A 54994-nucleotide genomic window follows, 5' to 3' on the forward strand; every position below is an offset into this window, starting at 1 on the left:
GGCCCCTGCCCGGGCTGCGGGTGCCCGCCGGCGAACCGGCCAGCGTCGATAGGGACCTGCAGGACCTGCCCGAAGGCGGATTCGGCTGGTTTCTGATCCGGCAGCTGTCCAGCGCCGTCGGCTATGAACGCCGCAAGGGGTGGAACCGGCTGTCGCTGCGGTTCGATCTGGGGGGACCACGCGGTCACAATAAGGCCCCGAACCAACCATCGTGCCGCCGCAAAGGGGGGCCATAACGGACGGGTAGCTCAAATCAGCTTCCCTCGGCGCCGTGTGTCACAGCCCCCACCCAGTGAGCGGCGCCGAGGAACTTCTCCCACTCGTCTCTGGACAATCCATCTGAGCGTTCTAGGCTCGTCGCCGTTTACGGGAGAGCATGGGTATGCGTGATTTTCAATTGCCGGGCCGGTCCGAAGTGTTCGCGACCGAAGGCATGTGCGCAACGTCGCATCCGCTGGCGGCGCTGGCGGCGCTGGAGATTCTCAGATCCGGCGGCAACGCCATGGATGCGGCGATCGCCGGCGCGGTCCTGCTGGGAATTTGCGAGCCGCAGATGACGGGCATCGGCGGCGATTGCTTCGTGCTGTACAACCGCCCCGGCGAGACCGAGATCCGGGCCCTCAACGGATCGGGCCGCGCGCCGGCAGCCGCCGAGGCGCAGCCGTTGCGCGATGCGGGGCTGACCGGCGTGCCGCTGGGCAGCCCGCACGCGGTGACGATCCCCGGCGCCATCGACGCGTTCTGCCACCTGTCCGAGACCGAAGGCCGGCTGGGGCTGGAGGCGGTGCTGCAACCGGCGATCCACTATGCGGAACGCGGCGTTCCCGTCGCCCCGCGCGTCGCCTTCGACTGGACGAACGGGGCCAATGCGCTGCAGGGGGCGGCGCGGGATCATTACCTGATCGGCGGCCGGGTTCCGATCGTCGGCCAGATCTTCCGCGCGTCGCAGCAGGCCGAGGTTCTGCGCCGCGTCGCGCTGCACGGGCGCGACGCCTTCTATACCGGCGAGGTTGCCGAGGACATGGTCGCGACGCTGAACGCGATGGGCGGGGTTCACACGGCCGAGGATTTCGCCGCGACCCGCTGCACGGAAAGCGCGCCGATCTGCGGCGAGTACCGCGGCGTCGAACTGGTCGAGCACCCGCCCAACGGCCAGGGCGCGACCGCGATCCTGATGCTCAACATCCTGAGCCATTTCGACATTTCGTCGATGGACCCGCTGGGCGCCGAGCGGGTGCATGTCGAGGCGGAAGCCGCCAAACTGGCCTATGACGCGCGCAACCGCTTCATCGCCGATCCCGATTACGCCACGCGGATGGAGCAATTCCTGGCCCCCGAAACCGCGGCCCGGCTTGCGGCGCTGATCGACCGGAGAAAGGCGATGCCCGCCGCCGCGCCGCTGACCGAAGCGGTGCACAAGGACACGGTCTATATCACCGTCGTCGACCGCGACCGGATGGCGGTGTCGCTGATCTATTCGATCTTTCACAGCTTCGGCTCGGGGATCGCGTCGGAGAAGTTCGGGATCCTGCTGCAGAACCGCGGCGCGGGGTTCACGCTGGAGCCGGGGCACCCGAACGAACTGGCCGGCGGCAAGCGTCCGATGCACACGATCATTCCCGGTTTCCTGCGCGAAAACGGCCGGATCATGATGCCCTTCGGCGTGATGGGCGGCGGCTATCAGCCCGCCGGCCACGCGCGTTTCCTGACCAATCTCGTCGATGCGGACATGGGCCTGCAGGCGGCGATGGACGCCCCCCGCAGCTTTGCCGACGGCGGCGTGCTGAAGGTCGAGACCGGCTATCCGGATCTGGTCAGGCAGCAACTGGCCGATCTGGGCCACAGGGTCGAGACGCCGCCCGCGCCCCTGGGCGGCGCGCAGGCCATCCGCATCTGCAAGAACGGCGTGCTGGAAGCCGCCAGCGATCCGCGCAAGGACGGCTGCGCCCTGGGGTATTGACGAGTTACGCCCCCGAAGAACCTCCGGGCGGTGCCGGTCAGTTCAGCTGAAAGTGCAGCGGATAGGCACCGTCCTGGAACGGACCGAACATGTCGGGAATGTCGGGATGATCCAACGGCTCACCCGAGCGGTCCTCGATCAGGTTCTGCTCCGACACGTAGGCGACGTAATAGGATTGGTCGTTCTCGGCGAGCAGGTGATAATAGGGCTGCTCCTTTGCCGGACGACTGTCTTCCGGGATCGCCTGATACCACTCTTCGGTATTGGAGAATTCCGGGTCGACATCAAATACCACCCCTCGGAAGGGGTGCTTCTTATGACGGACCACCTGGCCCAATGAATACTTGGCACAAGTCTTTAACATTACACTAGCCCCCAAGCTTCTTAGTACTCTCAAGCGGACCCGGATGTCCAATAATTGATCCGAAATACGGGGAAACAGTCTGTGAACTTGACTGTTACAGTGCCCGGAATCGCGGCTTGCTGCGCCCCGCGGGAAACCGTCCGGCAGCCCCCGCAGTCGCCTGTCGCCGGGGCGCTTGCCAGAACAGGCGCGGGCTTGTCAATGCGGCGGGTTGCCGAAAAACAGACGCTTCCGGCTATGGTTCTGTAACGATTGTGATTTCCACAGTCCCCGAAATGCGTTAGAATGCCTGCAAAAAAAGGGCAAGAGGCAGATGAGCAGATCTCTTTGCGCGTTGGTGGCGGTGCTGATTCTGGCATCCTGTGGTGGCGGGTCCAAGACTCCGCCAAGCAATCTCAATGATGCCTGCAGCATCGCCAAGCAGCGCCCGGACTACATCAAGGCATTCCAGAACACCGAACGCAAATGGGGCGTTCCGGTCCATGTCCAGATGGCGACGATCTATCAGGAGAGCAAGTACCGGCACGATGCGCGCACGCCGCACAAGTTCGTGCTGGGGGTGATCCCGATGGGCCGCCAGAGCAGCGCCTACGGGTTCAGTCAGGCGCTGGACGGGACGTGGGAGCAGTACCAGAAGGAGACCGGCAAGCGGCGGGCCAAGCGCGACCGCATCCGCGACGCCTCGGACTTCATGGGCTGGTACATGAACAAGACCTGGGAAAAGAACGGCATTCACCCGAGCGACACCCGCAACCAGTACCTGGCCTATCACGAGGGTCATGCCGGCTACGCCCGCGGCTCGTACAACGCCAAATCCTGGCTGCTGCGGGTCGCCGACAACGTCGATGCGCGGGCCGAGCTATACCGCCAGCAGCTGGCGTTCTGCGGCTACTGAGTTCGGCAAGGTTCCGGGCGTCTCAGCGTTTGGTGGCGACGCCCGGCTCTCCGTCCACGAACAGGTTCTGGTTGTAGCTGTTGCCCTTGGTCAGCGGCCCGAGGATCACCGTCGTGCGCGTGCCGCCGCCGTCATGCACCACCCATTTGCGCAGTTCGACCGGATCGCCGGTGAACATCAGCTCGATCTTGCCGTATTCGGGGTTCTTGGGGTCCTGCGCCGTCACCACGGTCGAGGTGCCGTCGAAATCGTGCCCGACGACCATGTTGGCCTGTCCCAGGTCAACCCGCCGCGCCAGAACGATCGACAGCGGCGTCTTTCTGAGCGGATATTGCTCGGGCGGCTGGTTCGACTTGGGGTCATGGATGATGACCGTCCCGCCCTTGGCGACGACCACGGCCTGCTCGGGCGGATCGTATTCGAACCGCATCCGGCCGGGGCGCTGCAGCCACAGCTTGCCTGTGCTGAGCGAGCCGTCATCGTTGACCTGCGTGAAGGTGGTCTCGACGGTGGTCAGGCCGTTGAGATAGTTGGAAATCGCGGAGAGCGGCAGCTTGTCTGCGGCCCAGGCGGCAGGCGCCGCCAGCGAGAGCGCGAAGGCGAGAATGATCTGTTTCATGCGAGTCCAGATAGGCGCTCTGCCCCCGTTTGGGAATGGGCTTACTGCTCGGGCACGAGAATTTCACGCTTGCCGACGTGGTTGGCCGCCGAGACGACGCCCTCTTCCTCCATCTGCTCGACCAGGCGCGCGGCCTTGTTGTAGCCGATGGCGAGTTTCCGCTGGATGTAGGAGGTCGAACACTTGCGGTCCTTGATGACGATGGCGACGGCGGTGTCGTAGAGCGCATCTTCGCCGTCGGTGTTGCCGCCGGTGTTCAGGCCCAGCACCGCGTCGATGTCGTCGGCCTTGTCCTCGTCCGGCCCCTCGACCACCCCACCCAGATAGTCCGGCGGCCCGAACTGCTTGAGGTGGTTCACCACTTCCTCGACCTCTTCATCCGACACGAAGGGGCCGTGGCAGCGGGTGATCTTGGCGCCGCCCGCCATGTAGAGCATGTCGCCCTGCCCCAGCAGCTGCTCGGCGCCCATTTCGCCCAGGATCGTGCGGCTGTCGACCTTGGAGGTGACCTGGAACGAGATCCGGGTCGGGAAGTTGGCCTTGATGGTGCCGGTGATCACGTCCACCGACGGGCGCTGCGTCGCCATGATGAGGTGGATGCCGCTGGCCCGCGCCATCTGCGCCAGGCGCTGGATGCAGGCCTCGATCTCCTTGCCCGCGACCATCATCAGGTCGGCCATCTCGTCGACGATGACGACGATGTAGGGCATGGCCCTGGGTTCGAATTCCTCGGTCTCGAAGACCGGTTCTCCGGTGTCGTCGTCGAACCCGGTCTGCACCGTGCGGCTGAACATCTCGCCCTTGGACAGCGCCTCCTTCACGCGGCCGTTGTAGCCGGCGATGTTGCGCACGCCCATCTTGGACATCTTGCGATAGCGGTCCTCCATCTCGCCCACGACCCATTTCAGGGCGACGACCGCCTTTTTCGGGTCGGTGACCACGGGCGACAGCAGGTGCGGGATGCCGTCATAGACGGAAAGTTCCAGCATCTTGGGGTCGATCATGATCAGCCGGCATTCCTCGGGTGTCAGCTTGTAGAGCAGCGACAGGATCATGGTGTTGATCGCCACCGACTTGCCCGAGCCGGTGGTCCCGGCAATCAGCAGGTGGGGCATCTTGGCGAGGTTGGCCACGACCGAGCCGCCGCCGATATCCTTGCCCAGCGCCAGCGGCAGGGCGTGGTTGCCGTCGCCGAAATCGCGGCTGGCGAGGATTTCGCGCAGCACCACCATCTCGCGGTTCTCGTTGGGCAGCTCGATGCCGATGACCGAGCGGCCCGGCACGGTGGAAACCCGCGCCGACAGCGCCGACATCGAACGGGCGATGTCGTCGGCCAGGCCGATCACGCGGCTTGCCTTGAGGCCTGGCGCCGGTTCGAGTTCGTACATGGTGACGACGGGACCGGGGCGAACGCTGACGATCTCGCCCTTGACGCCATAGTCGTCCAGCACGTTTTCGAGCATCCGCGCGTTTTCTTCCAGCGCCTCGTCGCTGAGGTGGTGGCGCTGGATCGCGGCGGGATTGGACAGCAGGCTGAGGGGCGGCAGTTCGAAATCCGCGGCGTTGTCCTCGAAGGACAGGCCGGGCTGCGCCTCTTCCTGCGCCCGGCGGGACGGCTGCGGCGCGCGGCGCACCGGCTGGGCCACGACCGGCTTGCGCGGCTCGGCCACCGGGATCGACATGGCCGGCCGGGGCGGCACCTGCGGCAGCGGCCCGTCATCGTCGTCGAACACGTCGCCGGCGTCGAAATCGTCCTCGGAAAAGGCGTCGGGCTGGTGCGCCGCCTCGGGCTGCGCCCGGTCGGCGGCTGCGGCCGGTCTGGCCGAGACCGGCGGCTCGGGCGGCAGCGTGGCCGCGCCGGCGGTCAGCGGCGGTTCGGGCGGCAGGTGTCCGCGCCGCGTCGTGTCGAGCACCAGCGGCTCCGGGCCGCGTCCGCGGCCCTTGGTCAGGGGGCGGGCCGGATCGGGCGCAGGGGCCATGACGCCGGCGGCGACCTTGCGGCTTTGGACGGCCGCGGCGATCTTGGAGCGGATGCGGTCGTCGCCTGGCATCTCGTCATAGCCCTGCACCGGCGCGCGCTCGACCAGTTCCGGCTGCGGCAGCGGCTCGGGGCGGCGGATCATAGCGGGCATCCGGGCCAGCAGCCCGGTTTTCGGCGCGGGCGCGGGACGTTCCGGAACCGGCGCCTCGAACAGCGGTTCGGCATAGGCGACATCGTCGTCGGTCGCGAAATCGGCGGGCATCCTGCGGGCGGCCTTGCGTTCGGACCATTGGGCGCGGCGGTCGCGAGCGGCCTGGGCGGTGGCTGCGGCCCCGCGGCCCAGGAGCTGCATCAGCAGGTCATAGGCCATCACCAGCCCCAACAGGAAGGCGCGGAACCCGCGCCGGACGTCGGCCATGGTGAAGCCCAGCACGAAGATTCCCAGCGCGACCATTCCCGCCGCCATCGTCAGCGACATCAGCTTGACCATGAAATGCGACGAGATCGGCAGCAGCGTCAGCAACGCGCCCATCACGGTGTCGCCGAACAGCCCGCCCAGCCCGTAGCTGTGCGTCGCGCGCCATTCGGCGCCCGGAACCAGCGTGGCGGCATAGACCGACACCACCGCGATCCAGATCGGCGCGAAGATCAGGCGGGCGATCGCGCGGTCCTCGCCGCGATGCAGGGCAAAGCGCACGCCCCAGGCGATCAGCACCAGCGCGATGCCCCAGCTGCCCCAGCCGACGATCATGAACAGGGGCGCCGCGATCGAGGCGCCGATCCGGCCCATCCAGTTCTGCACCGGCGCGTCGGTCGAGACCATCCAGTTCGGATCGTCCGGCGTGTAGGAGCCGATCATCGCGGCGGCGGCCAAGCCCAGAAGGATCAGCAGGATGCCGATCAGTTCCTTGCCTCGCTTTTCGATCGCCGCCTGCATGTTGCTGTCCAGCAGCGGGTCGCGGTTACGCGCGTTGTATGATGCCATGCTACCCTCGTACCTTACCCGTAGATGCAGTCGCGGAGCGTGTTCAGCCCGCGCTGCAACTCTGTTTTTGGGGCCACCATCGCGACCCTTATGTATCCTTCGCCCGGGTTCTGCCCCGGTTTTCCCTGCGCGAGATAGGCGCCCGGCAGAACCCGGACCCCGGTTTCGCGCCACAGCTTCAGCGCCGCCTGTTCACCGTCATCCACCGGCAGCCAGAGGAAGAACCCCGCCTCGGGCGGCATGTAGCCCTGCACCCCGGCAAAGACCTGGTCCGCGATGCGGTATTTTTCCTGATAGAAGGCGCGGTTTTCCTCGACATGCGTCTCGTCGGCCCAGACCCGGGCGGCGGCGGCCTGCAGCGGCGACGGCAGCGGCGCGCCGGAATAGGCCCGCAGCTGCTTGACCCGCCGGATCGAGTCCGGCCCGCCCGCGATCAGACCCGACCGCAGGCCCGCCAGGTTCGAGCGTTTCGAGAGCGAGTTGAACAGCGTGATCCGCTCGGGGTCCGCGCCCAGCTCCTGCGCCACGGTCAGGACGCCGACAGGGGGCGCGTCGCGGTAGATCTCGGAATAGCATTCGTCGGCGAAGATGCGGAAATCGTAGCGTTCGGCCAGCCGGATCAGCCCCTCCCAGTAGTCGCGCGGCGCGACCGCGCCCTGCGGGTTGGCGGGCGAGCAGATATAGGCGACGGCGGTGCGATTCAGCACATCCTCGGGCAGGCCGGCGTAATCCGGCAGGTGCCCGGTGGCGGCGGTCGCCGGCACGAAATGCGGCTCGGCCCCGACCGAGATCGAAGCGACCATGTAGACCTGGTAGAACGGGTTGGGGCAGAGAACGATGGGCCGCCGGCCGTTCTTCTGCTCGGGGCAGAGCGCCATTGCGGCGTTGTAGAGCCCCTCGCGCGTGCCGTTCAGCGCCATCACGTTGGTGTCGGGATCCATCTCGACGCCGTAGCGGCGCCGGATCCAGCCGGTGATGGCGCGGCGCAATTCCGGGGTTCCGTCATTGTCGGGATAGCTCTGGAAGCCGGCTGCGTTCTCGTTGATGACATCGGTGACCCAGGCGGGAAAGGCGTGTTTCGGCTCGCCGATGGTCATATGCACGACATCTCCGCCCGGCTCGTGATGGTCGAGCAGGGCGCGAAGACGCGGAAATGCATAAGGCGGTAGGTTCGAGAACCGCTCGGGAAAATTCATAACAACTGCCTCAGTGCCGGGATCATGGACGCCCCGTTATCCCTCAAGTTACAGACCGTGCCCCGTTTCGTCCAGACAAAGCGGTGCCGAAACAGGGGATTGTGGCATTCAGGTCAGCGCCTTTTCGGCCGCCGCGCCCAGCCGCAACAGCGCCTCTTCCGAGTCCGGATGGCCCAGCAGCATCAACCCGCAGCCCGGCGTCCCGGTGGGCAGGGTAAGGGCCGCGAGCCCCATCAGGTTGCCGATCCGGGTGTTGCGCAGGGCCAGCAGGTTTTCGGTGACGTAATAGTCGTGATCGCTTGTCAGCCGCTCGAGGTTCGGCGGCATGGTCACGGCGGTCGGGGCCAGAACGGCGTCGAAGCCGGCGGTGGCCGCGTCCCAGGCGGCCCGCGCGGCCTCGAGCTTGGCCCAGGCGGCCACGTAATCGGGCCCGGCGACCGTCCGGCCGGCCCGGAACCGTTCGAGGATCTCGGGGAACATGGCGCCCGGATTCGCCTCGATCACCTCGCGCCACAGGCCATAGGCCTCGGTGGTGTAGAGCACGCCGGACAGGGCAACCGCATCGGGCAGTTCGGGCACCTTCAGGGGGACGATCTCGGCCCCGGCCGCCGCCAGGCGCCGCAGCGCCTCGTCGTGGGCGCTGCCGGGCGTGTCGCGCAGGTCGTCCCGCGCCACCGTCTGCAGATCGGCAAAGCGGCGGCCCCGCAGGCTTGCGCCGCGCAGATCGGCGGGCGTGCCGCCTTCGAGCAGCGCCAGCATCTGCGCCGCGTCCTCGACCGACCGGGCCAGCGGGCCGACGGTGTCGAATTTCAGGCAGAGCGGCACCACGCCCTCGAGGCTGAGCCGGCCCGAGGTGGTCTTGAGCCCGACCAGATCGTTCCAGGCTGCAGGGATGCGCACCGAGCCGCCGGTATCCGACCCGATGCCACAGGCGGCGAGGCCGAAGGCGACCGAGGCCGCCGCACCCGAGGAGGAACCGCCGGGGACCGCCGCCTCGTCGTTGACGCAGGGCGGCGTCTGGGTAACCGGGTTCAGACCCAGCCCGGAAAAGGCCAGTTCGCTCATATGCGTCTTGCCCAGGCAGACCGCCCCCAGCGCGGTGGCGTTGCGGACCACCGCGGCGTCGGATTCGGGCACCCGGTCCTTCAGCAGGGCCGAGCCCGCCTCGGTCGCGATCCCGGCGGTGTCGAACAGGTCCTTCCAGCTGACCGGAACCCCGTCCAGAAGCGAGCGGCGCAGTCCCAGCTTGGCGCGTTCGCGCGCGGCCATCGCCTCGGCCCGGGCGCGGTCGTGGGTGACGCGGGCATAGATGCGGTCGCGGTGCGGATGGGCGTCGATGGCAGACAGGTAGCACTCGGCCAGGTCGACCGGGTCGATCCGCCCAGCGCCGATTTCACGGCCCAGATCGCTTGCCGTCATCACCAGCCAGTCCTGCATCGCCGCCTCCGCGTTTTTTCGATCTTCGCGACGGTAGCGACAGGACTGCGCATGGACAATCCCGAAAGGTCGCGCATATTGCAGGCCATGGAAAAGGTTTCGGATATCCTGATCGTGGGCGGCGGCCTGAACGGCCCTGCCCTTGCCCTGGCACTGGCGCAGACCGGCCATTCGGTGACGGTGGTCGACGCGCTGGCCGAGAAGGTGCGCAAGAACGCGGCCTTCGACGGGCGCGCCTATGCGCTGGCGCTGGCCTCGCAGCGGCTGCTGCGGGCGGTGGGAGTCTGGGACCGGGTGACCGATCAGGCGCAGCCGATGCTGGAAATCAAGGTGACGGACGGCCATGCGGGCGCCGGGCCGTCGCCGTTCTTCATGCATTTCGACCATGCCGAGATCGAGGAAGGCCCGATGGGCTACATGGTCGAGGACCGCCACCTGCGGCGGGCGTTCCTGGAGGCCATGGCCGAGGAGAAGGCGATCACCCAGATCAGCGGCAGATCGGTGGTGGCGCAGGACACCGATGCCGGCGGCGTGACCGTGACGCTGGATGACGGATCCGCGCTGCGCGGGCGGCTGCTGGTGGGCTGCGACGGTCGCGGCAGCGGCACGGCGCAGCGCGCCGGGATCAGGCGCACCGGCTGGGATTACGGCCAGACGGCGCTGGTCTGCGCCATTGCGCATGAGTTGCCACATCACGGCATCGCGCATCAGTTCTTCATGCCGCCGGGTCCGCTGGCGATCCTGCCGCTGACCGGCAACCGCAGTTCGATCGTGTGGAGCGAGCGCAGCGAGATGGCGCATCGCATCAACGCCATGTCCGACGCCGACTATCTGCAGATCCTGCGCCCGCGATTTGGCGATTTCCTGGGCGAGATCAGCCTGGAGGGCAAGCGGTTCACATATCCGCTGAACCTGACCATCGCCAATTCCTTCGTCGGCGAGCGGCTGGCGCTGGTGGGCGACGCCGCGCACGGGATGCACCCGATCGCGGGCCAGGGCCTGAACGCCGGGCTGCGCGACGTGGGCGCCCTGGCCGAGGTGCTGACGCTGGCCGGGCGGCGCGGCGAGGATATCGGATCGACCGGAGTTCTGGAGCGGTACCAGGAGTGGCGGCGCTTCGACACCGCCACGCTGGCGCTGGCCACGGATCTGTTCAACAGGCTGTTTTCCAACGACAATCCCATTCTTCGGCTGGGCCGCGACATCGGCATGGGGATCGTCGGTTCGCTGCCGTCGCTGCGGCGCGGTTTCGTCCGCGAGGCCGCCGGGCTGACCGGGGATCTGCCGAAACTGCTGCAGGGCCGCGCGATCTAGTCGAGCTTGCGGGCCTCGTCCACCAACATGACCGGGATGCCGTTGCGGATCGGAAAGGCAAGACCGGCCGCCTTGGACAACAACTCCTGCCGCTCGGCGTCGTATTCCAGCGTCGTGTGCGTCTGCGGGCAGATCAACGCTTCGAGCATCCGGCGGTCGAAGGCCGGGTGGGGTTCGGTCATTGCAGGGTTTCCTCGTTTGAGCCGCCGCGCAGGGCGAATTCGATCAGCATGACCAGCGTCTCGCGCCGGGTCTTGAGGCAGGGCGCTTCGAGCAGGGCCTGCTTGTCTTCGGGATCGAAGTCCAGCAGCATCGAGAGGGAATTGACCAGCAGTTCCTCGTCGGCGTCCTTGAGCGTTTCCCAGTCGGTCGAGAGATGGCGCGAGGCGAAGAAGCGTTCCAGCAGGCGCATGAACCGCTTGCGGTCGAAACCGTTGTCCGCCTCGGGCTTGCCCAGGTCGCGGTCGAACCCGTCCCAGGACACGGTGCAGCGGCGATAGGGGCAAAACCCGTCAAGCTCGGCCCGGATCCGGAACCGGGAAATGCCGGTCAGGGTGATCAGGTAGCGCCCGTCCTCGGTCTCGGAAAACTGGGTGACGCGCCCGGCGCAGCCGATCAGGTGCAGGTTGTCGCCATTGTTCTGACAGGGGTTCGGCTGCACCATGCCGACGAGCCGCTCGGGTGTCTTCAGCGCGTCGTCCAGCATCTGCAGGTAGCGCGGCTCGAAGATGTGCAGCGGCAGCCGCGACCGGGGCAGCAGCAGCGCCCCGGGCAAGGGGAAAACCGGGACCGTATCCGGCAAGTCGGCGGGGTGCATCATGTACCCGAGTGTAGCTCTGATCCCGAATTAGGCAAATATCATCGAGCTGAGCTTGCGCCGACCATGCAGAACCACCGGATCGTTCGGTTTGAGCGCGTCGAAGATGGTGAAAAGCTGGGTCTTGGCCGCACCGTCGTTCCACTCGCGGTCGCGGCGGAACAGCTCCAGCAGCTGCGCCACGGCCTCGTCCACCTTGCCGTTCGCGTGCAGCGCCTGCGCCAGGTCGAAACGGGCCTGGTGGTTGTCCGGCTCGGCCTCGACCTTGGCGGTCAGTTCGGCCACCGGGCCGGCATTGGCCGCCTGCCGGGCCAGTTCCAGTTGCGCATGGGCCGCTTCCAGTTCGGCCGATCTAGAGATTTCGGCCGGCGCGCCGTTCAGCACCGCCTCGGCCTGATCCAGGTCGCCCATCGCGATGTGGGCGCGCACCAGGCCGCCATAGGCGCCGGCATGTTGCGGGTCCTCGCCCAGGATGGCGGCGAAGGTCTGCGCGGCGTCCACCGCGGCGCCTTCGGCCAGCATCTCTTCGGCGGCGGCAACTGCTTCGTCCAGTTGGTCGCCGGGGCTTTCGCCGCCTGCGGCCTTGATCACGCGGTCCACGAAGGCCTTGATCTCGGACCCCGGAAGCGCGCCCTGGAAACCGTCGATCGGCTGACCCTGGTAGAAGGCGTAGACGGTCGGGATCGACTGGATGCGCATCTGCGAAGCGATCATCTGCGCCTGGTCCACGTTGATCTTGACCATCCGGACCGCGCCCTTGGCGGCGGTGACCGCTTCTTCCAGCAACGGGCCCAGGGTCTTGCACGGGCCGCACCAGGGCGCCCAGAAATCCACGATCACCGGGACCTGCTGCGATGCCTCGACGACGTCGGCCATGAATGTGGCCTCGGTCGTGTCCTTGATCAGATCGGTGGCGGCGGGCGCATCCGCGTCGTTCAGAATTTCCATGGCTTCTACTCTCTGGTTCGAACTTGGCCCCTATATGCAGCCGCTTGCAGCGGAAACCAAGAGCCGAGTTGCCGGCTTTGCCGCGTTACAGATCGAATGTCGCGAAAACCGGCGCGTGGTCGCTGGGTTTGTCCCATCCGCGGGCGTCACGCAGGATGCGGCTGGAATGGCCGGCGCCGGAGATGTCGGGCGTGGCCCAGACATGATCCAGCCGCCGCCCCTTGTCGGCGGCGTCCCAGTCGCGGGCCCGGTAGGACCACCAGCTGTAGAGCAGCCCCTGGGGGATGTCCTGCCGGGTGATGTCGACCCAATTGCCGGCCTCCTGCATCTCGGCCAGGTGCTCGACCTCGATCGGCGTGTGCGAAACGATCTTGAGCAGTTGCTTGTGGGACCAGACGTCATCCTCGCGCGGGGCGATGTTGAGATCGCCGACCAGAATGGATTTCCCGGGCTTTTCGGCGCGGAACCAGTCGCGCATGTCGGTGAGGTAGTCGAGCTTCTGGCCGAACTTCTCGTTCACCTCGCGGTCCGGCACGTCGCCGCCCGCCGGGACGTAGAAGTTGTGGATGGTCACGCCGTTTTCCAGCCGTCCGGCCACGTGCCGGGCATGGCCCAGACCGGCGAAATCCTTGTCGCCCAGATCCTCGATCGGCAGCTTGGACAGGATGGCGACGCCGTTGTAGCCCTTTTGCCCGCGCGCGATCATGTGGGTATAGCCCAGCGCCGCAAACCCCTCGACCGGGATCTTGTCAACCGGCGACTTGCATTCCTGCAGACACAGGACATCCGGCGCCTCTTCCTGCAACAGCCTGAGCACGATGGGCTCGCGCAGGCGGACCGAGTTGATGTTCCAGGTGGCGACGGTGAATGGCATGGCGGCGGTCTTCCTTGGTTCGGATCAGCGCAACCTAACCCGCGGTCCGGCGATGCGCCACCGGAATTGGCGCGGGCGGCCGGGCCTCGCGCCGGACTTGGCAATATGCCGTTCGCACGGCTATGATCGGGGTTGTCCGGCCTGATCGCGACCTCCGTTAAAATCGCCGGAATCAAAAGGGGTTAGATGGTGTCTTCATGGCGCGTCTGTTGGCAAAACCCGTGGCATTCGCCTTGGCCGCCGCGGTCTTCGCGGGCGCCGGCCCAAGTGTTGCCGAGGAGGAGGCACGGGGCGCGCGGGGAATCGTCACCGCGGCGAAGATGTGGGTGATCGCCCCGTCGATCGACGGTCAGATCGAGGAGATCCTGTTTTCGGAAGGCCAGTCGGTGGCTGAAGGTGATCTGCTGGTGACGCTGGACAAGCGGGCCAGCGAACTGGAACTGAGGATAGCGAGGTCAGAGTTGGAACGGGCGAACGCCGTTCTGATGGAAAAACAGCGGGACCTCGCCCGGTTGGACGAACTGAAAAAGCGCGATGCGGTGTCACTGGCGGCACATGGCGACGCCGTTTTTGAAGCCGAGATCGCACGGCTGGATGTCGAAGCGGCGGAGTTCCGCCATGCGGCAGCGCAGGAGAACCTGAAAGAGCATGATATCCACGCCACGGCGGACGGGTTGGTTTCCGCCCCGATGGTCCATGCAGGCACCAACTACAGCACGTCGCTCTCGGGCCCGATCGCGACGCTGGTTCAACTCCATCCCATAAACGTTCGCGTGTTCATAAAGACCGAAGACGCGGTCGAGCGCCTGGCGCATGGCGAATACACGATCGACGAGGCAAGGAAGCTGCACTTCGAACTGTTGCTGCCGAACGAACGGCTCTACGGCCACCTCGGCAAGCCCGTGGCGCTTGGATTTGACCTCGACCCCTCGACCGGCGAGGGGTCCCTGCTGGTTGAATTTCCGAATCCTGACGGCTTCCTGCGGCCCGGATTGCCGGTCAGGGTAAGGATCAAGCGGTGAGGCCGGCAAGGGCGCGGGCTGCACGTCGCGGGTTGCATCAACGGTGTGGGCAGCGGTCTGCCGACGACGCCGCTTTTCTTTGGCGAAGCCGGTGACGGAAAGATGCCGTTCGCGATGAGCGGCTTGGGACGGGATTGGACGGGTGACGACGCTTTTTGCACTTGCCGCGGTGGTTCCGGCAGTGATTCTGGCCGGTTTGCTGGCTTGGCGGCAGCAGGACCACAGGGCCGACGCCGCCGAGATGGCGCGTCTGCTGGCGTTGCAGCCACGCGACCCGCAACGGTTTTCGGCCGACATGGTCGCCGGACTGCCCGAACCCGCCCGCCGGTTTTTCCGGTTCGCGATCGCCGAAGGCACGCCGCTTTGCACGGTGGCGCAGATCGGCATGAAGGGGAAATTCGGACTCGGGTCGAAAAACGCGCCGAATTACATGGACATGACCGCGGAACAGGTGCTTGCCGCCCCGGAGGGGTTCGTGTGGAAAATGTCCGCCGGTTCCGGTCTGTCGCGCCTGTCCGGTTCCGACGGCACCACCTGGACGCGGTTCTGGCTTGCCGGTCTGGTGCCCGTCGCGCGGCTGGGCGGCGATCCGGACCATTCCCGCTCGGCTTTCGGGCGGTATGTGGCCGAGGCGGTGTTCTGGACGCCGGCGGCGTTGCTGCCCGGCCCCGACGTCACGTGGGAGCAACTGGGGGACGACGCGGCGCGGGTCGTGGTCAGGCACGGGGGGCTTGAGCAATCCGTCGATGTCACCGTCGGCGAGGACGGCCGGCCGACGCGTGTCGAGTTTCCGCGGTGGAGCAACGCCAATCCCGACAATACCTTCCGCGTCCTGCCGTTCGGCGGCTATCTGTCGAATTACGCCGAGTTCGCCGGTTTCCGGTTGCCGACCCATGTGGAGGCCGGGAACTTCTTTGGCACCGGGGAGTATTTCCCGTTCTTCGTGATCGATGTCACCGACATCAGGTTTCCGGCACCAGTTTCATGACCCCGCTCACCTGTCGGTCAAAAAAAACGGCCGGGCACTAGGCCCGGCCAGTCCAACAGGGAGGTACATGTCATGACCCGGACATGCACGGGTTAGGTGAACCCTAAACATGAGAACAGGGTATCACTTTGATCCACGTCAATCCACACCCTGCTACGACACAAGCCGATATCCACCCGACTCTGTGACCAAAAGACGCGCATTCGAGGGGTCGGGCTCGATTTTCTGCCGCAGGCGATAGATGTGGGTCTCGAGCGTATGGGTCGTGACCCCGGCGTTGTAGCCCCAGACCTCGTGCAGCAGGACGTCGCGCGGCACGACGCCGTCGGTCGAGCGGTAGAGGAACTTGAGGATGTTGGTCTCTTTCTCGGTCAGGCGAATCTTGCGGTCGTCCTCGGTGATCAGCATCTTCATCGCCGGCTTGAACGTGTAGGGCCCAAGCACGAAGATGGCGTCCTCGGACTGCTCGTGCTGGCGCAGTTGCGCGCGGATGCGGGCCAGCAGCACCGGGAACTTGAACGGTTTGGCGACGTAATCGTTCGCCCCGGCATCCAGCCCCAGGATCGTGTCGGCGTCGCTGTCATGGCCCGTCAGCATCAGGATCGGGCTTTTGACCCCCTGTTTGCGCATCAGGCGGCACAATTCGCGGCCGTCCGTATCGGGCAGACCCACGTCGAGGATGATAAGGTCATAGATCGCCTCCTTGACCCGTTCCAGAGCGCCATGCCCGTCCGAGGCCTCGAACACGTCGAAATCCTCGGTCAGCACCAGTTGTTCGCTGAGCGCCTCGCGCAGATCTTCGTCATCGTCCACAAGCAGGATTTTCTTGAGCTGTGCCATGTCACGGTCCTCCTGAGCCTTTTGCATCACTTGAGCCCACCGGGTGCAATCGGCAATGTTTGCTGCAAATCTCTCACGTCCTCGTGTCCGAGGCGCGGGAATTGTTTCACATTTCCCGAGCGAGAGCATAGGTAGAACGCTGAACATTACAGGATCGCGGGCATGAGTCTTTTTCCCGATATCACCGAGCTTCTGGCGCGCGCGCGGGCGGACCTGCGCATGGGCGTGCCGGTGGTGCTGGCGGACGACACCGGGTTCAGCGTGCTGTCGCTGGCGGCGGAAACCCTGGGCGCGCAGCGCCTGGCCGATCTGCGCGCCCTGGGCGGCGTGCCGGTGGTGGCGATCACCGGGCGGCGGGCCGAAACCCTGAAGGCACGCGCCTATGACGGGGACCTGGCGCGGGTGGTGATCCCGGCGGATGTGGACATGGCCTGGGTGCAGGCCGTGGCCGACCCGTCGGACGACCTGGCCGCGCCGATGAAAGGCCCGTTGATGACCGAGCGGCAGGGTAACGCCAATCTGCACCGCATCGCCATCGCCCTGACGAAATCCGCCCGCCTGCTGCCGGCGGCGGTGGTGCTGCCGATCGCGGACGGACGCGCCTTCGCGGCGGCGCGCGGCCTGACCTGCATCGACCATGCGCTTGCCGCGCCGCACCTGGCGGATCGCAGCCCGCTGCGCGAAGTGGTCGCGGCACGCCTGCCGATGGAGGTGTCCGAAGCCGGGCGTTTGCACGTCTTTCGCCCCGAGGATGGCGGCGAGGAGCATTACGCGGTCGAGATCGGCCGCCCCGACCGGGAGAAGCCGGTGCTGGCGCGGCTGCATTCGGCCTGTTTCACCGGCGACCTGATGGGCAGCCTGAAATGCGATTGCGGTCCGCAACTGCGCGGCGCGCTGGCGCAGATGGGGGCCGAGGGGGCGGGCGTGCTGTTGTACCTCAACCAGGAGGGGCGCGGCATCGGGCTGGCCAACAAGATGCGGGCCTATTTCCTGCAGGATCAGGGGTTCGACACGGTCGAGGCGAACCACCGGCTGGGCTTCGAGGATGACGAGAGGGATTTCCGCCTGGGTTCGGACATCCTGAAATCCATGGGCTTCAAGTCGGTGCGCCTGTTGACCAACAACCCCGCCAAGATAGCGATGATGGAGCGCACCGGCATTGCGGTGACCGAGCGCGTGCCGCTCAAGGTCGGCGAGACGGACCACAACCGGGGCTATCTGGCGACCAAGGCCAGCAAGTCGGGCCATCTGCTGTGACGCCCGACGACCTGGTGCTGACGCCGATGGGTGTCCGGTTCCGCGGTCGGCTGTTTCCCTGTTCGGTCGGCAAGGGCGGCGTGAGCCGTAACAAGCGCGAGGGCGACGGGGCGACACCGGTGGGCAGGCACCGGATCGTGGGGATGCTGTACCGGCCGGACCGGATGGACGCGCCCGCGCCCTGGGCTGTTCCCATCGGGCCCGGGGATCTTTGGTCGGACGACATGGGCGACGCGGGTTACAACCAACTGGTCCGGGCGCCGTACAAGCACAGCCACGAAAGGCTGCGCCGCGCCGATCCGCTTTACGATCTGGTGCTGATCACCGACTGGAACTGGCCCGATGCCGTGCCCGGTCGCGGGTCGGCGATCTTTGTCCACCAGTGGCGGCGGCCCGGTTTTCCGACCGAGGGCTGCGTCGCGTTCCGGCGCGATCACCTGCGCTGGATCGCCGGGAGGATTCTTCCCGGCGCGCGGCTGATCATCCTTGCGGCCTGACCCGCTCGCCGAAAATGGCCGAGCCGATGCGCACATGGGTCGCGCCCAGCGCGATCGCGGTTTCGAAATCGTCGCTCATCCCCATCGACAGGCCGGCAAGGCCGTTGCGCTCGGCCAACTTGGCCAGCAGGGCGAAGTGCAACGCGGGCTCCTCGTCGATCGGTGGGATGCACATGAGGCCCCGCAGCGGCAGGTCCAGCGCCCGGCATTCGGCAATGAAGTCATCCGCTTCGCCGGGCATCACGCCCGCCTTCTGCGCTTCCTCGCCGGTGTTGACCTGAACGAAAAGGTCGGGACAGGCGCCGATCTCCTGCGCCAGTCGGGCGATGGTTTTCGCCAGTTTGGGTCGGTCGAGCGAGTGGATCGCGTGGCACAGTTCCATCGCCTGACGCGCCTTGTTGGTCTGCAGCGGCCCGATCAGGTGCAGATCGATCCCGTCATAGCGTTCCATGAAGGCGGGCCATTTGCCGGCCGCCTCCTGCACTCGGTTCTCGCCGAAACACCTGTGGCCCTGCTGCAACACTGCCTCGACCCGCGCGTCCGGCTGGACCTTGGACACGGCGATCAGCTTGACCGATCCGGCGGGGCGGCCTGCCTCGGCCTCGGCCTTGGCGATGCGGGCGGTGATGTCTTGCAGCGGCATGGGCTCCTCGGTGCGGCTTGGTCGCAGGCAGGAAAACACCAAGTCGGCGCAAAAGAAAAGGGCAGGTCCGAAGACCTGCCCAGATTCGATACCGTCAAGCGGTGTACAGCTTAGAAGCTGAAGTACACACCAGCCTGGAAGGTGTCGTTGTCGTTCGACGCGCGGCGGTAGCCGGTTTCGAACGATGCGCCGCCACCCAGGTCGTACGACCAGTTGATACCGTAGGTTTCACCTTCGGTGTCGGTGCAGGTGGTGCCAGCGGCACAGGACGCGCTGGTGGACGCGACGCGGTTGTCGCCACGGCCGGCGTTGACGTCGGCTTGGTCAACCGAATCTTCCGAGGTCACGAAGAGGACCAGGTTCGAAGCTGCGCCGATGTCGATGTTGCCGTACAGGCCCCACTTGCTGATGCCGTCGTTGTCGGCATAGGCGATGCGGGCGCCCCAGTTGCCGCCGTCATACCAGCCGGAAACGAGGGTCTTGTCTTCCCACATTGCGCCGGAGTTCTGGTAGGCCGCTGCAACGCCGAAGTCGTTCCAGCTGTAGGTCAGCATGATGGCTGCGCGGTCGAAGCCACCGTTGTTGTTGGCGGCGATGGTCTCGTTACGATCCGAGTACGAGATGTGGCCGACGAAGCCTTCGTAGGTGTACAGGGCTTCAACACCGTTCACGCCGACGCCGGCGGACGAGTATGCGTCCCAGTTGAAGAATTCGTTGTTGACGTTACCAACGTGCGAGAAGAAGCCGGCGCCGTCGATACCGATACCTGCGGTACGGGTTTCGAGGTAGGTGCCCGGCATGTTTTCAACGGCACCGATGATGTTGCCGACGTTGACGCGCAGACCTTCCCAGACAACGCCGAAACGAGCGCCGTTGAACACTGCGCCACCCGGGTTGTTGTCGCGGCTTTCAGCCTGAGCACGGAAACGTGCGTCGAACGCAACGCCCATGTCGGTTTCGGCCGACATGTCGAACTGCAGACGCAGACGGCTGGTGATGGTGGTGTCGGAAACGCCGTTGATGTTGGAATCGTTGGCGTCGTTGTAGTCCAGACCGAAACGGCCGTAACCGCTCAGACGAACGTCTGCTGCTGCAACGCTTGCGGTCGCGATCAGAGCAGTCGTTGCGAAGAGAACTTTTTTCATCTTGTTTCCCTCGGTTTCTATTCACATGCCCAAACCGGTGAATCCGGCGTGGATATGGACAGGGGTTTCGCTCTTTCAGCCCTGATTTGGCAAGTACATGACGCCGCCGCGGTGCAAAGTCGTCCCGGATGGTGCAGCTTTGCCACAGTGGCGAAACCCCGCCCAAATGGCGCCGGAAGCGCCCGCAGGCCGTCTTTGCATACGGTCTTGCCCATATCGGCGCGCTTTTGTAGGAGTTCTGCACGCACAGAACGGCGGGAGCCACGGATGAATCTTCAAAAGCCCCTCAGAGTCTCTCTGTTCCTGGCCATCGGGTTCGGCATGGCCGCCTGCGGCGGCGGGGGCGGAATCGACATCGCGGACGCCCCGCCCACGAATGACGGCATCGTCGCGAACAACCCCGAGTCGGCGCCATTGGCCTACGACAAGTCCTCGATCTGGGATGTGTTCGGCCCCGACAGGTCCGAGCGGACCGGCAACGTGAACCGCTATCTCTGGGCGGCCTCGCTGGACGTGCTGGGTTTCCTGCCGGTGCAATCGGTCGATCCGTTCAGCGGCGTGATCGTGACCGGGTACGGCACGCCGCCGGGCGGCGGCCGGGCCTACCGCGCGACCGTGCACATCAAGGACCCGGCGCTTGACGCACGGTCGCTTTCGGTGTCGCTGCAGACCAGCGGCGGCGGCGCGGTGAGCCCGGCGACCGCCCGCGCGGTCGAGGACGCGATCCTGTCCAGGGCGCGCCAGTTGCGCATCGCGGACGACAAACTCTAGAATCCCGCGTCAATTCGCACTATCACCACGCCGGGTTCACGCCCGGCGTTTTCATTCACCAAGGATCAGCCCCCCATGTCGCGCTACTCCGCCTCCGAAATCGAAGCAAAATGGCAAGAAGCCTGGGACAAGGCCGGGATCTTCACCGCCACCCGAAGCGCGGACAAGCCGAAATACTACGTCCTCGAGATGTTCCCCTACCCGTCGGGCCGCATCCATATGGGGCATGTGCGCAACTACACCATGGGTGACGTGATCGCGCGGTACAAGCAGGCGACCGGGCACAACGTGCTGCACCCGATGGGCTGGGACGCATTCGGGATGCCGGCGGAAAACGCCGCCATGGCGATCGGCGGCCACCCCAAGGAGTGGACCTACAACAACATCGCCGTCATGCGCGGGCAGATGAAGCCGCTGGGCCTGAGCATCGACTGGTCGCGGGAATTCGCGACCTGCGATCCGGAATATTACGGCCAGCAGCAGGCGCTGTTCCTCGACATGCTCGAGGCGGGTCTCGTCTATCGCAAGAACGCGGTGGTGAACTGGGACCCGGTGGACATGACGGTTCTGGCCAACGAACAGGTTGAGAACGGGCGCGGCTGGCGCTCGGGCGCGCTGGTTGAGCGGCGCGAGCTGACACAGTGGTTCTTCAAGATCTCGTCGATGTCCGAAGAACTGCTGTCGGCGCTCGACACGCTGGAGAACTGGCCCGCCAAGGTGCGGCTGATGCAGGAAAACTGGATCGGCAAGTCGCGCGGCCTGCAATTCTCGTTCGAGCGCACCGACGGCGGCGAGCCGATCACCGTCTACACCACCCGCCCCGACACGCTGATGGGGGCATCCTTCGTCGGTATCTCGCCGGATCACCCGATCGCCAGGCAGCTTGAAGCCGAGCGCCCGGAAGTCGCTGACTTCGTTGCCGAATGCCGCAAGGGCGGCACCACGGAAGAGGCCATCGAGACCGCCGAGAAACTGGGCTTCGACACCGGCATCACGGTCCGGCACCCGCTGGACCCAAGCTGGGAACTGCCGGTCTGGATCGCCAATTTCATCCTGATGGACTATGGCACCGGCGCGATCTTCGCCTGCCCGGCGCACGATCAGCGCGACCTGGATTTCTGCCGCAAGTATGGCCTGCCGGTGATCGACACCTTCTTTGCGCTGGATGACGCCACGCCGGTGGACAAGATCGCCTTTGTCCCGCCGAAGGAACAGAAGGTCCGCTGGGTGAATCACTTTGCCGGGCTGACCGAGGCCGACGGGCAGGAGGCGATCGACGCCACCATCGACTTTGCCGAAAAGGCGGGCTGGGGCCAGGGCGTCACCAAGTACCGCCTGCGCGACTGGGGGCTTTCCCGACAGCGCTATTGGGGCTGCCCGATTCCCGTTGTGCATTGCGCCGATTGCGGCGTGGTGCCGGAGAAGAAGGAAAACCTGCCGATCCGCCTGCCGGACGATGTGAGCTTCGACAAGCCCGGCAATCCGCTGGACCGTCACCCGACCTGGCGCGACTGCGCCTGCCCGTCTTGCGGCAAGCCGGCCCGGCGCGAGACCGACACGATGGACACCTTCGTCGATTCGTCGTGGTATTTTGCGCGCTTCACCGCGCCGCGCGCCGAGACCCCGACGGATCTGGCCGAGGCGGAATACTGGATGAACGTCGATCAGTATATCGGCGGCATCGAGCACGCGATCCTGCACCTTCTGTATTCGCGCTTCTTCGCCCGCGCCATGCACATCACCGGGCACCTGCCGAAAAAGGCCATCGAGCCGTTCGACGCGCTGTTCACGCAAGGGATGGTGACGCACGAGATCTACCAGACCCGCGACGAAAAGGGCCGCCCGGTCTATCACCTGCCGGAGGATGTCGAGAACGGCAAACTGAAGGCCACCGGCGAGGCGGTGGAGATCATCCCCTCGGCCAAGATGTCGAAGTCAAAGAAGAACGTGGTCGATCCGGTCAGCATCATCTCGGCCTTCGGTGCGGATACGGCGCGCTGGTTCGTGCTGTCCGATTCGCCACCCGAGCGCGACGTGGAATGGACCGCCGCAGGCGCCGAGGCCGCGCACAAGCACCTGAGCCGGGTCCACCGCATCGCCGCGGAAATCGCGGCGTCAGACAACCCGGCCAACGATGCGGACGAGGCGCTGCTGCGCGAGATGCACAAGACCATCCGCGACGTGACGAACGGCGTTGAATCCTTCGGCTTCAACGCCTCGATCGCCAAGCTCTATGCCTTTACCAACACCTTGGCGAAATCCGGGGCCGGGACCGCCGCCAAGGCGCAGGCCGCCAAGACGCTGGCGCAGCTGATGGCGCCGATGACCCCGCATCTGAGCGAGGAAATCTGGCGCCTGCTGGGCGGCGAGGGGCTGATCGCCACCGCGCCCTGGCCCGTGGCGGACGAGGCGATGCTGGTGGACGACACGGTGACGCTGCCGATCCAGATCAACGGCAAGCGGCGCGCGGAAATCAGCGTGGCCAAGGACATGGACAAGGCAGAGGTTGAAAAAATCGCGCTGAGCACCGAAGCTGTGCTGCGGGCGCTGGACGGCGCCGCACCCAAGAAAGTGATCGTAGTTCCGGGCCGGATCGTGAATGTCGTCGTTTGATCGCAGATCCCTGCTGATGATCCCGCTGGCGCTGGCCGCCTGCGGGTTCGAACCCGTCTACGCGCCGGGCGGCACCGCCTCGGGACTGGACGGCAAGGTGCGGGTTTCGGCGCCGAATTCGGTGGAATCCTACCTGCTGGTGCAGAATCTCGAACAGCGGCTGGGCCGCCATGCGGGATCCGGCGACGAGTACAAGCTGAACGTCAACGTTTCGACCGTCACGCAGCCGCTGGCGGTCTCCACCGCCAACGAAATCAACCGGTACAACATCCTTGGCCGGGTCAATTTCTCGCTGCAAAGCTCGGCCACCGGCGCGGTTCTGGCCTCGGGTGAGGTGGACAATTTCGTCAGCTACTCCGCCGCGGGTTCGACGGTGGACACCCTTGCGGACGAGCGCGACGCGAAGGACCGGCTGATGGTCCTGCTGGCCGATCAGGTGCTTGCGCGTCTCTATTCCACGGTGGACCTGCCGGCATGAAGCTGAGCCCGCGCGAGGCAGACGGCTATTTCGCCAAGCCGGACGCGGACAAGGCGGGATTGCTGATTTACGGCGTCGACGCGATGCGGGTGGCGCTCAAGCGGCAGCAGGTGATCGCGGCGCTTCTGGGCCCGAATGCCGAAGAGGAAATGCGCCTGACGCGCCTGCCCGGCGGCGAGTTGCGCGGCGACCCCGCGCTGCTGCTGGACGCGATCAAGGCGGTCGGCTTCTTTCCGGGGCCGCGCGCCGTGTTTGTCGAGGATGCAACCGACGCCGCCGCCCCGGCGATCGTGACCGCGCTTGAGGAATGGCGGCCGGGCGACGCCCAGATCATCGTCACCGCCGGCCAGCTGAAGGCCAGTTCGGCCCTGCGCAAGGCGTTCGAGACCCATCGCAATGCCTATGCGGCCGGGATCTACGACGACCCGCCCTCGCGAAGCGAGATCGAACGGGTGCTGGCCCAGGCCGGCATCCGCAGCGTTCCGCGCGATGCGATGGCGGCGCTGACCGAACTGGCGGCCAGTCTCGGCCCCGGAGATTTCGCCCAGACCATTGAAAAACTGGCGCTTTACAAGCGCGACGACGAAGCGGACCTGAGCGTTGACGACATCGAAGCCTGCGCGCCGCGCTCGACCGAGGCCGCGCTTGACGACGTGCTGAACGTGGTGGCCGAGGGGCGCACGGGCGAGATCGGGCCGCTGATGCGGCGGCTGCAGGCGCAGGGCACCAACGCCGTCGGCCTGTGCATCGGCGCGACCCGGCATTTCCGCACCCTTTATGCCTGCGCCTCGGATCCGGGCGGAGCGGCGCAGGGCATCGGCAAGCTGCGCCCGCCGGTCTTCGGAAAGCGCCGCGACCGGATCCTGCGGCAGGCGCAGGGCTGGGGCGCGCCCAAGCTCGAGACCGCGCTGACGGTGCTGACGGACACCGACCTGAGCCTGCGCTCGGCGGGCCAGACCGCGCCCGCCATGGCGCTGGTCGAGCGCGCCATGATCCGGCTTGCCATGCTGGCCCGCTCACGCTGAAGTGAGCGGTGGCGGGTTCCCCCTTGACGGATGACCGCCACCCGCCAATCTGACCGGCACACCGATCAAAAGGAAACGCATCATGTACAAGGTCTATGGGAGTCTTCTGAGCCGCACGTCGCGGGTGCTGTGGCTGCTGGAGGAACTGGGGCAGGAGTACGAATTCATCAAGGCCGGCCCGCATGATCCCAAGGTGCTGGCGCTGAACCCGTCGGGCAAGGTGCCGGTGCTGGTCGACGGCGACACCGTGATCACCGACAGCTCGGCGATCCTGTTCTACCTGGCCGACAAGCACGGGCAATTGACCTATCCGGCGGGCACCACGGAGCGGGCGCAGCAGGATTCGCTGTTCTTCGCCCTGCTGGACGAGTTCGACGCGCTGCTTTGGACCAAGGCCCGCCACGGCTTCGTCCTGCCCGAGGACAAGCGCGTGCCGCAGGTCTCGGACAGCCTGAAATGGGAATTCGACCGAAATTTCGGGCGCATGGGCGAGAGGTTCAAGGGACCGTTCCTGCAGGGCGACAAGATGACGATTGCCGACATCCTGTGCGTCCACTGCATGAGCTGGGCCAAGAGCGCCGGGTTCCCGATGAATTCGGACGTGCTGAAGGCCTATGGCAAGGAAATGCGCAACCGGCCGGCATACCTGCGCATGGGCGCGCTGGCCGAGGCGGCCTAGATTTCTCCGTTCCGCAGCCAGTCGGCGGCGGAACGGCCGGCCCACCGGCCGGTGGCGAGGCAGGCGGTCAGCAGGTAGCCACCCGTCGGGGCCTCCCAATCCAGCATCTCGCCGGCGCAGAACACCCCCGGCAGCGCGCTCAGCATGAGACCCTCGTCCAGCGCCGCGCGCCGGACGCCGCCAGCGGTCGAGATCGCCTCGTCCAGCGGGCGCAACCCGGCATGGCGGACCGGCAGGCGCTTGATCAGACGCGCCAGATCCGCCGGATCCTGCGGCAGGGGCCGCGCGAATTCCAGCAGCAGAGCGGTTCGCACCGGGCCGAGATTCAGGACCTTGCGCAGGTGGTTGGACAGGCTGGTCTTGCCGCGCGGTCTGCTCAGGCGGCGGATCAGGTCGTCGGGCGGCAGGTCCGGCAACAGGTCGATGAAAAGCTCGGCGCCCTGGCGAACCGGCTTGCAGACCGTGTAGATGCCGCCGCCTTCGAGTCCCCGGGCCGAGATCACCGCCTCGCCCCGTGTGCGGATAGATCCGGCCAGCAGGCCCACACCCTTGACCGGTTCGCCGAAAAGCGGCCGCATGTGATCGGACCAGTTGACCAGCAGCCCGGCATTTGCCGGGGCAAACTCGGCTAGGGCAACGCCCGTGTCCCGCAGAACCGGCGCCCAAGCGCCGTCCGAGCCGAGCCGCGACCAGCTCGCCCCGCCCAGCGCAAGCACCGTGGCGCCGGGTGTCAGTTTCTGCCTGCCCGCGGGCGTGTCGAAGAGCAGGGCGTCACCCTCCCACCCCACCCAGCGCCAGCGCGTCCGGATATCGACGCCCATCCCGGCAAGCCGCCCCAGCCAGGCGCGCAGCAAAGGCGACGCCTTCATCACGGTCGGAAACACCCGGCCGGTCGAACCGGTGAACAGGTCCTGCCCCAGATCGCTGGCCCAATCCTGCACCGCCTTGGCGTCGAATTCGGCGATCATGGGGCGCAACCAGTCGGCGGCCTCGTCATAAGCGCGAATCAGAGCTTCGAAAGGCTCGTCCTTGGTCAGGTTAAGCCCGGATTTCCCCGCCATCAGGAACTTGCGCGCGACCGAGGGCTTGGCTTCGGCCACGATCACGGCATGGCCCGCGCGGGCGAGTTCGCCGGCGGCCATCAGACCCGCCGGCCCCGCTCCGATCACAACTGCCTGCGCCATGCCTCTTGCCTCATGCCTGTGATGGGGCGACCCTGCGGTTCACCTGACGAACCGGGGAACATGATGTCCGAGCCCATCTGCCCACTCTGCGACCGCCCGATCCCCGACGGGAACGGCAGCCTGCACCATCTGATCCCAAAACTGAAGGGCGGCAAGGGCGGACCGACGGTGCTGCTGCATCAGATCTGCCACAAGGAAATCCATGCCACGCTGACCGAGGCGGAGCTGGCGCGGGACTACAGCACGGTCGCAGCCCTGCGCGCCCATCCGCGGCTGGCGAAGTTCCTGGCCTGGGTCGGCAAGCGCCCGCCCGGGTTCCGGTCGAAAGTGCCGGGCAGGCGCCGGATGCGGTGAGGGGCGCCGCCCTAGCGGCACAGATCAGCGATTCCGGCCGCAATCTGCGGCTTGGCGGCGACGCTGTCGGCGACCAGGTCCCGGGCCACCTGCATCAGCGCGTCCGGTTCCACCACCCGATCCACGAGGCCGAAGGCATAAGCCTCTTTCGCGGTGATCTTCTGCCCCGCCATCAGGATCAGCTTGGTCCGGGCCGGGCCGATCAGGGCGGCCATGCGTTTCGGGTCCGAGGGCTGCGGCAGAAAGCCAAGTCGCATCACCGGATAGAAGAACATCGCCGAGGGAACGGCGATCCGCAGGTCGCAGGCCAGCGCCATGCCGTTCGCCCCGCCAGCCAGCGTGCCGTTCAGCGCCGCCACGGTCAGGCAGGGCAGCGCCGCTATCGCCCCCGAGAGCCGTTCCCACACGCCCGACGTGGCAAGCCCCGTCCGCGCCTCGTCCAGATCGGCCCCGGCGCTGAACACTTTGCCCTTGCCCGTCAGGACCAGCGCCTTGGCCTGGTGCGCGGCCTCGGCGATTTCCGCCAGTTCGGTCAGCATCGCCTCGGTCAGCGAATTGGCCTTGTCGGGGCGGTTGATGGTGACGATCCACAACCCCTCCTCTTTCACCAGTTCGATCATGTCAGCCCCACCCGCCTGCGGATGTCCTCGTTTCGCAGCGAGATCTCGCCGCCGAGGAACTCGTCGGCGTCGGCGGAACACATCCAGAGCAGCGCCCGCGCCGGCCAGTCGGGCGGGATATGCGCGGACCAGTCCAGCTGGCTGACCGGGTTGATGCCGCTGGCCTTGATCTCGCGCTGCATCTGCGTCGCGACCGTGCCCGGGGACAGGCCCATGGCGCGGATGCCGTGATGGCGTTCTTCCAGGTGCAGGCACTGGGTCAGCATGACGGCACCGGCCTTGGAGGCGCAATAGTGACTCCAGGCTTCGACCGGATTGTGCGCCGCGCCCGAGGAAATGGTCACGATCGTGCCACCGCCGGCCTTGCGCATCACCGGCAGGGCGGCCCTCATGCCGTGGAACACGCCCTTGAGATTGATGTCGATGACATGGCTCCAGGCCGCGGGATCGGCGCGGAACATGTGCGAGATCGGCTCCACCACGCCGGCGTTGCCGATCAGCACGTCAAGCCCGCCGAAACGCGCGACGCAGGCCGCAACGGCCTGCTCGACCTGGCCGAAGTCGCTGACGTCACAGGGCAGAGCGATGGCCTTGTCGCCGATCTCGGCCGCCAGGGACGCGATCTGGTCGCCGCCGCGCGCCGCCAGCGCCACATTCGCCCCGGCGGCCGCGAAGATGCGTCCGGCCTCGGCCCCGATCCCCCGGCTTGCGCCGGTGATCAGAACGGTTTTTCCCTGCATGTCCATGGCTCTGCCCTTTTGATCCGTTGCCGGAATCAAGTCGTACCCCGCAATCGGGCAAAGGGTCCAGCCCTTCCCCCCTTGACGCCCGAAGCCCAAGACCCGACGATGCCCGCGAAATTGAACAAGAAGGGTTCCCCATGTCCGTTTTATTCCGCCGCAGTTGCGGCGCCGCGATTGCCTATGCCGTTGCCACCCAGGGCGCCTGGGCAGATCTGACCGCAGACCAGGTCTGGGCCGATTGGCAGACCTATCTGGGCGGAATGGGATACGAGGTGTCCGGCGACAAGAGCAGCGCGGGCGACGTCACCACCATCAGCAACATGACCATGACGATGGCGCTGCCCGAGGAAGACGGCCAGTTCGCCATGACGATCCCCGAGATGACGCTGACCGAAAACGGCGACGGGACCGTCAGCCTGGGCCTGCCGGCCTCGTTCCCGATGGTGATCGACGGCAAGGCGGACGGCGAATCCTTCCGCGCGGAACTGACCTATTCGCATGACGGAATGACCGTGGTGGTCTCGGGCAGCCCCGAAGAGATGACCTATGACTATTCCGCGGCCAGGATCGGGGTCGCGCTGGCGTCGATCGAGGCCGACGGCGAGACCATGCCGGACGACGTGGTCTCGGCGGCGATGAACATGGTCAACGTTGCCGGCATGTCGAAGATGACCATCGGCGAAAGCCGGGACCTGGATCAGAGCTTCACCGCCGACTCGCTGAGCTATGACGTCGCATTCGACGATCCGGAATCGCAGGATGCGGGAAAACTGAAGGGCAACCTGAACACGCTGACCTTCGAAGGCAGCGGCACGGTGCCGTCCGACATGAACACCGCCGATTATCAGAGCATGATCGAAGCCGGGTTCAATTTCGCGGGCGAATTCAACTTTGCTTCGGGCTCGACCGAAATCGCCGGCAGCGGCGAGGGCGAAGAGTTCACCATGAGCAGCGTCTCGGAGGGCGGCCGCTTCGCGATCGTCACGGATGCCGACCATATCGGATACGACATCGCGCAGAACGGCGTGAAGCTGGCGGTGAACACGGTGGAGCTGCCTTTCCCGATCGAACTGGCGATGGCGCAGGCGGGGATCAAGTTCGAGATCCCGGTGCAAGCCTCGGACGAAGAGCAACCTTTCGCCTTCGCTATGAACCTGACCGAATTCACCATGTCCGACGCGATCTGGGGCATGTTCGACCCGGCCGGTGCGCTGCCGCGCGATCCGGCGACCATCGCGCTGGACACCAGCGGCACCGCCAAGGTCAAGGTGAACTTCCTCGACCCCGAGGTGGCGGAGACGCTGGAAGCCACCAACACCCCGCCGGGAGAGCTGCATTCGCTGAAGATCAACCAGCTGTTGGTGGCGATGATCGGCGCCAAGCTGACCGGCAGCGGCGAGTTCACCTTTGACAATTCCAACCTCGAAGCTTTCGACGGAATGCCGGCGCCTTCGGGCATCGCCAAGCTGCAGCTCGTCGGAGCGAACGCGCTGATCGACAAGCTGATCGGCATGGGCCTGATGACCGACAACGACGCCATGGGCGCGCGGATGATGATGGGCATGTTCGGCGTTCCGGGCGATGCGCCCGACACGCTGAACTCGACCATCGAGATCAACGAGCAGGGCCAGATCCTGGCGAACGGTCAGCGCATCAAGTGATCCTGACAACCGGAAAACGCGAAGGGGCCGCCGTTTGCGCGGCCCTTTCCGTTGGAACCGGGTCTTGCAGGAGGCGCGGGCCGGGGCTAGGTCCAGAGTGAGTGGAATGGAGGCCTCATGACCCGGACAGTCGAAGAAATCAGCCACGCCCTGATCGACGCCGCCCGCAAGGCGGGGGCCGAGGCCGCCGACGCCCTGGTGGTCGAGGGAACATCGGTCTCGGTCGAGGTGCGGAACGGGGCGCTGGAGAATGCCGAGCGGTCCGAAGGCACCGATCTGGGGCTGCGGGTTCTGCTGGGGAAACGGCAGGCGATCGTCTCGAGTTCGGACAGCCGGCCCGAGACCCTGACGGCGATGGCGGAACGCGCCGTCGCGATGGCGCGCGAAGCGCCCGAGGATCCCTTTGCCGGGCTGGCCGGCCCCGCCGAACTGGCGCGCGGTTGGGATGCGGCGGCGCTGGAGCTGTTCGATCCGGCCCCCGAACCCTCGGCCGAAATCCTGATGCAGGACGCGCTGGCGGCCGAGGCCGCGGCGCAGGCGGTCAAGGGGGTTTCCCAGGTCTCGGACGCCGCGGCAGGCTATGGCACGCACCGGGTGCATCTGAGCGCCACCAACGGGTTTTCCGGCGGCTATGCCAGAAGCAGCCGCTCGATCTCGTGCGTGGCGATCTCGGGGCACGGCACCGGGATGGAGCGCGATCATGACGGTGACGGGCGCACCTTTCAGGCCGACCTGCGCAGCGCCGAAGAGATCGGCCGCACTGCGGGCGAACGCGCGGTCGAGCGCGGCGGCGCGCGCAAGCCTGCCACGGGCACATTCCCGGTCCTGTTCGACGAACGCGTTTCCTCGTCCCTGATCGGGCATCTTATGGCGGCCAGCAACGGCGCCGCGATCGCGCGGGGCGCCTCGTGGCTCAAGGACAGTCTGGGCGAACAGGTTCTGCCCGCGAATCTGTCGCTGGTCGAGGACCCGCACCGTCCGCGCATCCCGGGGTCGCGCCCCTTCGATGCCGAGGGGCTGGCGACCCGAAAACGCAAGATCGTCGAGAACGGCATACTGACCGGCTGGACGCTGGATCTGTCGAGCGCGCGCAAGCTCGGGCTGTCGTCCACCGGCAATGCAGCGCGGGGCGTGTCGGGGCCGCCCTCGCCCAGCAACTGGAACCTGAGCCTGACCCAGGGCGACAAGAGCCGGGACGAGCTGCTGCGCGACATGGGCACGGGGCTGCTCGTGACGTCGATGATCGGCTCGACCATCAATCCGAACACCGGCGACTATTCGCGCGGCGCCTCGGGTTTCTGGGTCGAGAACGGCGAGATCGCCTATCCGGTGAACGAATGCACCATCGCGGGCAACCTGCGCGACATGCTGCGGCGGATCGTTCCCGCCAACGATGCCCGCGCCTACCTGTCGCGCGTGGTTCCGTCGTTGCTGATCGAAGGGATGACTCTTGCCGGCAACTGACCTGTCCCTGCTGATCGACGCCGCCCTCGAGGCCGGGCGGATCGCCACCCGCTATACGGGCCGCACCGCGGAACGCTGGGACAAACCGCTGGGCGCCGGCCCGGTGACGGAGGCGGATCTGGCCGTCAACGCCATGCTCGAGGCCCGCCTGCCCGCCGCCCGGCCCGGATACGGCTGGCTGAGCGAGGAAACCGAGGATTCGACCGCGCGGCTTGAGCGGGAGCGGGTGTTCATCATCGATCCGATCGACGGCACCCGCAGCTTTGCCGAAGGGTCGCGCACCTGGGCGCATTCCCTAGCGGTGGCTGAAAACGGCGTGGTGACGGCGGCGGTGATCTACCTGCCGATGCGCGATCTGCTCTATGCCGCGGCGGCAGGTCAGGGCGCGACGCTGAACGGCGTTCCGATCCTGGCGTCGCAGATCGCATCGCTGGATGAGGCCGAGATCCTGGCGGCCCGCCCGAACCTGGAAGGCCGGCATTGGCGCAGCGGGCGGGCGCCGAACTTTACCCGGGCCTACCGGCCCTCGCTGGCCTACCGCATGGCGCTGGTGAGCCAGGGGCGGTTCGACGGCATGCTGACGCTGCGGCCCAGCTGGGAATGGGACATCGCCGCCGGGGATTTGATCCTGCGCGAGGCGCGGGGCAGATGCACCGATCGCGCCGGGAACCCGTTGCGGTTCAACAATCCGCATCCGCGTCTCGACGGGGTGATCGCGGGCGGCGAAAAGCTTCACACGCTCCTGCTGTCGCAGATCGATCCCGAAACCGCGGGGATCCGGCCGTGAGCCGCGCGCGCTCCCTCAGCCTGGCCGCCTATCGCGTGCTGTCCTGGAGAGGACAGTCCAGAAACAGCGGCTATGCGGTGGAGCGCCCCGAAGGCGAGGTTCTGTGGATTCACGTCAGCGCGCGGGACCGGCTTGCGCCGGTTGAGGATCTTTGCCGCCGCCTGTTGCCCCAACGGCCGGGGCTTGCCGTCTTTCTGACCGTCCCGCCCGGCACCGAGCCGGCCACATGGGGGCAGAGCGCCCATGTCCTGGTCAGTTTGCCCAACGACAATGCCTCGGCGGTGCGCGGTTTTCTGGATCACTGGCGCCCGGACATGGGCATGTGGATCGGCGGCGGCCTGCTGCCCAACCTCATCACGCAGGCGGCAGAGCGGGACATTCCGCTGGTCCTGCTCGAGGCCGATATCGACGTTCGCATCCCGCGTGGCCGCCGCTGGCTGCCCGACATCGCCCGTTACACGCTGGACTGCTTTCAGGCCATCCTGACCAGCAGCGAGGCCAAGGCCCGCCAGATCCGGCGTCTGGGCATTCCCTTTGCAAAGGTGTCCATTGCCGCGCCGCTGCAGGTCAGCCCGAATCCCCGCCCCTGGCCCGAGGACGAACTGATCGAGACCAATCACGCGCTTGCCGGGCGTCCCGTCTGGCTGGCGGCATGGGTGCAGGACAAGGAGTTCATCTCGGTCGTGTCGGCCCACCGCCAGGCGCTCCGCCTGCTGCACCGGCTGGCCCTGATCGTGCATGTCGCCGACAGGAACGAGGCCGCGCCCCTGCGCAAGCGGCTGGAAGCCATGGACCTGCGCTGCACAGACTGGGATTCGGACAACCAGATCGAGGACGCGACGCAGGTCATCCTGTCCGCCTATCCCGAGGATCTGGGCCTGTGGTACCGGGTCTCGCCGGTCACGTTTCTGGGCAGTTCGCTGGAGGCCGATGCCGAGGGGGAAAACCCCATGCTGGCCACGTCGCTCGGCTCGGCCCTGATCCACGGCCCCAACGTGCGCAGTTACGCCGACCTCTATGCGCGGCTCGACGAGGTGGGCGCCGCCTGCACGGTGCAAAACGCCGAGGAACTTGGCGACCGCGTGGTCGAGCTGCTGGCGCCTGACAGGGCCGCCGACATGGCGCTGGCGGGCTGGAATCTGGTCACCGAGGGCGCGCAGCTGACGGACCAGCTGAGCGACATGCTTCAGGAGCATCTGGACAAGCGGAGGGTGGACCATGCGGGCGCCTGACTGGTGGAACACGCCGCCCGACCGGCCGGACTGGCGCGCGCGGCTGCTGCAGCCGGTCGGGCGGATCTATGCCCGCGCGACGGCGCGGCGGCTGGCCTCCGGAAACGGCGTGCAGCCGGGCGTGCCGGTGATCTGCGTCGGCAACCTGAACGCGGGCGGAACCGGCAAGACGCCGACGGTGATCTGGATCGTCGAACAGCTGCGCGACGCCTGGCACAAGCCGCATGTCGTCACCCGCGGTCACGGCGGGTCGCTCGAAGGGCCGTTGCGGGTCGATCCCGCCACGCATACGGCGGCGCAGGTGGGCGACGAGCCGCTGCTGCTGGCGGCCTTTGCCGAGGTCTGGGTCGCCAAGGACCGCGCGGCCGGGGCGCGGGCGGCGGCGCAGGACGGCGCCACTGTGATCGTCTTGGACGACGGGTTCCAGAACCCCTCCGTCGCCAAGGATTTTTCGCTGATTGTGGTGGATGCGGCGCTCGGTTTCGGCAACGGGCTGTGCCTGCCCGCCGGTCCGCTGCGCGAGCCGGTCGAGGTCGGGTTGCGCCGCGCCGATCTCGTGCTGTCTCTGGGTTCCGAAGACGCGCAGGAGCAATTCGCCCGGAATTGGGGCGGACGGCTCGGCGTGCCGCACGCGGCCGGAGAATTGCAGCCGCTTCAGACCGGCATGGACTGGAGCAGCACACCGGTTCTGGCCTTTGCCGGCATCGGCCATCCGGACAAGTTCTTTCGCACCCTGCGCCAACTGGGCGCGAACCTCATGCGGGCCGAGGCGCTGGACGACCACCAGCCGCTGACGCCGGCACTCATGACCCGGCTCGAGAACGAGGCGCGTCTGCTCGGCGCCCAGATGGTGACGACGGAAAAGGATGCGGTGCGCCTGCCGCCCGGATTCCGCAGCAAGGTGATCACCCTGCCGGTGCGCCTGCAGGTGCGGCAGACCGATGAGGTTCGGGAACGGATGCTGAAGGCGGCGCCGTCACCCTGAGCGGTCATCCTCGCCCAGTTTCGGCGCGGGCCGGGTCAGCGCCAGTTCCGCGTCCGAAAAGACGAAGGGCGAGCGGATGCCCGGCACCCCTTCCAGTTCGACCTGCATGCCGCGCGCCACGACCTGCGGATCGGCCATCACTTCGTCCAGCGTGTTGATCGGTCCGGCGGGAATGCCCTGCGCTTCGCAAGCCGCAAGAAGATCGGCCTTTTCGCGTCGCGCCGTGGCCCCGTTCAGCCGCGCGATCATCACGCGCCGGTTGGCGAGCCGGTCCTTGTTGCGCTGGAACTCCGGCGCTTCGGCCATGTCGTCGAGACCCAGCACGCGGCAGAGCCGCTGGTACTGCCGGTCGTTGCCGGTGGCGATGATGATATGGCCGTCGGCGCAGTCGAACACCTGGTAGGGCGCGAGGTTCACATGGGCGTTGCCCATCCGCCCCGGCGCCTTGCCCGTGGTCAGGTAGTTCAGCGCCTGGTTGGCGGTGACCGCGACCGCCACGTCCAGCAGCGCCATGTCCACCTGCTGCCCGCGTCCGGTACGCTCGCGCTGATGCAGCGCCGCAAGGACGCCGGCGACAGAGTAGATCCCGGTGAAGACGTCGGTGATCGCCACCCCCGCCTTCTGCGGTTGGCCGTCCGGCTCGCCGGTGATCGACATCAGGCCGGACATGCCCTGGATGATGAAATCGTAGCCGGCGCGATGCGCATAGGGGCCGGTCTGGCCGAAACCCGTGATCGAACAGTAGATCAGGCGCGGATTGACGCCCTTGAGGCTGTCGTAGTCGAGCCCGTATTTCTTCAGGCCGCCGACCTTGAAATTCTCGATCAGTATGTCCGCATTGGCCACGAGTTCGCGCACCTGCGCCTGCCCCTCGGAGGTCGAGAAATCCACCGTGACCGAGGCCTTGCCCCTGTTCGCGGAATGGAAATACGCGGCCGAAACGTCGTCGTCCCGCGTGACGAAGGGCGGTCCCCAGGCGCGGGTGTCGTCGCCGTCGGGCGATTCCACCTTGATCACTTCGGCGCCCAGGTCCGCAAAGGTCTGACCGGCCCAGGGGCCGGCCAGAATGCGCGCCAGTTCGACGACTTTCAGACCGGCGAGAGGTGCCGCCATCAGTTGCCCAGTTCCTCTTCGATCAAGGTCTTGAAATCGGCATAGGACTGGTTCTCGACCTTCTTGCCGTTGACGATGAAGGTCGGGGTCGCCTCGATCCCGTCCTTTTCCGCGTTTTCCTGATACCAGGCGACGAGGGTCTGCGCATTGTTTGCGTCCTGCAGGCAGGCCTCGAGCTGGTCGTCGTCAAGACCGGCCAGCCGCCCGATCTTGCGCAGTTCGCCGACGATCTCGTTCGGGCCGCCGGCGCGGGTCCAGTCGGCTTGGCTCTTGAAGATCAGGTCGGTGAGGCCGAAGAACTTGTCGGGCCCGGCGCAGCGCGCGATCATCGACGCCCACAGGCCGTAGCGGTCGAAATAGACCTCGCGATAGACGAACTTGACCTTGCCGGTGTCGATGAAATCCTTCTTGAGCTGCTTGTACGGGCCTTCGTGGAAGGAGGCGCAGTGCGGGCAGGTGAAGGAGGCGTATTCGATGATCTCGACGGGCGCGTCCTCGGCCCCCTGAACCATTTCGACGACACTCGACGTGTCGATTTCGGTCTCTTGCGCGTTCGCCTGGCCGACCAGCGGGTTGTTGGGCAACTCGACCGCCGGGCGGGTCAGCCAGTAGGCGCCTGCTGCCACGGCGACAGCCGCGCAGATCACGATTGCAAAACGGGTCATTCTCAGCCCTTTCTCAGCGTTTTGTCTTGGATAATACGTTGCGGCCCAGACGTTCAAGGGCCGCGCGGAGATCGTTGTCACAGACCTTGCCTGCGGTCCGTGTCGCCTCGGCGGCAATCTCGGGAGCGATGGCGGGTTTCGCCACTTCCGGCTTGTGCCGGAAACGGGCCTGCCCCTCGGCGAATCCGGTCGGAGCCGTCTGCGTGATGCGGATGCGGCTGATGGCGTTGTAGCCGTATACCGCATTCACCCGGGCGCGGAGCTGTTCCTTCTGCATCTCCAGCATGGGCGCCTGCGGTCCGGTGGTCAGGACCGTCAGCGTGGCGCCGAAACCGCCCTTGCCATAGCCCACGCTGACCGGCAGCGCGATGGAGGCGATGTCCTGCCCCGCGATCTCGGCCCAATGGGTCAACAGGCGCGACACGGCAAAGCCCCGGCTTTCACCGGCGCGCCGGATCTGGTCGTTGAGCAATGTTGCGGTGCGCTTGAACCCGCGCGTCGTGGATTGTCTGGGCGACATCTGGTTTCCGACTCCTCGTCCGCTATTGTAATGGGCGGTTGGGCGGGTGCCAGCGAAACCCGACGAGCAGAGGGATAAAACTTGCGTGACGGTAAAGACCTTGATGTGAGCGGCGTGTTGCTGGCCTGGTACGACCGCCATGCGCGGGACTTGCCCTGGCGGGTCGGTCCGGCGGATCGCGCGGCCGGGATGTGTCCCGACCCCTATCGCGTATGGCTGTCCGAGGTCATGCTGCAGCAGACGACGGTTGCGGCGGTGCGCGACTATTTCCACCGTTTCACGGCCCGCTGGCCCACGGTCGAGGCGCTGGCCGCCGCGCCGGACGAGCAGGTGATGGGAGAATGGGCGGGCCTTGGATACTATGCTCGCGCCCGCAACCTTCTGAAATGCGCCCGCACCGTTGCCGGCGAAATGGGCGGGCGGTTTCCCGCCTCGCATGACGCACTGCGGGGCCTGCCGGGCATCGGCCCCTATACTGCCGCCGCGATCGCGGCCATTGCCTTTGACCAGCCCGAAACCGTGCTCGACGGCAATGTCGAGCGGGTCATGGCCCGGTTTCACGACATCCACGACCCGCTGCCTGCCGCCAAGCCGTTGTTGAAAGAGCGGGCCGCGGCGCTGACGCCGATGCGCAGGCCCGGAGACTACGCGCAGGCGGTGATGGATCTGGGCGCCACGATCTGCACGCCCAGGTCGCCGGCCTGCGGCATCTGCCCGCTGCGCGACCCCTGTCTGGCGCGGGCGTCGGGCACGGCGGCGGAACTGCCGAAGAAGAGCCCGAAAAAGCCCAAGCCCACCCGGCACGGCTATGTCTATCTGGCGCGGCGCGGGGACGGGGCCTGGCTGATGGAGCGCCGCCCGGACAAGGGGCTATTGGGCGGCATGCTGGGCTGGCCGGGATCGGACTGGACCGCTGCGCCGGCCGAAGCCCCGCCCTTTGGCGCGGAGTGGCAAAGCCTTGGCGAGGACGTGCGCCATACCTTCACCCATTTCCACCTGGTCCTGAAGGTTCGTACCGCCGTGCTGCCGGACGGCCTGCAGCCAGAGGGGTTCAAGATCGTCGGCAAGCATGAGTTCCGGCCATCCGACCTGCCCACCGTCATGCGCAAGGCCTATGACCTCTGGCGCGGCCAATAGACCGCTGGGCAGGCACCGTGGGCAGGGATATTCTCCGCCCAAACGGAAATGGAATACCCCGATGATCTCGCACGAATCCCTGTCCCGCTGGCAATCCGCCCTTCCCTTCTGGGCCTCGTTCCTGCTGGTTCCTCTGATCTGGGTCACCGCGAGCCTGGGCGGCTGGTGGCTGATCCTGGTGCCGCTGTCGACCTGGTGGGCTTTTGCGGTTCTGGATCGCCTGACGGGGCTGAACCTTGAAAACGCCGATCCGGACGCGACGGATGACGACCTGCGCTGGTACATTCTGCTGACCAGGCTGTGGGTGCCGGTGCAGTTCCTGACGCTGTACGGGCTGATCTGGTACGCGACCCGCGCCGGGCATCTGGGCACGGGCGAAAGGATCGCCCTGTTCTTCGGCATGGGGGTGCTTTCGGGCACGATCGGGATCAACTACGCGCACGAGCTGATGCACCAGAAGGGGCGGTTCGAGCGCTGGCTGGGCGACATCCTGCTGGCGATGGTGCTCTATTCGCATTTCCGCTCGGAACATCTGCTGGTGCATCACCGCTATGTCGGAACCCCGCGCGATCCGGTCACGGCGCGTTACAATGAGGGGTTCCACCGGTTCTACCCGCGCGTCCTGCGGCAATGCCTGCGGTCGGCCTTTAGGGCCGAGCGCGAGAAACTCGTCCGTAGGGATCTGCCCTGGACCGACCTTGCGAACCCGTTCTGGCGCTACTGGGCGCTGCAGGGCGGGATGCTGCTGCTGGCCGTTCTTGTCGGCCGCTGGGGCGGGCTGGGGCTGTTCCTGGTGCAGGCGGGCACTGCCATCTGGCAGCTGGAACTGGTCAACTATGTCGAGCATTACGGCCTGACCCGGAAGCACCTGGCCAACGGCAAATACGAGCATGTCCACCCGCGCCATTCCTGGAACGCGGCGCACAAGGCGTCGAACTGGCTGCTGATCAACCTGCAGCGCCATTCCGATCACCACTACAAGCCGGACCGGCGCTTCCCGCTGCTGCAGAACCACGCCGAGGAAGCCGCGCCGCAGCTGCCCTACGGCTATCCGGTGATGACCGTGGCCGCCATGATCCCGCCGTTGTGGCGCAGGGTGATGAACCCCCGCGTCCGCGCCTGGCGGCGGCAGTACTACCCCGAGATCACCGACTGGAAGCCCTACAACAAGGCGCGCACTCCGATGCCGCGCTAGAGGCTTTCGCGCCGTCAGATGGTCCAGACGTCCATCCGGCCCTCGACGCCGGGAACGTCCTGATCGCGGCGCTGCTCGAACCCGGACAGTTGGTCCGAATCCGCGCCGGTCTCGCGCAGCGCCTGCTTGCGCAGGTCGTCGCTGATGACCAGCCGGACGCCATAGGAACGGGTCATCGTCTCGAGCTTGGCGGCCACGTTCACCGCGTTGCCGATCACCGCGAATTCCAGCCGGTTCGCGCCGATGTCGCCCAGAACCACCGGCCCGTAATGCAGGCCGATGCCGACCTGGATCTCGGGCTCGCCGGCACGGCGACGTTCGGTGTTCCAACGCTCGATCACCCGGATCATCGAGCGGGCGCAGGCCAGCGCGTTGCCCGCGTCCCGGTCCCCGGCGACAGGGGTGCCGAAGGTCGCCATCAGCCCGTCGCCCAGATATTTGTCGAGCGTGCCGTGGTTCCGGAACACCTCGGATTCCATCCGCGCGTGAAAGCCGCGCAGCACCTCGATCACCTCGTAGGGATCGCGCCCGGCCGCGAATTTGGTGAAGCCGACGATGTCGATGAACAGGACCGCGATGTTCTCCTTTCGCACCTGTTTCAGCGGCTCGTCATTCTGGCTGAGTTCATCGACGACATTGGGCGAGAAATACCGCGACAGGTTGGCGCGTTCCCGTTCGAGCCCCGCATTGGCCATCAGCAGTCGGTTGAAGCGCCGCATGGAAACCCCCAGCGTCACGGCGACCAGCATGAAGACCACCACCTCCTGCACCCGCATGTGGATCATGAAGCTGTTGGGGTCCATCATCTCCGCCACGTCCGGAAAACCGGCAAAGGCCGCCGCCGCGGCCTGCGACAACACGGGGATCGGGGTCGAGAACCACCAGGCCGCGATCCATCCAAGCGTCCACATTCCGGTGGTCCAGCTTCCGATGGCGATGACGGTGCGCCAGGAATAGGCCAGCGTGCCCGCGGCCAGGATGACGAAGAAATACTGGAAGTTGTCAAAGCGGTACTGCATCGCCAGCGGGCGCACGTCGTCGCTGAACGGGTTCGGCACGACCATGCCCAGCGTCATGATCAGAAGATCGGCGAAGATCAGGAACAGCTCGGTCTGGGACTGCCCGACCCGGCCCGCCCGGCGGATCAGCCAGCCATTGGCCGCGATCAAGACCAGGATGAACTCGTAATACAGCACTTCCCAATGCGGGTTTATGAACACCAGAAGCACGCCGATCAGCGCCATCGAGATCCAGCGCGCCCGCACCGCCAGTTCCAGCCCTTCGCGCTTGTGCCGTTCAAGCGCGGCTTCGGTGTACTTGTTGTCCAGATCGTACTCGTCGGGCTGCGTGACGAAGAACCGGTCGAACCTCGATCGGCCCGGGCTGGTGTCGGTCATGCCTCTGGCTCCTTCGTTTGGTGGCGCGAGGACGGGGTCGGGCAATCATCCAAGCACCCCCTACATGAAAACAAAAGACCCCGCCGGTGCCGGCGGGGCAAGGTTTAGTGCCATGTGTCAGGCCACAGGCACCGGCGGTATGGGTTTGATCAGCTGTGCAGTTCGGCCCTGATCTGCTGGCGCAGCACGTCGATCGGCACCGTCTTGCCGTCGCGCCTGAAGCACCAGTAGGTCCAGCCGTTGCAGGAGGGCGCGTTTTCGAGATGGGCGCCCACCTGATGTATAGATCCCTTGATGTTGTCGCCGATCAGGGTGCCGTCGGCGCGCACCTTGGCCTTGTGGCGGCGGTTCATCGAATAAAGCTCTTCGCCCGGACGCAACATGCCGCGCTCGACAAGCTGGCCGAAGGGGATGCGCGGTTCGGCGCGTTTCGAGGCGGAAACCTGCAGCGCCTCGCGGTCGAACTTGCGCACCTTGGCGATGCGCTTCTCGGCCACCTTGCGATAGCTTTCCTCGCGCTCGATGCCGATGAATTCGCGCCCCAGCATCTTGGCGACGGCGCCGGTGGTGCCGGTGCCGAAGAACGGGTCCAGCACCACGTCGCCCGGATTGGTCGAACCGACCAGGACGCGATGCAGCAGCGACTCGGGCTTTTGCGTCGGATGCGCCTTGTCGCCGTTTTCGTCCTTGAGCCGTTCATGCCCGGTGCAGATCGGCAGCACCCAGTCCGAGCGCATCTGCACGCCCTCGTTCAGCGCCTTGAGCGCCTCGTAGTTGAAGGTGTATTTGGCGGCTTCGGATTTCGACGCCCAGATCATCGTTTCATGCGCGTTGGTCAGGCGTTTGCCGCGGAAATTGGGCATCGGGTTCGATTTGCGCCAGACAACGTCGTTGAGGATCCAGAACCCTTCGTCCTGGAGGGCGGAACCGACGCGGAAGATGTTGTGGTAGGAGCCGATCACCCAGATCGCGCCATTGGGTTTCAGCAGGCGACGCGCGGCCTTGAGCCAGTCGCGGGTGAACTGGTCATAGACCGCAAAGCTGGAGAACTGGTCCCAATGGTCGTCGACCGCGTCCACCTGGCTGTTGTCGGGGCGGTGCAACTGGCCCTTGAGCTGCAGGTTGTAGGGCGGATCCGCAAAGATCAGGTCCACGGACGCCTCGGGCAGACTGTTCATCACTTCGATGCAGTCCCCGGCAAGAATCGCGTTTAACGGGAGCGCGGTTGCGCCCTTTGTCTTGGTCGTTGTCATTTCTCTGCCTCAAGTTCCACGGCGCTTTTGCGCTCATTTGGTTGAGACAAGGATGAGTCAAACCGGATTCGCGGTCAAATTCTTTTTTGAATCAAGCGGTTACGATTTACTCTTGATACAAGATATTGTGCACCGGCTTGAACGAACGCCTATGGTGTGGGGTGACACCCAGATTTTGAAGCGCCTCGCGATGCTGTTTCGACGGATATCCGGCGTTGGTTTCCCAGCCATATCCCGGATGCTGTTGCGCCAAATCCACCATCACCCGATCGCGCCAGATCTTCGCGGCGATCGAGGCCGCGGCGATCGAAACAGAACGGCTGTCGCCCTTGACCACGGCCTGGCTGGGCAGGCCCAGGCCGCGCGGAATCATGTTGCCGTCGATCAGCAGGAAGTCCGGCGCCGGATCGAGCGCGGCCACCGCGCGCTCCATCGCCAGGTGCGAGGCGCGCAGGATGTTGTGGCGGTCGATTTCCGCGACGCTGGCCTGGGCCACCGAAACCTCGGCGCGGTCTTGCAGGATCCGCTCCAGCGCGTCGCGACGCCCGGGCGTCAGTTTCTTGGAGTCGTTCAGGCCCTCGGGAATGTCGTCGGGGTTCAGGACGACGGCGGCGGCCACGACCGGCCCGGCCAGCGGCCCGCGCCCCACCTCGTCCACGCCGGCGATCCTGAGATATCCGCGCGCGCGCAGCGCCAGTTCCAGATCGTAATTCGGTGTCTCCATATTCCCCGCAAACCGCGTTTGCGCGATGCGTGCAAGCAAAAAGGGAGGGCCGCGCGACGCAGCCCTCCCCTCGCGGCGCTCCTTGCGGCGCCGCTCCCGCTCGAAACTCAGTCGCGGTAGACGACGCGGTATCCCTGTTGGCGCAGGCATCGCGGTTCGTAGGCGTGGCGGACCCTGTCACCGTTCCAGAATCCGACCTTGCAGGCCTGCGGCAGTTGATTGGCGTATTTGTAGTGTTTCTGCAGGCAGCCCGGCCCGAGCAGCGGATGGTTGCCTGCATAGCCTTCGAACCGGCGGAGGCATCGCTGCGGCAGATCATAGCGGGCGACGCGGTCCGGCAGCGGGCGGACATGGTGCGGTTTGTGGTGCCGCTTGTAGTGCTGCTTGTGATGCGGTTGATGCGCGTGATGGTGGGGCCGGTGATCATCGCGCCGGGCCACGTAGTTGTCGCGCTCGCGGTCCTGGTTCTTTTTGTACTGGTGGACCGCCGCCCCGATGAGGGCGATGGCGGCCAGACCGCCGAGAATGTCCTTTGCATCCGCGGCCCGCGCCCGGGATGCGGAAAAACCGGTGAAGATGATTGCAGTCGATACGATCAGGGCAATGAATTTGCGATGCATGGCTCGGGTCCTTTCGATTGGTACGGCGACCCCTGAACGGATCGCGCCGGGTATGGACCAACCGTCGCCCGCCCATTCCCGGACAGGCAATATCGGGCCGTTGTTATCGAATATCACCACCGACAAGACCCTGTGGTTATTGAATATCCGGCCGTCCACGCGCAGGATGTGGCCCATGAAACAGATCCTCGCTTCCCTGGCCCTCACGGCCCTGATAACCCTGTCTCCTGCAATTGCTGCGGCCCAGTGCTATGCCGACTACAAGGCGAAACAGGATTCACCCCTGCGCCTGCATTACGGCGTCATGCAGGTGTCCAGCTGCTCGCCCGGCGAGGCCGCCGGCGAAGTGGCGGGGCGCCTCAAATCGGCGGGCTGGACGCTGCTGAACGTGATTTCGGTCTTCGGGCCGGAGGGTCTGGAAAAAAGGAAGGCGAATGCCGGACAATTCTATCTCCGTTTCTGAGGCCCGCCGGTCCGGGGTGCGGCTGGCCGGGGTCGGAATTGCGGTGATCGTGGCGATACTGGTGACGGCGGCGGCATTTCTGCTGTGGACCCTGCCCGACGCCAACGCCTTCAACGCGAAAGTCGAGCGGCTGTTCGTCGAAAGCGATCTGACCTCGCAGGCGGAAATCAGGCTGCTTGAGATTCTTGCGCAATCCGGCACCGCCTTTGCCGACACGCTGTCAAGCTACCGGATGGTGATCTTCGTCCTGCTGGTCTTTGCCAGTGCGATGCTGCTGGCCGCCCTGGTCTGCCTCGTCATGCTGGTCACGCTGAACCGGCGCATGGCCCAGATCGAACGCACCGGGATCCAGGTGACATCCCTGCTCATCAGCCGGGAGGAGAACACCGTCTACCTCAACAACATGGATTTCAGGCTGACGCCGGCGGCGATGGAGACGCTGGCGGTGCTGGCCGAGTCGCGGCTCGACGACGAAATCCTGTCGGGCGCCGAGATCGAGGCGATGATTTCCGGCAAGGACGCCGTGGATTGCGAGGAGGCCGCCGGGGCGACCCGGATAAAACGGCTGCGCGACACCCTCGGCAACCAGATGGTCAGCGAGTTGCTGGTCAAGAACGTGGCACGAAAGGGCTACATGCTCGCCATCGACAAGGACGTCATTCAGATGATCTGAGGCCTAGTGATTGGGGGATTCGCGCCCGAATTCTCCCTTGCGCTCCGGCTGCCGAGGCGTGGGGCAGCAGACGCAGCGCGCCATGTTGTCGTAGATCAGTTCGTCATGGATGTTCGGGCATCCCCGCCCGGGCTGCGTCACCACCCGGCCCGGATTGGCAAGCGTCTGGCAAACCGCCATGCAGATGCATTCGCTGCGGCTGGGCGGTTTCGGCGTCTGCGCCAGCGCAGCCCCCGCGACGACGCAGAGCAGCACCGATCCAGACACGATCCGCCGTCCTTTTCGTGCTGTTCTTGCCGCTCTCATTCGGTAAAATCCTCGCGCCGCCCCTTGGAAACCCGGCGGAATGGACCATTCTTAGAAGATCCCCGGCTTGGGAGGCTGCACATGAACGTTCACGCCACTCCACAGACCAAAGGGTACGGCATAGAGATACAGCCACTCAAGGGTCGTATCGCCATCTATCGCGGCGACATCCTGCTGGCCGAAAGCACCGGCGCCAAGGTGATGTATGAAACGCGGCTTGCCCCCTCGATCTATGTCCCGCGCGGGGATGTGAAGGTCGAATTGGGCGATCCGACCGAATTGCAGACCTTCTGCCCGTTCAAGGGCACGGCCACCTATCGCGATGTATTGCTGGGCGAAACCCGCATAGCCAATGCGGTCTGGGCCTATGACGACGCCTTGCCCGAAAGCAAGGCCATCCAAGGCTACATCGGCTTCATGCCCGACACCTATACAAAGGTGGATCTGGGCGAGAACGCCCTGCGCGAAACGGACGAAGGCAATATCAGCGGACCCCTGGTCGATTGGCTGATGCGCGGCGCATGGTCGATTCAGACGCCCGAAGAGTTCACCCGCGCGCTGGCCGAGAAGATGCGGGAACACGGCATCTGCATCCAGCGCCTCGGGATCCTGGTCTGGTCGCTGCATCCCCTGATCGCGGGCAAGCACTATATCTGGGAAAAGGGCAAGGACGAGATTTCGACCTATGCCCCGACTTATGAAATCTACGACCATCCGGGATTTGCCAACAGCCCGCTGCGACATGTTTCGAACGGGCTTGGCGGGGTGCGGCAACGGCTGGACGACGATCATCCCGAGAACAGCTTTCCCATCATGGAGGACCTGCGGGCCAAGGGCGCGACCGACTATGTCGCCATGCCGCTGCCGTTTTCGGACGGGCGGACCAATGTCCTGACGCTGACCTGCGATCACCCGGGCGGGTTCACCACCGCGAACCTGGGTCTCATCTTTGAATGTTCGGCGGTGATCGGCCGCTACTACGAAGTGTTCGTGCAGCGGGAGAACGCGCAGGCGCTGCTGGAGACCTATCTTGGCAAGCGCACGGGCGCCCGTGTTCTGGGCGGCGAGATCCGGCGCGGCGACGGTGACGAGATCGATGCGGCAATCATGTTCTGCGACCTGCGCGATTCGACGGCACTGGAGGAAAGGCTGGGCCGGGACGCCTACATCTCGCTGCTCAACGGGTTCTTCGAAACGGTGTCCGAGATCGTGCACGCGCATGGCGGCGAGGTGCTGAAATTCATCGGCGACGCCGTGCTGGCGGTGTTTCCGGCGGGCGAGGACGCCGCGGCGGCGCAGGGTCACGCCCAGCGATCCGCCATCGAGATCGTGGAACGGCTGGCCGAACTGCGAGAGGGCGGTACCGATGCGCAGTACGATTGCGCGATCGGCCTGTCCTACGGCCGCGTGACCTATGGCAATGTCGGCTCTCGCGAGCGGCTGGATTTCACGGTCATCGGCCAGGCCGCCAACATCGCTGCGCGTCTCGGTGATTTCGGCAAGAACAACGGCCACCGGATCGTGGTGTCGCAGGACATCGAGCCGGCCTGCAGCGACGCCACGCCGCTGGGCGAGATCAACCTCCACAACGTGTCGCGCCCCGTGGTTTCCTACGCCATCCGTTCGCAAGTGCCCGACGCGGCGAACATCGCCGGGACCAAGGCCGAAGCGCAAGGCGTTATCTAGACCGCCGGAATGACACGCCGTTTCCTTGTGAACTGCCCGCGATGCGCAGGGCCGATTTTCCAGGAGTGCCCAGTCGCGGTAAGGCGCGGCGGCCTGCGCGGCCGAACCGAACGGATTGGTGGCGTCAAGCGCATTCACCGACGTCCGGGCCGGATTGACTGCAACAATGTCAAGGCTGTCTGAGCGGCCGGGTTCCCGGCGGAAAACGGCGCCATCTGCGCCCGCGCGAAATAAGTCGTCGTCAGCCGTTCGAGCGCCTCGGGCCGCGAGAATTGGGACAGGTTCGGCGAACCGGTGAGACGCGCGAGTTTGTCCTTGAACATTTCCAACTGCCTGTCGATGTCCAGCTGGGCAAAGGCCTTGGGCAGGCCAAGCGCCGTTTCCATCATGCTGCGCAGGGGCGGCTGGCTCATCAGTTCGAACCATTTCGTGTTCTCGCTGCCCTCCTTTCGGGCAAGGCCGGCAAGGGCATGTTGCGCATACAGCGCAATGCGCATCGTCTGGTCCGTTTCGCCGACGGATGCCTCGAACCGGGACGCCAGGTTCTTGCGCGCGATTTCTTGCATCTGTTCCGGCGAACCGGTCCTGACCAGTTCGCCCGGGCCAAACCCGAAGGCGGACGCCAGATCCCGGTATCTCTTGTCCGACAGCCGGGTGGACAACGCATCCTTGGCACGCGTCCCGTCTTCGAGAATCCTGCGGATGAAATAGGTGTTGCGAATATCACTCTCCAACCCGAAGGCGCCAAGAGCGACGCGCAGCAATCGCGGGTCGGATACCAGATCGCCGGCCGATTTCACCTTGCCGATATTGTCCAGGAAGTACCGGCTGTCCCGTTCGTGCCGCGCGGTTCTGGAAAAGGTCTGCAACTGGATCTCGTGGGTCCTTTGCAGGAACCGCCATCCGACCAGTCCGCCGGTTGGGATGACCGGCTGGAAACTCATTGCCTGAACGCCAGCAGCCGTTCTTCGCGCGGCAACAACGACCGCAGCGATTTCAGGCATCGGTAGTACTCGCCTCTGGTCAGGGCGCTGGTGGCCTGCGCCAGCACGTTGCGGCTGTCCGGATCAGTGAAAACCTGGCTCAGTTCCTCGATTCGGCGCAGCAGTTGCAGACGCGCCTCCTCGCGGCCCAGGTCGCCGGAAAGGACCAGTTGCGCCGCATAACATACGCGACGCACCGGGGTGTTTGCCTCGTCGGGATGAATCGCGTCCCGCAACCTCAGGACATTGGCCTCGGGCGTCATGATCGAAAACCGGCTGCGTCGATCTCCGTTCTCGATCACCACGCCATTGATCAGCACGCGTTCTTTCGGCGCGAGTTTGAGAACCAGCCCGCTCATGCAACGCTCCCGGCCTGCCGCAACCCGCGGAGGACGGCCGTGTTGATGTCAAGCAATGGCTCTACCGGGGCCTTGCCGCCCAGGACGCGGCTGCTGTGCTGCCGGGTGAATTCGGCCAGATAGAAGATCCTGGCGCGCAGATCCACGGGCAACCGGTTCTCGGCATCCGCCACGCCGGCGGCGAGAACCGTCCACAGCCGCCGGTTTTCGTGCAAGGCCGCCGCAAAGCCGCCGAAATCGATGTCCCTTTGCGCAGCGGCGGTCTTGAGACGGTAGGTGATCCGTGAAATCACCTCGTATTCCGCATCGCGCGGCGTGCGCGTAGGCGCGCTTGCCTGGGCATAGGCCTGTCGTGCAAGTGTCTGCGGTTTCACCTGGAATCCTTCCTTGAGCTATCGTGGATGTAGACGCCGGAGCGCGAAACGCGCTCCGGCCGTGGATTCGCGGTTAACGGAACAGCGACAGGATCGTCTGCGGCGCCTGGTTGGCGATCGACAGCGATTGAACCGCAAGCTGCTGCTGGGTCTGCAGCGCCTGAAGCCGCGCCGAGGCTTCCTCCATATCGGCGTCGACCAACGCGCCGATGCCGGATTTGAGCGATTGGCTGAGCTTGGACACGAACTCGGACTGGGTCTCGATCCGGCCCCGGGTCGAACCGAAGGATGCCGAAGCATCGATCGCCGTCTGGATCAGCCCTTCGATATCGTTCAGGGCAGTCCGCGCCCCGGCTGCCGTGCTCACGTCGATGCTGGTCAAGCCCTCCAAACCACCGCCGATGGTCACGCCCGAGGTTTCAATGGCCTGCAGCGACATGTCGTTGCCTGCCCCGGTTTCACCGGTGAAGGTTACCGTCGCCGCCCCGCCGGACGCGACCGAAACGGCGGCTTTCAGCGACGAACCCGATGCCAGGGTTCCTGCCTCGATGGCTGCGGCGACCCGGTCGTTGAACGCCTTCGCCAGAGCATTGGCCACATCCGCCTGGGTGTCGCCGTCGCGCGCCACATAGGACACGGCCCGGGCGCTGTCGTTGAACGCCGCGCCGACCGCACCTGCGGCGCCGGTGATGTTGATCTGCACGCCGGTGCCGGCCGCAACGCTGTCGATCACGAGACTGGTCGTCGGAGCCGTCGCAGCCCCTGTCAAAGTGACCGCGGCCGCAGCGTCCAGTGCGCCGCTGATCGTCGCCCCGGACCCTGCCGCTGCCGCCGTTCCGGTGGTCCAGTCCGTCGACTGAATGCCCAGATCCTGTTTCGCAATGGAGATGTGGCTGACGGTGACAGATCCATCCGGCTTGCGGTCAAGCGAACTGAGCACGTCGATGCTGCCCGACCCCGCTGTGGCCTGCCGATTCGACAGAAGGTTGAGGCCGTTCAGCTGAGCCGCGCCGACCACCGAAGAAATCTGGTCGCGCAGTGCGACGATATCGGTCTGGATCTTTGCCCGGTCGACGTTCTCTTCCTGGGCCGAGACGATCTTGCCCTTGATCTGGGTCAGCAGGTCCGCGACTGTTTCCGCCCCGTTCTGCGCGACCGCGACGGTGGATTCCCCCAGCGACAGGCTGTCCGAGATGCCCCGGAACCCTTTGACATCGGATTCCATCACCTTGGAAATCGCCCAGACGGCCGCATTGTCGCGGGCCGAGGCCACCGACTTGCCGGTCGAGATCTCGTTCTGGGTCGTCGCCAGGTTCTTGTTGACCGCCTTAAGTGTTTGCAGCGCCACCATTGCGCCGTTGTTCGTCAGAATGCTGGACATTTTTGTCTTCCTTTGCGTTTCGGGCGTTTCGACACCCTGGGTCACCCCGTCCGGCAGGACGGGAACAATGTCGTTCTGACCTTTGCGATTGACCGGGCCGGTTTTCGCGCCACCTGCGTTTCAGGTGCGGGTCCACCTTTGACCGCGATCTCCTAACGGAATCCTAAGACCGGCTGCCCCGATCATTTGGATTTGAATCAAGCCGCGCCTCACGCCTTTTTTTCCAGTTGGGCCGGTCCGCGCACCGGTATGCTGTTCCTTTGACCCGCCGCATCGTAGGTATGGAGCCCCTGCCGCACCCGGCGCAGTTCCGCCATGCGATGCGCCACCGCATGGATCCCTTCGGAAGCGCTTTTGAGCAGCGCACGGTTGCGTTCGACCGATCTCTGGGTCCGCGAAAGCCTGTTTGCGTCGGTGATCCGTACCTTGCCGAGCGCATCGATCAACCGCTCTTTTTCACGCATCATCTGACCCAGACTTTCCAGCTCTCCGGCGATCAGGGCTTTTCGTTCGCGGTCCAGCAGGTCTTCCAACTCCCGAATCAGGTCGGCCGACTGGTCATGTGTCATGGCGCTTTTCCAGCAATGCGTTGAACAGGGTTTCGGCCAGGCCGATGCCGCCGGATTTCGCCAGTTGCCTGGCTTGCTCCAGCACCAGCATGGACGAGAATTGGTCCTCGCCCACCCCGCCGCCAAAGGCTTGCGAGGGTTTGCCCAAGCCGCCAGAGCGGAGCATTTCGGCAAGAAACGTGGCCTCCAGCTCGACTGCGGCGTTCCGCAGGGCCGAGATTCTGTCCGGAATACGCACAGTGGGCGTCGGTGTGTCGACCTTCATGTCCTGCCTCGAAAATCGCTTCGAACTTTCTGGAACAAAGTGGAAAGCCGTTAAAAAATTCGTAACCCGAGCCCGGCAGATTGCAGTCATCCACAATGGACCCCGAACGCGATGCCCAGACCAGTGACGATCATGCCCCCCGCGACGAACCGAGGAACGGTCGTTTCCTTTGGGGTGCACGGGCGCGGAGTTCGGGAACAAGGCATGTCGTTTGGCCGGCTCGTCGAAGATGGCGCAAAGCCGGTCAGGAAAACGGCCGATGGCACCGGAACCGTCGGTTCGGAGGCAGAGGCCCAATCGGCGCAACCTCGGCCGGACACCTCCGCTGCGCAGCCGTTCGAAACTGACGGCGACCGCAAGGAAACCGACGCTGTCACACTAGAGCAGGCTTTGATGTGGGAACCCTTGATGACGAGTTCCAAACCGACGGAGGAACATCTCCTTGATCCTTCGTCCGCAGCGGAAGGTGCGACATGGCCGCTTGGAGATTCGGCCGCCCCACAGTCCCGGCAGGCGTTCGGTGGCCGGAAGGCCGTGGAAGCGACAGATCTTCGGTTGGCGGCGGCCAATGCAGGTCAACTCAAGCGGAACGTTCAACCCATCGAACTTCCAACCGCCGATCCGAACGGGGTTCGTGTTCCCGGCCCGGCCGAGGGCCACGCGGCAAGCGCGGTGGTTGCCACGACTGAGGGTCAGCCACAAAGCGAAGCCACCGGCGCATTGGCGAATAACGCCAGGATCAAGTTGACGAATACCCTGCCCGTGGTACTTGCGGGACGTTTTTTCATCGGCAATTTCCGAACGGAACCAGGCGTGGATGATATGCCGTCGCTCGCGACCCCGAATGCGCCGATGCGGTCATTTTCGGACGGCCCTACCTTGATCTCGCCTGGTGCCGGCGGCAGTTCCGAAATCCCGTCTCAGGTGTTTGCGACCGCGATGCCCAGACACCCGGACAAAGAGACCGAAGCGGGAGAACATGACCTTCTGCTCGAGGCGGAGGCGCTCCGAGAAAGCGGACCGGGCGACTTGTCGAACCGTGCGAACCTGCGCGAGCTTGACCGGGGTCAGGCGGTCAGCTTGTTTGCGGCCCGCGCCGAAATGGTGCGATCTGCCGCGCAGCAGATCTCGGCCGCGATCCAGGCGCGTCCCGAATCGGGGGGCGTGGACATCACCCTGAACCCCGAGGAGTTGGGGCGCGTCTCCATGATTTTGCGGTCCGGCGAGGACGGTCTGTTTCTGTCGATCGCCACTGAACGGCCCGAAACGATGGATCTTTTGCGCCGCCACATCTCGCAGCTGACCGAAGAGTTTCTGCAGCTTGGATATGACACCATTTCGTTCGAGTTCGGCACGACCACAAACGGTACCGGCGGGAATCCGGGCAAGGCGGATGCATCCCCGGACCGCGAAGAGGACACCGCGAAAACATCGTTCGGTGGTGCCATGCCCCTCGGTTTCTCGCCCGCGGGCGTTGATTTGAGGCTTTGAGACATGATTTCAGCGGCGGACGTCCAGATTCAGAACAACCCGTCAACGAGCCAGGCAACCCAGCCCAAGGCGACCTCGGCACTGACGTCGGATTTTGAGACATTCCTCAAGATGTTGACCGCACAGGCGCGGAATCAGGACCCCCTGAAGCCGATCGATTCGACGGAATACGCGGCGCAGCTTGCCCAGTTCTCCATGGTCGAGCAGCAGGTTCGAACGAATGAACTGCTGGCGGGCTTCAACTCGACCCTTGGCGGGCACGACCTGGGCAGGCTTGCGGGCTGGGTGGGAATGGAGGTGCAAGCCGCTGTTCCAACCCGCTTTGACGGCGCGCCGGTTGCAGTTCTGCCGTCTCCCGCGGCCGCGGCCAATGCGGCCTATCTCGTGGTTCGGGACGCCGCCGGAGAAATGGTGGACCGGGTCGCGATCCCTGTTTCTACCGAACCGCTGACCTGGAACGGGCGGGACGCCGCCGGCAACGTTTTTCCCGCCGGGATTTACAGCTTTGCCGTGGAGAGCCACCGGGAGGGAACGCGGATCGCCATGGACCCCGCGGCAACCTTCAACCGGGTTACCGAGGCGCGGATCAAGGGTGGCGAGATCACTCTGATCCTGGAGGGCGGGCAAAGCCTGAGCGCAGCGGAGGTCGCGGCAATTCGCACAGGTGGTTGATCTGAGCGGCCGGACTTGCCAAACCATGCGCCAGATCGTTTACCTGAGTCCCGACCCGAAGAATGGAGCCCGCCCTGTCCGCCGCCGCACCTCCTCCGCCCGCATTGGCCGCGGAACTTCGGGCCCGTGGTCTGCTAGGCGATGGCGACCGGTTCGAGGCGCTGTTCGGGGGCAGAACCAACCGGGTCTGGAAACTGCTGGGCAGCGACAGCGACCAGGTTCTGAAGCTCTATTGCACGGGATTTCGGAATCCCCTCTTCCGCAATGACGCCGAGTTGGAGGCGGCATGCCTTCGGACATTCGAAGGCGAGGGTTTCGCACCAAGGCTTCGGGCCTCGGGCCGCTTCGGTGACGAAAGCTGGGTGCTCTACGATCACGCTCCAGGCGAACCCTGGCGCGAAAACCCCGAGCCCGTGGCCCGCATCCTCAGGAAGGTGCACACCCATCCCGCGCGAATCCAGGCGCCGAAGGGTTGCAATGGGAGCGCCGACCTGGCGGCGCATGGCGACCGGATACTGGCGCAGTGCAGTTCTCGAGAACAGGCGACGCTGGAGCAGTTGCGGCCGGCCGCCGAGATCGCCCCCCTGTCGGAACACCGCCTGATCCACGGCGACCCGGTCGCCGGAAACATCCTGATCTCGCGGGACAGAACGACGCTGATCGATTGGCAATGCCCTGCTTTGGGCGATCCGAGCGAGGACCTGGCGTTGTTCCTGTCCCCTGCGATGCAGCGCCTCTACCGCGGCAACCCGTTGTCAGCCGAGGAACGGGAACGCTTTCTCTCCGCCTATGACGATTCCGCCATCGTCGCCCGGTATCGCGCGCTCAGACCATGGTACGCCTGGCGCATGGCGGCCTATTGCCTGTGGCGCAGCGAAAACGGCGCCGCGGACTATTCGGCCGGATACGCGCTGGAACTGGGGACGCTGCGCCCGCGGTAGTGCCTCAGATATCCGCCAGCGCCAGGGCCGCATAGACCGGAGGCATCAGCGCCCGCCGGCACGACCCGAGCGGAAACCGGCCTGGTATGCGCGAGATCGGCTCTGGCAGGTCCGCGGACTCTCCCATCGCCAGCCGCGCAAGCGCGCGGCCGCAATAGGTGCCCATCGCCACGCCGTTGCCGTGATAGGCCAGTCCGGCGAACATGCCCGGCTGTCCGGGAACGGGCCCGGCATATGGCGTCAGACTGCGCGCCAAACAAACCAGCCCCGACCACATGTGGGTCGCCTCGACGCCCGACCAGGCGGGGAACATGCGGTCGAAATCGCGGCGCATTCCGGCCCGGATCGCCGCCTCGGCCCTTGGCGACGAAAACAGACCGCCCCGCATCCCGAACAGAAACCGCCGGTCCGGCATCAGGCGGAAATAGTGCAGCAGGTTGCGCGTGTCGTAGGACATCTGGTCCGACGTCCAGCCCTGCGCCCGCAACTCGGCATCGCTCAGCTTCCGCGTCACCATCACCGTCGATTGCGCCGGCATGTAGCGGCCGGCCAGCCAGTCCGGCATGTCCTCGCTGGAATAGCCGTTGGTGCAGATCAGAACCGTTTCACAGTCGATGTGCCCCTGCGGCGTGGTCACCGTGTACCCAGGGCCAGCCCGGTGAACCGACTGCGCCGGGCTTTGCTGAAACAGGAGAGCGCCGGCTTTTTCCGCGGCTTCGGCAAGGCCGAAGAGGTATTTCCGCGGGTTGAGGGCGAAACCGACAGGATTGGTATAGCCGCCGTGGAAGCTGCCGCCGAAGCCCAGAGCCGCCAGGTCGCCGGGTTCGTGAAGCATTCCGCCCTCGCCCGCCTGCCGACGCAAAACCTCCATCGCGCGGGGCGTGTGCGCAAGTTGCGTCTCTCCGTTGGAATGCTCGTCCGCATCGATCCCATGTTCGCTCAGCAGCCCGGCAACCAGATCGACGGCGTCGCGTTCGGCCTTCGCATAAGCCGCCGCGGCAGCGTCCCCGTATCGGCGCGCCATGGCGGAATGGCTGAGTTTCGAACCGCCCAGGCAGCAGAATCCGCCATTGCGTCCGGACGCCCCCCAGCCGGGCGTTTCCGCCTCGAGCACGGCGGCCGTGACACCTGACCGGGCGAGATGTAGCGCGGCCGAGAGGCCAGTGAACCCGCCGCCGACGATGGCGATGTCGACGCGCAGCTTGCCGGACTGCACCGGCCAGCCAGGCGCGCTGCTGGTTTCGTCCCACCAGCAGCCGTCGCGCGGGCCGGGCCCATAAGCGTAGTCCGGAAAGATCCGCCTCATGCCGCCCGCGCCGCGGCCTGTTCCTCCTGCTTCTGCCGGACCATCGCGCGCTTGGTCACGAGCGACGCGGTGATCACCCCGACCGTGACCAGCGCGATCATGAGTGTCGACAGGGCGTTGATTTCGGGACTGACGCCCAGGCGCACCGCCGAGAAGATCTTGATTGGCAGGGTCGTGGCCGAGGGGCCGGTGGTGAAGGAGGCGATGACCAGGTCATCCAGCGACAGGGTGAAAGCCAGTAGCCAGCCCGAAATCACCGCCGGCGCGATGATCGGCAAGGTCACCAGCCGGAACGCCTGCGCCGGAGAACAGCCGAGATCCAGCGCGGCCTCTTCCAGCGACCGGTCGAAAGTGATCAGGCGCGAGGACACGACCACCGACACGTAGCACATCGAGAAGGTCGTATGCGCCAGAACCACGGTGAACACGCCCCGGTCCAGCCCGACGCCGATGAACAGCAACAGCAGCGACAGGCCGGTGATCACCTCGGGCATTACCAGCGGTGCATAGATCATGCCCGAAA

At 65.7% G+C, this 54994-nt stretch carries 58 protein-coding genes (2 of these 58 cut by a window edge); 27 read left to right on the forward strand and 31 right to left on the reverse strand.

The genetic code is table 11. The annotated features are described in order from the left end of the window. Together FGK63_RS17465 and FGK63_RS17470 are read left to right on the forward strand one after the other, a co-directional pair. A protein-coding gene (locus FGK63_RS17465; protein WP_138844659.1) for an ATP-binding protein crosses the window boundary here: on the forward strand, positions 1-236 show its final stretch. The gene continues 313 nt to the left of window position 1, outside the view; 236 of the gene's 549 nt are visible here — the last part of the coding sequence; its start codon lies off the left edge, out of view; its stop codon occupies positions 234-236. A 146-nt stretch (positions 237-382) separates the two neighbouring features. After that, on the forward strand, positions 383-1960 hold the full coding sequence (locus FGK63_RS17470; protein ID WP_138844660.1) for a gamma-glutamyltransferase family protein: 1578 nt from the start codon (positions 383-385) through the stop codon (positions 1958-1960). Between the two features lie 37 nt (positions 1961-1997). Here FGK63_RS17470 and hspQ read toward each other — a convergent pair whose 3' ends face one another. Continuing rightward, on the reverse strand, positions 1998-2324 hold the full coding sequence (hspQ, locus tag FGK63_RS17475) for a heat shock protein HspQ (RefSeq protein ID WP_138844662.1): 327 nt from the start codon (positions 2322-2324) through the stop codon (positions 1998-2000). A gap of 313 nt (positions 2325-2637) precedes the next feature. Between hspQ and FGK63_RS17480 the strand changes: the two genes are divergently transcribed. Further along, positions 2638-3219: a transglycosylase SLT domain-containing protein gene (locus FGK63_RS17480; protein WP_138844664.1), complete on the forward strand. Its 582-nt coding sequence runs from the start codon at positions 2638-2640 to the stop codon at positions 3217-3219. A gap of 22 nt (positions 3220-3241) precedes the next feature. Here the strand turns inward: FGK63_RS17480 and FGK63_RS17485 are convergent, their stop codons facing one another. From FGK63_RS17485 to FGK63_RS17500, 4 genes are all read right to left on the reverse strand, one after another. Continuing rightward, on the reverse strand, positions 3242-3838 hold the full coding sequence (locus tag FGK63_RS17485; protein WP_138844666.1) for a LolA family protein: 597 nt from the start codon (positions 3836-3838) through the stop codon (positions 3242-3244). A 41-nt stretch (positions 3839-3879) separates the two neighbouring features. Further along, positions 3880-6804 carry a DNA translocase FtsK gene (locus tag FGK63_RS17490; protein WP_138844668.1) on the reverse strand — a complete coding sequence of 975 codons (2925 nt, stop codon included), beginning with the start codon at positions 6802-6804 and terminating at the stop codon, positions 3880-3882. A gap of 14 nt (positions 6805-6818) precedes the next feature. Beyond that, positions 6819-8000, reverse strand: coding sequence for an aminotransferase class I/II-fold pyridoxal phosphate-dependent enzyme (locus tag FGK63_RS17495; protein WP_138844670.1), 1182 nt, complete (start codon positions 7998-8000; stop codon positions 6819-6821). Positions 8001-8108: 108 nt separating this feature from the next. Next, positions 8109-9437: an amidase gene (locus FGK63_RS17500; RefSeq protein ID WP_138844672.1), complete on the reverse strand. Its 1329-nt coding sequence runs from the start codon at positions 9435-9437 to the stop codon at positions 8109-8111. 87 nt (positions 9438-9524) lie between these two features. Between FGK63_RS17500 and FGK63_RS17505 the strand changes: the two genes are divergently transcribed. Further along, positions 9525-10751, forward strand: a complete 1227-nt coding sequence (locus tag FGK63_RS17505; protein ID WP_138844885.1) for an FAD-dependent monooxygenase — start codon at positions 9525-9527, stop codon at positions 10749-10751. Here the strand turns inward: FGK63_RS17505 and FGK63_RS17510 are convergent. The 4 genes from FGK63_RS17510 to FGK63_RS17525 all read right to left on the reverse strand — a co-directional run bounded on the left by FGK63_RS17510 (position 10748) and on the right by FGK63_RS17525 (position 13390). Further along, positions 10748-10933, reverse strand: coding sequence for a Trm112 family protein (locus tag FGK63_RS17510; RefSeq protein ID WP_138844674.1), 186 nt, complete (start codon positions 10931-10933; stop codon positions 10748-10750). The genes FGK63_RS17505 and FGK63_RS17510 overlap by 4 nt on opposite strands. Next, the gene (locus FGK63_RS17515; RefSeq protein ID WP_138844676.1) at positions 10930-11571 is read right to left on the reverse strand and encodes an LON peptidase substrate-binding domain-containing protein; all 642 of its coding nucleotides are present in this window, start codon (positions 11569-11571) and stop codon (positions 10930-10932) included. Before FGK63_RS17515 ends, FGK63_RS17510 begins: the two co-directional genes overlap by 4 nt. Before the next feature lie 27 nt (positions 11572-11598). Further along, positions 11599-12516, reverse strand: coding sequence for a thioredoxin family protein (locus FGK63_RS17520; protein WP_138844678.1), 918 nt, complete (start codon positions 12514-12516; stop codon positions 11599-11601). 85 nt (positions 12517-12601) lie between these two features. Next, positions 12602-13390, reverse strand: a complete 789-nt coding sequence (locus FGK63_RS17525) for an exodeoxyribonuclease III (RefSeq protein WP_138844680.1) — start codon at positions 13388-13390, stop codon at positions 12602-12604. A gap of 197 nt (positions 13391-13587) precedes the next feature. Here FGK63_RS17525 and FGK63_RS17530 point away from each other — a divergent pair, with 197 nt between their 5' ends. Together FGK63_RS17530 and FGK63_RS17535 are read left to right on the forward strand one after the other, a co-directional pair. After that, complete coding sequence (locus FGK63_RS17530) at positions 13588-14412, forward strand: efflux RND transporter periplasmic adaptor subunit (protein WP_138844681.1); 825 nt, start codon at positions 13588-13590, stop codon at positions 14410-14412. Between the two features lie 142 nt (positions 14413-14554). Beyond that, complete coding sequence (locus FGK63_RS17535) at positions 14555-15400, forward strand: DUF6544 family protein (RefSeq protein ID WP_138844684.1); 846 nt, start codon at positions 14555-14557, stop codon at positions 15398-15400. Between the two features lie 153 nt (positions 15401-15553). Here the strand turns inward: FGK63_RS17535 and FGK63_RS17540 are convergent, their stop codons facing one another. Further along, complete coding sequence (locus FGK63_RS17540; RefSeq protein ID WP_138844686.1) at positions 15554-16240, reverse strand: response regulator transcription factor; 687 nt, start codon at positions 16238-16240, stop codon at positions 15554-15556. 162 nt (positions 16241-16402) lie between these two features. Between FGK63_RS17540 and ribA the strand changes: the two genes are divergently transcribed. Together ribA and FGK63_RS17550 are read left to right on the forward strand one after the other, a co-directional pair. Beyond that, on the forward strand, positions 16403-17497 hold the full coding sequence (gene ribA, locus FGK63_RS17545; protein WP_138844688.1) for a GTP cyclohydrolase II: 1095 nt from the start codon (positions 16403-16405) through the stop codon (positions 17495-17497). After that, positions 17494-17994, forward strand: a complete 501-nt coding sequence (locus FGK63_RS17550; protein ID WP_138844690.1) for a L,D-transpeptidase family protein — start codon at positions 17494-17496, stop codon at positions 17992-17994. Before ribA ends, FGK63_RS17550 begins: the two co-directional genes overlap by 4 nt. On the opposite strand, the gene FGK63_RS17555 is transcribed toward FGK63_RS17550, so the two are convergent. Together FGK63_RS17555 and FGK63_RS17560 are read right to left on the reverse strand one after the other, a co-directional pair. Beyond that, positions 17978-18637, reverse strand: coding sequence for a YggS family pyridoxal phosphate-dependent enzyme (locus FGK63_RS17555; protein WP_138844692.1), 660 nt, complete (start codon positions 18635-18637; stop codon positions 17978-17980). The genes FGK63_RS17550 and FGK63_RS17555 overlap by 17 nt on opposite strands. A gap of 110 nt (positions 18638-18747) precedes the next feature. Continuing rightward, on the reverse strand, positions 18748-19782 hold the full coding sequence (locus FGK63_RS17560) for a porin (RefSeq protein WP_171052700.1): 1035 nt from the start codon (positions 19780-19782) through the stop codon (positions 18748-18750). A gap of 267 nt (positions 19783-20049) precedes the next feature. Between FGK63_RS17560 and FGK63_RS17565 the strand changes: the two genes are divergently transcribed. From FGK63_RS17565 to FGK63_RS17585, 5 genes are all read left to right on the forward strand, one after another. Next, positions 20050-20553, forward strand: a complete 504-nt coding sequence (locus FGK63_RS17565) for a DUF3576 domain-containing protein (protein WP_171052701.1) — start codon at positions 20050-20052, stop codon at positions 20551-20553. Positions 20554-20628: 75 nt separating this feature from the next. After that, positions 20629-23166, forward strand: coding sequence for a leucine--tRNA ligase (leuS, locus tag FGK63_RS17570; RefSeq protein WP_138844696.1), 2538 nt, complete (start codon positions 20629-20631; stop codon positions 23164-23166). Next, complete coding sequence (gene lptE, locus FGK63_RS17575; protein WP_138844698.1) at positions 23153-23644, forward strand: LPS assembly lipoprotein LptE; 492 nt, start codon at positions 23153-23155, stop codon at positions 23642-23644. The genes leuS and lptE overlap by 14 nt, the downstream gene beginning before the upstream one ends. After that, the gene (gene holA, locus FGK63_RS17580) at positions 23641-24669 is read left to right on the forward strand and encodes a DNA polymerase III subunit delta (RefSeq protein WP_138844700.1); all 1029 of its coding nucleotides are present in this window, start codon (positions 23641-23643) and stop codon (positions 24667-24669) included. The genes lptE and holA overlap by 4 nt, the downstream gene beginning before the upstream one ends. Positions 24670-24751: 82 nt before the next feature. Next, a complete protein-coding gene (locus tag FGK63_RS17585; protein WP_138844702.1) occupies positions 24752-25348 on the forward strand; it encodes a glutathione S-transferase family protein in 597 nt (198 codons plus the stop codon). Here FGK63_RS17585 and FGK63_RS17590 read toward each other — a convergent pair. Next, complete coding sequence (locus FGK63_RS17590; RefSeq protein WP_138844704.1) at positions 25345-26532, reverse strand: TIGR03862 family flavoprotein; 1188 nt, start codon at positions 26530-26532, stop codon at positions 25345-25347. The two genes, FGK63_RS17585 and FGK63_RS17590, sit on opposite strands and share 4 nt — an antisense overlap. 63 nt (positions 26533-26595) lie before the next feature. On the opposite strand from FGK63_RS17590, the gene FGK63_RS17595 reads away from it, so the two are divergent. Continuing rightward, positions 26596-26886: an HNH endonuclease gene (locus FGK63_RS17595; protein ID WP_138844706.1), complete on the forward strand. Its 291-nt coding sequence runs from the start codon at positions 26596-26598 to the stop codon at positions 26884-26886. A gap of 11 nt (positions 26887-26897) precedes the next feature. Here the strand turns inward: FGK63_RS17595 and FGK63_RS17600 are convergent, their stop codons facing one another. Further along, entirely contained in the window at positions 26898-27506 is a 609-nt protein-coding gene (locus FGK63_RS17600; RefSeq protein ID WP_138844708.1) for an enoyl-CoA hydratase/isomerase family protein, read from the reverse strand. Further along, the gene (locus FGK63_RS17605) at positions 27503-28252 is read right to left on the reverse strand and encodes an SDR family oxidoreductase (RefSeq protein ID WP_138844710.1); all 750 of its coding nucleotides are present in this window, start codon (positions 28250-28252) and stop codon (positions 27503-27505) included. The genes FGK63_RS17600 and FGK63_RS17605 overlap by 4 nt, the downstream gene beginning before the upstream one ends. Positions 28253-28386: 134 nt before the next feature. Between FGK63_RS17605 and FGK63_RS17610 the strand changes: the two genes are divergently transcribed. The 5 genes from FGK63_RS17610 (at position 28387) to lpxK (ending at position 34378) form a co-directional block, all read left to right on the forward strand. After that, on the forward strand, positions 28387-29910 hold the full coding sequence (locus FGK63_RS17610) for a DUF2125 domain-containing protein (RefSeq protein WP_138844712.1): 1524 nt from the start codon (positions 28387-28389) through the stop codon (positions 29908-29910). Between the two features lie 117 nt (positions 29911-30027). After that, positions 30028-31374 carry a TldD/PmbA family protein gene (locus tag FGK63_RS17615; RefSeq protein WP_138844714.1) on the forward strand — a complete coding sequence of 449 codons (1347 nt, stop codon included), beginning with the start codon at positions 30028-30030 and terminating at the stop codon, positions 31372-31374. Next, positions 31361-32161 carry a 3'(2'),5'-bisphosphate nucleotidase CysQ gene (locus FGK63_RS17620; protein ID WP_138844716.1) on the forward strand — a complete coding sequence of 267 codons (801 nt, stop codon included), beginning with the start codon at positions 31361-31363 and terminating at the stop codon, positions 32159-32161. The genes FGK63_RS17615 and FGK63_RS17620 overlap by 14 nt, the downstream gene beginning before the upstream one ends. Next, positions 32158-33393, forward strand: coding sequence for a 3-deoxy-D-manno-octulosonic acid transferase (locus tag FGK63_RS17625; protein WP_138844718.1), 1236 nt, complete (start codon positions 32158-32160; stop codon positions 33391-33393). Before FGK63_RS17620 ends, FGK63_RS17625 begins: the two co-directional genes overlap by 4 nt. Then, complete coding sequence (lpxK, locus tag FGK63_RS17630; RefSeq protein WP_138844720.1) at positions 33380-34378, forward strand: tetraacyldisaccharide 4'-kinase; 999 nt, start codon at positions 33380-33382, stop codon at positions 34376-34378. Before FGK63_RS17625 ends, lpxK begins: the two co-directional genes overlap by 14 nt. On the opposite strand, the gene FGK63_RS17635 is transcribed toward lpxK, so the two are convergent. The 3 genes from FGK63_RS17635 to FGK63_RS17645 are packed head-to-tail and all read right to left on the reverse strand — an operon-like array spanning position 34370 to position 36676. Then, positions 34370-35491 (reverse strand): CaiB/BaiF CoA transferase family protein, encoded by a 1122-nt coding sequence (locus FGK63_RS17635; protein WP_138844722.1) that lies wholly within the window; start codon positions 35489-35491, stop codon positions 34370-34372. The genes lpxK and FGK63_RS17635 overlap by 9 nt on opposite strands. Beyond that, positions 35491-36156: a DsbA family protein gene (locus FGK63_RS17640; RefSeq protein ID WP_138844724.1), complete on the reverse strand. Its 666-nt coding sequence runs from the start codon at positions 36154-36156 to the stop codon at positions 35491-35493. Before FGK63_RS17640 ends, FGK63_RS17635 begins: the two co-directional genes overlap by 1 nt. A gap of 13 nt (positions 36157-36169) precedes the next feature. Next, complete coding sequence (locus FGK63_RS17645) at positions 36170-36676, reverse strand: DUF721 domain-containing protein (RefSeq protein WP_138844725.1); 507 nt, start codon at positions 36674-36676, stop codon at positions 36170-36172. A gap of 81 nt (positions 36677-36757) precedes the next feature. On the opposite strand from FGK63_RS17645, the gene mutY reads away from it, so the two are divergent. Both mutY and FGK63_RS17655 read left to right on the forward strand, forming a co-directional pair. Next, on the forward strand, positions 36758-37813 hold the full coding sequence (gene mutY, locus FGK63_RS17650) for an A/G-specific adenine glycosylase (protein ID WP_138844727.1): 1056 nt from the start codon (positions 36758-36760) through the stop codon (positions 37811-37813). A gap of 61 nt (positions 37814-37874) precedes the next feature. Further along, positions 37875-39008, forward strand: coding sequence for an alkane 1-monooxygenase (locus FGK63_RS17655; RefSeq protein WP_138844729.1), 1134 nt, complete (start codon positions 37875-37877; stop codon positions 39006-39008). A 14-nt stretch (positions 39009-39022) separates the two neighbouring features. On the opposite strand, the gene FGK63_RS17660 is transcribed toward FGK63_RS17655, so the two are convergent. The 4 genes from FGK63_RS17660 to FGK63_RS17675 all read right to left on the reverse strand — a co-directional run bounded on the left by FGK63_RS17660 (position 39023) and on the right by FGK63_RS17675 (position 43002). Then, positions 39023-40405 (reverse strand): adenylate/guanylate cyclase domain-containing protein, encoded by a 1383-nt coding sequence (locus FGK63_RS17660; RefSeq protein ID WP_138844731.1) that lies wholly within the window; start codon positions 40403-40405, stop codon positions 39023-39025. A 149-nt stretch (positions 40406-40554) separates the two neighbouring features. After that, on the reverse strand, positions 40555-41658 hold the full coding sequence (locus FGK63_RS17665) for a site-specific DNA-methyltransferase (protein WP_138844733.1): 1104 nt from the start codon (positions 41656-41658) through the stop codon (positions 40555-40557). A gap of 106 nt (positions 41659-41764) precedes the next feature. Continuing rightward, the gene (locus FGK63_RS17670; RefSeq protein ID WP_138844735.1) at positions 41765-42382 is read right to left on the reverse strand and encodes a ribonuclease HII; all 618 of its coding nucleotides are present in this window, start codon (positions 42380-42382) and stop codon (positions 41765-41767) included. Between the two features lie 107 nt (positions 42383-42489). After that, positions 42490-43002, reverse strand: coding sequence for a hypothetical protein (locus FGK63_RS17675; protein WP_138844737.1), 513 nt, complete (start codon positions 43000-43002; stop codon positions 42490-42492). Positions 43003-43177: 175 nt separating this feature from the next. Here FGK63_RS17675 and FGK63_RS17680 point away from each other — a divergent pair, with 175 nt between their 5' ends. After that, entirely contained in the window at positions 43178-43465 is a 288-nt protein-coding gene (locus tag FGK63_RS17680) for a hypothetical protein (protein ID WP_171052702.1), read from the forward strand. Then, positions 43437-44138 (forward strand): winged helix-turn-helix domain-containing protein, encoded by a 702-nt coding sequence (locus tag FGK63_RS17685; RefSeq protein WP_138844740.1) that lies wholly within the window; start codon positions 43437-43439, stop codon positions 44136-44138. The genes FGK63_RS17680 and FGK63_RS17685 overlap by 29 nt, the downstream gene beginning before the upstream one ends. Positions 44139-44141: 3 nt before the next feature. On the opposite strand, the gene FGK63_RS17690 is transcribed toward FGK63_RS17685, so the two are convergent. Next, positions 44142-44405: a hypothetical protein gene (locus tag FGK63_RS17690; RefSeq protein ID WP_138844742.1), complete on the reverse strand. Its 264-nt coding sequence runs from the start codon at positions 44403-44405 to the stop codon at positions 44142-44144. A 120-nt stretch (positions 44406-44525) separates the two neighbouring features. Between FGK63_RS17690 and FGK63_RS17695 the strand changes: the two genes are divergently transcribed. Then, on the forward strand, positions 44526-46130 hold the full coding sequence (locus FGK63_RS17695) for a DUF427 domain-containing protein (protein ID WP_138844743.1): 1605 nt from the start codon (positions 44526-44528) through the stop codon (positions 46128-46130). A gap of 134 nt (positions 46131-46264) precedes the next feature. On the opposite strand, the gene FGK63_RS17700 is transcribed toward FGK63_RS17695, so the two are convergent. From FGK63_RS17700 to FGK63_RS17725, 6 genes are all read right to left on the reverse strand, one after another. After that, complete coding sequence (locus FGK63_RS17700) at positions 46265-47074, reverse strand: DUF1217 domain-containing protein (protein WP_138844745.1); 810 nt, start codon at positions 47072-47074, stop codon at positions 46265-46267. Further along, complete coding sequence (gene flbT / locus FGK63_RS17705; protein WP_138844747.1) at positions 47071-47472, reverse strand: flagellar biosynthesis repressor FlbT; 402 nt, start codon at positions 47470-47472, stop codon at positions 47071-47073. Before flbT ends, FGK63_RS17700 begins: the two co-directional genes overlap by 4 nt. Continuing rightward, positions 47469-47846: a flagellar biosynthesis regulator FlaF gene (gene flaF / locus FGK63_RS17710; protein WP_138844749.1), complete on the reverse strand. Its 378-nt coding sequence runs from the start codon at positions 47844-47846 to the stop codon at positions 47469-47471. Before flaF ends, flbT begins: the two co-directional genes overlap by 4 nt. 73 nt (positions 47847-47919) lie before the next feature. Then, a complete protein-coding gene (locus tag FGK63_RS17715; RefSeq protein WP_138844751.1) occupies positions 47920-49227 on the reverse strand; it encodes a flagellin N-terminal helical domain-containing protein in 1308 nt (435 codons plus the stop codon). A 209-nt stretch (positions 49228-49436) separates the two neighbouring features. Further along, entirely contained in the window at positions 49437-49760 is a 324-nt protein-coding gene (locus FGK63_RS17720) for a flagellar biosynthesis protein FlgN (RefSeq protein WP_246044075.1), read from the reverse strand. 25 nt (positions 49761-49785) lie between these two features. Next, complete coding sequence (locus FGK63_RS17725; RefSeq protein WP_138844755.1) at positions 49786-50061, reverse strand: rod-binding protein; 276 nt, start codon at positions 50059-50061, stop codon at positions 49786-49788. A gap of 132 nt (positions 50062-50193) precedes the next feature. Between FGK63_RS17725 and FGK63_RS20985 the strand changes: the two genes are divergently transcribed. From FGK63_RS20985 to FGK63_RS17740, 3 genes are all read left to right on the forward strand, one after another. After that, positions 50194-51552 (forward strand): flagellar hook-length control protein FliK, encoded by a 1359-nt coding sequence (locus FGK63_RS20985; protein WP_218961158.1) that lies wholly within the window; start codon positions 50194-50196, stop codon positions 51550-51552. A 3-nt stretch (positions 51553-51555) separates the two neighbouring features. Continuing rightward, complete coding sequence (locus tag FGK63_RS17735; protein WP_138844759.1) at positions 51556-52224, forward strand: flagellar hook capping FlgD N-terminal domain-containing protein; 669 nt, start codon at positions 51556-51558, stop codon at positions 52222-52224. Positions 52225-52286: 62 nt separating this feature from the next. Next, positions 52287-53165 carry an aminoglycoside phosphotransferase family protein gene (locus FGK63_RS17740; protein ID WP_138844761.1) on the forward strand — a complete coding sequence of 293 codons (879 nt, stop codon included), beginning with the start codon at positions 52287-52289 and terminating at the stop codon, positions 53163-53165. Between the two features lie 4 nt (positions 53166-53169). Here the strand turns inward: FGK63_RS17740 and FGK63_RS17745 are convergent, their stop codons facing one another. Beyond that, entirely contained in the window at positions 53170-54471 is a 1302-nt protein-coding gene (locus FGK63_RS17745) for an NAD(P)/FAD-dependent oxidoreductase (RefSeq protein WP_138844763.1), read from the reverse strand. Then, positions 54468-54994 carry the 3' portion of an ABC transporter permease gene (locus FGK63_RS17750; RefSeq protein ID WP_138844765.1) on the reverse strand. It continues 292 nt past the right edge of the window, so the window shows 527 of its 819 coding nt (coding positions 293-819); its start codon lies beyond the right edge, outside the window; its stop codon occupies positions 54468-54470. Before FGK63_RS17750 ends, FGK63_RS17745 begins: the two co-directional genes overlap by 4 nt.

This window comes from Ruegeria sediminis (assembly GCF_005938215.1).
In the GTDB taxonomy this organism is placed as follows: Bacteria; Pseudomonadota; Alphaproteobacteria; order Rhodobacterales; family Rhodobacteraceae; genus Ruegeria; species Ruegeria sediminis.

Coding starts and splice junctions, on each gene's coding strand:
- FGK63_RS17470 (WP_138844660.1), top strand. CDS start 383: ATGCGTGATTTTCAATTGCCGGGCCGGTCCGAAGTGTTCGCGACCGAA.
- hspQ (WP_138844662.1), bottom strand. CDS start 2,324: ATGTTAAAGACTTGTGCCAAGTATTCATTGGGCCAGGTGGTCCGTCAT.
- FGK63_RS17480 (WP_138844664.1), top strand. CDS start 2,638: ATGAGCAGATCTCTTTGCGCGTTGGTGGCGGTGCTGATTCTGGCATCC.
- FGK63_RS17485 (WP_138844666.1), bottom strand. CDS start 3,838: ATGAAACAGATCATTCTCGCCTTCGCGCTCTCGCTGGCGGCGCCTGCC.
- FGK63_RS17490 (WP_138844668.1), bottom strand. CDS start 6,804: ATGGCATCATACAACGCGCGTAACCGCGACCCGCTGCTGGACAGCAAC.
- FGK63_RS17495 (WP_138844670.1), bottom strand. CDS start 8,000: ATGAATTTTCCCGAGCGGTTCTCGAACCTACCGCCTTATGCATTTCCG.
- FGK63_RS17500 (WP_138844672.1), bottom strand. CDS start 9,437: ATGCAGGACTGGCTGGTGATGACGGCAAGCGATCTGGGCCGTGAAATC.
- FGK63_RS17505 (WP_138844885.1), top strand. CDS start 9,525: ATGGAAAAGGTTTCGGATATCCTGATCGTGGGCGGCGGCCTGAACGGC.
- FGK63_RS17510 (WP_138844674.1), bottom strand. CDS start 10,933: ATGACCGAACCCCACCCGGCCTTCGACCGCCGGATGCTCGAAGCGTTG.
- FGK63_RS17515 (WP_138844676.1), bottom strand. CDS start 11,571: ATGATGCACCCCGCCGACTTGCCGGATACGGTCCCGGTTTTCCCCTTG.
- FGK63_RS17520 (WP_138844678.1), bottom strand. CDS start 12,516: ATGGAAATTCTGAACGACGCGGATGCGCCCGCCGCCACCGATCTGATC.
- FGK63_RS17525 (WP_138844680.1), bottom strand. CDS start 13,390: ATGCCATTCACCGTCGCCACCTGGAACATCAACTCGGTCCGCCTGCGC.
- FGK63_RS17530 (WP_138844681.1), top strand. CDS start 13,588: ATGGCGCGTCTGTTGGCAAAACCCGTGGCATTCGCCTTGGCCGCCGCG.
- FGK63_RS17540 (WP_138844686.1), bottom strand. CDS start 16,240: ATGGCACAGCTCAAGAAAATCCTGCTTGTGGACGATGACGAAGATCTG.
- ribA (WP_138844688.1), top strand. CDS start 16,403: ATGAGTCTTTTTCCCGATATCACCGAGCTTCTGGCGCGCGCGCGGGCG.
- FGK63_RS17555 (WP_138844692.1), bottom strand. CDS start 18,637: ATGCCGCTGCAAGACATCACCGCCCGCATCGCCAAGGCCGAGGCCGAG.
- FGK63_RS17560 (WP_171052700.1), bottom strand. CDS start 19,782: ATGAAAAAAGTTCTCTTCGCAACGACTGCTCTGATCGCGACCGCAAGC.
- FGK63_RS17565 (WP_171052701.1), top strand. CDS start 20,050: ATGAATCTTCAAAAGCCCCTCAGAGTCTCTCTGTTCCTGGCCATCGGG.
- leuS (WP_138844696.1), top strand. CDS start 20,629: ATGTCGCGCTACTCCGCCTCCGAAATCGAAGCAAAATGGCAAGAAGCC.
- lptE (WP_138844698.1), top strand. CDS start 23,153: ATGTCGTCGTTTGATCGCAGATCCCTGCTGATGATCCCGCTGGCGCTG.
- holA (WP_138844700.1), top strand. CDS start 23,641: ATGAAGCTGAGCCCGCGCGAGGCAGACGGCTATTTCGCCAAGCCGGAC.
- FGK63_RS17585 (WP_138844702.1), top strand. CDS start 24,752: ATGTACAAGGTCTATGGGAGTCTTCTGAGCCGCACGTCGCGGGTGCTG.
- FGK63_RS17590 (WP_138844704.1), bottom strand. CDS start 26,532: ATGGCGCAGGCAGTTGTGATCGGAGCGGGGCCGGCGGGTCTGATGGCC.
- FGK63_RS17595 (WP_138844706.1), top strand. CDS start 26,596: ATGTCCGAGCCCATCTGCCCACTCTGCGACCGCCCGATCCCCGACGGG.
- FGK63_RS17600 (WP_138844708.1), bottom strand. CDS start 27,506: ATGATCGAACTGGTGAAAGAGGAGGGGTTGTGGATCGTCACCATCAAC.
- FGK63_RS17605 (WP_138844710.1), bottom strand. CDS start 28,252: ATGGACATGCAGGGAAAAACCGTTCTGATCACCGGCGCAAGCCGGGGG.
- FGK63_RS17610 (WP_138844712.1), top strand. CDS start 28,387: ATGTCCGTTTTATTCCGCCGCAGTTGCGGCGCCGCGATTGCCTATGCC.
- FGK63_RS17615 (WP_138844714.1), top strand. CDS start 30,028: ATGACCCGGACAGTCGAAGAAATCAGCCACGCCCTGATCGACGCCGCC.
- lpxK (WP_138844720.1), top strand. CDS start 33,380: ATGCGGGCGCCTGACTGGTGGAACACGCCGCCCGACCGGCCGGACTGG.
- FGK63_RS17635 (WP_138844722.1), bottom strand. CDS start 35,491: ATGGCGGCACCTCTCGCCGGTCTGAAAGTCGTCGAACTGGCGCGCATT.
- FGK63_RS17640 (WP_138844724.1), bottom strand. CDS start 36,156: ATGACCCGTTTTGCAATCGTGATCTGCGCGGCTGTCGCCGTGGCAGCA.
- FGK63_RS17645 (WP_138844725.1), bottom strand. CDS start 36,676: ATGTCGCCCAGACAATCCACGACGCGCGGGTTCAAGCGCACCGCAACA.
- FGK63_RS17655 (WP_138844729.1), top strand. CDS start 37,875: ATGATCTCGCACGAATCCCTGTCCCGCTGGCAATCCGCCCTTCCCTTC.
- FGK63_RS17660 (WP_138844731.1), bottom strand. CDS start 40,405: ATGACCGACACCAGCCCGGGCCGATCGAGGTTCGACCGGTTCTTCGTC.
- FGK63_RS17665 (WP_138844733.1), bottom strand. CDS start 41,658: ATGACAACGACCAAGACAAAGGGCGCAACCGCGCTCCCGTTAAACGCG.
- FGK63_RS17670 (WP_138844735.1), bottom strand. CDS start 42,382: ATGGAGACACCGAATTACGATCTGGAACTGGCGCTGCGCGCGCGCGGA.
- FGK63_RS17675 (WP_138844737.1), bottom strand. CDS start 43,002: ATGCATCGCAAATTCATTGCCCTGATCGTATCGACTGCAATCATCTTC.
- FGK63_RS17680 (WP_171052702.1), top strand. CDS start 43,178: ATGAAACAGATCCTCGCTTCCCTGGCCCTCACGGCCCTGATAACCCTG.
- FGK63_RS17685 (WP_138844740.1), top strand. CDS start 43,437: ATGCCGGACAATTCTATCTCCGTTTCTGAGGCCCGCCGGTCCGGGGTG.
- FGK63_RS17695 (WP_138844743.1), top strand. CDS start 44,526: ATGAACGTTCACGCCACTCCACAGACCAAAGGGTACGGCATAGAGATA.
- FGK63_RS17700 (WP_138844745.1), bottom strand. CDS start 47,074: ATGAGTTTCCAGCCGGTCATCCCAACCGGCGGACTGGTCGGATGGCGG.
- flbT (WP_138844747.1), bottom strand. CDS start 47,472: ATGAGCGGGCTGGTTCTCAAACTCGCGCCGAAAGAACGCGTGCTGATC.
- FGK63_RS17715 (WP_138844751.1), bottom strand. CDS start 49,227: ATGTCCAGCATTCTGACGAACAACGGCGCAATGGTGGCGCTGCAAACA.
- FGK63_RS17725 (WP_138844755.1), bottom strand. CDS start 50,061: ATGAAGGTCGACACACCGACGCCCACTGTGCGTATTCCGGACAGAATC.
- FGK63_RS20985 (WP_218961158.1), top strand. CDS start 50,194: ATGCCCCCCGCGACGAACCGAGGAACGGTCGTTTCCTTTGGGGTGCAC.
- FGK63_RS17735 (WP_138844759.1), top strand. CDS start 51,556: ATGATTTCAGCGGCGGACGTCCAGATTCAGAACAACCCGTCAACGAGC.
- FGK63_RS17740 (WP_138844761.1), top strand. CDS start 52,287: ATGGAGCCCGCCCTGTCCGCCGCCGCACCTCCTCCGCCCGCATTGGCC.
- FGK63_RS17745 (WP_138844763.1), bottom strand. CDS start 54,471: ATGAGGCGGATCTTTCCGGACTACGCTTATGGGCCCGGCCCGCGCGAC.